Origin of the sequence: Rhizobium sp. 768_B6_N1_8, assembly GCF_051811225.1 — a bacterium.
Lineage (GTDB): Bacteria > Pseudomonadota > Alphaproteobacteria > Rhizobiales > Rhizobiaceae > Rhizobium.
Window position 1 is genome coordinate 912,471 of sequence record NZ_JBPWPV010000002.1, and the last position, 57,671, is coordinate 970,141.

At 59.9% G+C, this 57,671-nt stretch carries 46 protein-coding genes, 2 pseudogenes and 1 riboswitch (2 of these 49 cut by a window edge); of the genes and pseudogenes, 25 read left to right on the top strand and 23 right to left on the bottom strand.

Annotated features, from left to right (window positions below; all coding sequences use genetic code 11):
• A protein-coding gene (locus AB8B33_RS28585) for an NAD-dependent epimerase/dehydratase family protein (RefSeq protein WP_439017955.1) crosses the window boundary here: on the bottom strand, positions 1 to 656 show its 5' portion. Its footprint begins 343 nt before the window's first position; the window shows 656 of its 999 coding nt (coding positions 1–656); the start codon lies at positions 654 to 656; the stop codon falls past the left edge of the window.
• Positions 657 to 1,315: 659 nt separating this feature from the next.
• Here AB8B33_RS28585 and AB8B33_RS28590 point away from each other — a divergent pair.
• From AB8B33_RS28590 to AB8B33_RS28620, 7 genes are all read left to right on the top strand, one after another.
• The gene (locus AB8B33_RS28590; RefSeq protein WP_439017956.1) at positions 1,316 to 2,842 is read left to right on the top strand and encodes an ABC transporter substrate-binding protein; all 1,527 of its coding nucleotides are present in this window, start codon (positions 1,316 to 1,318) and stop codon (positions 2,840 to 2,842) included.
• A gap of 78 nt (positions 2,843 to 2,920) precedes the next feature.
• On the top strand, positions 2,921 to 3,862 hold the full coding sequence (locus AB8B33_RS28595; RefSeq protein WP_007823435.1) for an ABC transporter permease: 942 nt from the start codon (positions 2,921 to 2,923) through the stop codon (positions 3,860 to 3,862).
• The gene (locus AB8B33_RS28600; RefSeq protein ID WP_439017957.1) at positions 3,862 to 4,731 is read left to right on the top strand and encodes an ABC transporter permease; all 870 of its coding nucleotides are present in this window, start codon (positions 3,862 to 3,864) and stop codon (positions 4,729 to 4,731) included. Before AB8B33_RS28595 ends, AB8B33_RS28600 begins: the two co-directional genes overlap by 1 nt.
• A complete protein-coding gene (locus AB8B33_RS28605) occupies positions 4,732 to 5,940 on the top strand; it encodes an amidohydrolase/deacetylase family metallohydrolase (protein ID WP_439017958.1) in 1,209 nt (402 codons plus the stop codon).
• Positions 5,941 to 5,961: 21 nt separating this feature from the next.
• Positions 5,962 to 6,477 carry a RidA family protein gene (locus AB8B33_RS28610; protein WP_439017959.1) on the top strand — a complete coding sequence of 172 codons (516 nt, stop codon included), beginning with the start codon at positions 5,962 to 5,964 and terminating at the stop codon, positions 6,475 to 6,477.
• A gap of 51 nt (positions 6,478 to 6,528) precedes the next feature.
• Positions 6,529 to 7,725, top strand: a complete 1,197-nt coding sequence (locus AB8B33_RS28615; protein ID WP_439017960.1) for an aminotransferase class V-fold PLP-dependent enzyme — start codon at positions 6,529 to 6,531, stop codon at positions 7,723 to 7,725.
• A 36-nt stretch (positions 7,726 to 7,761) separates the two neighbouring features.
• Complete coding sequence (locus tag AB8B33_RS28620) at positions 7,762 to 9,597, top strand: ABC transporter ATP-binding protein (RefSeq protein WP_439017961.1); 1,836 nt, start codon at positions 7,762 to 7,764, stop codon at positions 9,595 to 9,597.
• Between the two features lie 59 nt (positions 9,598 to 9,656).
• Here the strand turns inward: AB8B33_RS28620 and AB8B33_RS28625 are convergent, their stop codons facing one another.
• Entirely contained in the window at positions 9,657 to 9,854 is a 198-nt protein-coding gene (locus AB8B33_RS28625) for a hypothetical protein (RefSeq protein ID WP_113319998.1), read from the bottom strand.
• 253 nt (positions 9,855 to 10,107) lie between these two features.
• Between AB8B33_RS28625 and AB8B33_RS28630 the strand changes: the two genes are divergently transcribed.
• The gene (locus tag AB8B33_RS28630) at positions 10,108 to 11,283 is read left to right on the top strand and encodes an adenylate/guanylate cyclase domain-containing protein (RefSeq protein ID WP_439018872.1); all 1,176 of its coding nucleotides are present in this window, start codon (positions 10,108 to 10,110) and stop codon (positions 11,281 to 11,283) included.
• 251 nt (positions 11,284 to 11,534) lie between these two features.
• On the opposite strand, the gene atzF is transcribed toward AB8B33_RS28630, so the two are convergent.
• From atzF to AB8B33_RS28665, 7 genes are read right to left on the bottom strand one after another with little or no spacing between them, the layout of a single operon-like run.
• The gene (atzF, locus tag AB8B33_RS28635; RefSeq protein WP_439017962.1) at positions 11,535 to 13,340 is read right to left on the bottom strand and encodes an allophanate hydrolase; all 1,806 of its coding nucleotides are present in this window, start codon (positions 13,338 to 13,340) and stop codon (positions 11,535 to 11,537) included.
• Between the two features lie 3 nt (positions 13,341 to 13,343).
• Positions 13,344 to 16,883, bottom strand: a complete 3,540-nt coding sequence (gene uca, locus AB8B33_RS28640; protein WP_439017963.1) for an urea carboxylase — start codon at positions 16,881 to 16,883, stop codon at positions 13,344 to 13,346.
• A 1-nt stretch (position 16,884) separates the two neighbouring features.
• The gene (locus AB8B33_RS28645) at positions 16,885 to 17,535 is read right to left on the bottom strand and encodes an urea amidolyase associated protein UAAP2 (protein ID WP_113319994.1); all 651 of its coding nucleotides are present in this window, start codon (positions 17,533 to 17,535) and stop codon (positions 16,885 to 16,887) included.
• A 10-nt stretch (positions 17,536 to 17,545) separates the two neighbouring features.
• Positions 17,546 to 18,367, bottom strand: a complete 822-nt coding sequence (locus AB8B33_RS28650) for an urea amidolyase associated protein UAAP1 (protein WP_113319993.1) — start codon at positions 18,365 to 18,367, stop codon at positions 17,546 to 17,548.
• Positions 18,364 to 19,188: an ABC transporter ATP-binding protein gene (locus AB8B33_RS28655; protein ID WP_113319992.1), complete on the bottom strand. Its 825-nt coding sequence runs from the start codon at positions 19,186 to 19,188 to the stop codon at positions 18,364 to 18,366. The genes AB8B33_RS28650 and AB8B33_RS28655 overlap by 4 nt, the downstream gene beginning before the upstream one ends.
• Positions 19,185 to 20,003 carry an ABC transporter permease gene (locus tag AB8B33_RS28660; RefSeq protein ID WP_439017964.1) on the bottom strand — a complete coding sequence of 273 codons (819 nt, stop codon included), beginning with the start codon at positions 20,001 to 20,003 and terminating at the stop codon, positions 19,185 to 19,187. Before AB8B33_RS28660 ends, AB8B33_RS28655 begins: the two co-directional genes overlap by 4 nt.
• 58 nt (positions 20,004 to 20,061) lie before the next feature.
• Positions 20,062 to 21,135 (bottom strand): putative urea ABC transporter substrate-binding protein, encoded by a 1,074-nt coding sequence (locus AB8B33_RS28665; RefSeq protein ID WP_439017965.1) that lies wholly within the window; start codon positions 21,133 to 21,135, stop codon positions 20,062 to 20,064.
• 74 nt (positions 21,136 to 21,209) lie between these two features.
• Positions 21,210 to 21,322, bottom strand: a riboswitch (guanidine-I (ykkC/yxkD leader).
• A 327-nt stretch (positions 21,323 to 21,649) separates the two neighbouring features.
• Between AB8B33_RS28665 and AB8B33_RS28670 the strand changes: the two genes are divergently transcribed.
• The 9 genes from AB8B33_RS28670 (at position 21,650) to AB8B33_RS28710 (ending at position 33,314) form a co-directional block, all read left to right on the top strand.
• On the top strand, positions 21,650 to 23,998 hold the full coding sequence (locus AB8B33_RS28670; protein WP_439017966.1) for a response regulator transcription factor: 2,349 nt from the start codon (positions 21,650 to 21,652) through the stop codon (positions 23,996 to 23,998).
• 286 nt (positions 23,999 to 24,284) lie between these two features.
• Positions 24,285 to 25,844, top strand: a complete 1,560-nt coding sequence (locus tag AB8B33_RS28675) for an ABC transporter substrate-binding protein (protein WP_439017967.1) — start codon at positions 24,285 to 24,287, stop codon at positions 25,842 to 25,844.
• A 109-nt stretch (positions 25,845 to 25,953) separates the two neighbouring features.
• Positions 25,954 to 26,976 carry an ABC transporter permease gene (locus AB8B33_RS28680; protein ID WP_439017968.1) on the top strand — a complete coding sequence of 341 codons (1,023 nt, stop codon included), beginning with the start codon at positions 25,954 to 25,956 and terminating at the stop codon, positions 26,974 to 26,976.
• The gene (locus tag AB8B33_RS28685; protein WP_439017969.1) at positions 26,976 to 27,857 is read left to right on the top strand and encodes an ABC transporter permease; all 882 of its coding nucleotides are present in this window, start codon (positions 26,976 to 26,978) and stop codon (positions 27,855 to 27,857) included. The genes AB8B33_RS28680 and AB8B33_RS28685 overlap by 1 nt, the downstream gene beginning before the upstream one ends.
• On the top strand, positions 27,854 to 28,696 hold the full coding sequence (locus AB8B33_RS28690) for an ABC transporter ATP-binding protein (protein WP_439017970.1): 843 nt from the start codon (positions 27,854 to 27,856) through the stop codon (positions 28,694 to 28,696). Before AB8B33_RS28685 ends, AB8B33_RS28690 begins: the two co-directional genes overlap by 4 nt.
• Positions 28,693 to 29,577, top strand: a complete 885-nt coding sequence (locus AB8B33_RS28695; RefSeq protein WP_439017971.1) for an oligopeptide/dipeptide ABC transporter ATP-binding protein — start codon at positions 28,693 to 28,695, stop codon at positions 29,575 to 29,577. Before AB8B33_RS28690 ends, AB8B33_RS28695 begins: the two co-directional genes overlap by 4 nt.
• 5 nt (positions 29,578 to 29,582) lie before the next feature.
• On the top strand, positions 29,583 to 31,130 hold the full coding sequence (locus AB8B33_RS28700) for a hydantoinase/oxoprolinase family protein (RefSeq protein WP_113319984.1): 1,548 nt from the start codon (positions 29,583 to 29,585) through the stop codon (positions 31,128 to 31,130).
• Positions 31,120 to 32,223, top strand: coding sequence for a DUF917 domain-containing protein (locus AB8B33_RS28705; RefSeq protein WP_439017972.1), 1,104 nt, complete (start codon positions 31,120 to 31,122; stop codon positions 32,221 to 32,223). The genes AB8B33_RS28700 and AB8B33_RS28705 overlap by 11 nt, the downstream gene beginning before the upstream one ends.
• An 8-nt stretch (positions 32,224 to 32,231) precedes the next feature.
• Entirely contained in the window at positions 32,232 to 33,314 is a 1,083-nt protein-coding gene (locus tag AB8B33_RS28710; RefSeq protein ID WP_113320168.1) for a DUF917 domain-containing protein, read from the top strand.
• A 121-nt stretch (positions 33,315 to 33,435) separates the two neighbouring features.
• Here the strand turns inward: AB8B33_RS28710 and AB8B33_RS28715 are convergent, their stop codons facing one another.
• The gene (locus AB8B33_RS28715) at positions 33,436 to 33,753 is read right to left on the bottom strand and encodes a hypothetical protein (RefSeq protein ID WP_439017973.1); all 318 of its coding nucleotides are present in this window, start codon (positions 33,751 to 33,753) and stop codon (positions 33,436 to 33,438) included.
• 307 nt (positions 33,754 to 34,060) lie between these two features.
• Here AB8B33_RS28715 and AB8B33_RS28720 point away from each other — a divergent pair, with 307 nt between their 5' ends.
• Positions 34,061 to 35,428 (top strand): ISNCY family transposase, encoded by a 1,368-nt coding sequence (locus AB8B33_RS28720; protein WP_439017974.1) that lies wholly within the window; start codon positions 34,061 to 34,063, stop codon positions 35,426 to 35,428.
• A gap of 376 nt (positions 35,429 to 35,804) precedes the next feature.
• On the opposite strand, the gene AB8B33_RS28725 is transcribed toward AB8B33_RS28720, so the two are convergent.
• A complete protein-coding gene (locus AB8B33_RS28725; RefSeq protein WP_439017975.1) occupies positions 35,805 to 37,607 on the bottom strand; it encodes a hypothetical protein in 1,803 nt (600 codons plus the stop codon).
• Positions 37,608 to 37,868: 261 nt separating this feature from the next.
• On the opposite strand from AB8B33_RS28725, the gene AB8B33_RS28730 reads away from it, so the two are divergent.
• Positions 37,869 to 38,336, top strand: a complete 468-nt coding sequence (locus AB8B33_RS28730; RefSeq protein WP_439017976.1) for a hypothetical protein — start codon at positions 37,869 to 37,871, stop codon at positions 38,334 to 38,336.
• Between the two features lie 35 nt (positions 38,337 to 38,371).
• Positions 38,372 to 38,864: pseudogene (locus AB8B33_RS28735) on the top strand (CYTH domain-containing protein).
• A 3-nt stretch (positions 38,865 to 38,867) separates the two neighbouring features.
• On the opposite strand, the gene AB8B33_RS28740 reads toward AB8B33_RS28735, so the two are convergent.
• From AB8B33_RS28740 to AB8B33_RS28750, 3 genes are read right to left on the bottom strand one after another with little or no spacing between them, the layout of a single operon-like run.
• Entirely contained in the window at positions 38,868 to 39,806 is a 939-nt protein-coding gene (locus AB8B33_RS28740; RefSeq protein WP_439017977.1) for a DUF2950 family protein, read from the bottom strand.
• Between the two features lie 29 nt (positions 39,807 to 39,835).
• Positions 39,836 to 41,239, bottom strand: coding sequence for a DUF3300 domain-containing protein (locus tag AB8B33_RS28745; protein ID WP_439018873.1), 1,404 nt, complete (start codon positions 41,237 to 41,239; stop codon positions 39,836 to 39,838).
• 41 nt (positions 41,240 to 41,280) lie between these two features.
• Positions 41,281 to 41,595, bottom strand: coding sequence for a hypothetical protein (locus tag AB8B33_RS28750; protein ID WP_439017978.1), 315 nt, complete (start codon positions 41,593 to 41,595; stop codon positions 41,281 to 41,283).
• 323 nt (positions 41,596 to 41,918) lie between these two features.
• Here AB8B33_RS28750 and AB8B33_RS28755 point away from each other — a divergent pair.
• From AB8B33_RS28755 to AB8B33_RS28770, 4 genes and pseudogenes are all read left to right on the top strand, one after another.
• A pseudogene (locus AB8B33_RS28755) lies at positions 41,919 to 42,143 on the top strand (DUF3302 domain-containing protein); the annotation flags it as partial.
• A 69-nt stretch (positions 42,144 to 42,212) separates the two neighbouring features.
• Entirely contained in the window at positions 42,213 to 43,931 is a 1,719-nt protein-coding gene (locus tag AB8B33_RS28760; RefSeq protein WP_439017979.1) for a SulP family inorganic anion transporter, read from the top strand.
• Between the two features lie 18 nt (positions 43,932 to 43,949).
• A complete protein-coding gene (gene ppk2, locus AB8B33_RS28765; RefSeq protein WP_439017980.1) occupies positions 43,950 to 44,792 on the top strand; it encodes a polyphosphate kinase 2 in 843 nt (280 codons plus the stop codon).
• Between the two features lie 38 nt (positions 44,793 to 44,830).
• Positions 44,831 to 45,982: an AI-2E family transporter gene (locus AB8B33_RS28770; protein ID WP_439017981.1), complete on the top strand. Its 1,152-nt coding sequence runs from the start codon at positions 44,831 to 44,833 to the stop codon at positions 45,980 to 45,982.
• Here AB8B33_RS28770 and AB8B33_RS28775 read toward each other — a convergent pair.
• From AB8B33_RS28775 to AB8B33_RS28810, 8 genes are all read right to left on the bottom strand, one after another.
• Positions 45,964 to 46,200: a hypothetical protein gene (locus tag AB8B33_RS28775; protein ID WP_113319972.1), complete on the bottom strand. Its 237-nt coding sequence runs from the start codon at positions 46,198 to 46,200 to the stop codon at positions 45,964 to 45,966. The genes AB8B33_RS28770 and AB8B33_RS28775 overlap by 19 nt on opposite strands.
• Before the next feature lie 165 nt (positions 46,201 to 46,365).
• Complete coding sequence (locus tag AB8B33_RS28780; RefSeq protein WP_310389172.1) at positions 46,366 to 46,671, bottom strand: potassium channel family protein; 306 nt, start codon at positions 46,669 to 46,671, stop codon at positions 46,366 to 46,368.
• A gap of 198 nt (positions 46,672 to 46,869) precedes the next feature.
• Positions 46,870 to 47,961, bottom strand: coding sequence for a calcium/proton exchanger (gene cax, locus AB8B33_RS28785; protein ID WP_113319970.1), 1,092 nt, complete (start codon positions 47,959 to 47,961; stop codon positions 46,870 to 46,872).
• A gap of 132 nt (positions 47,962 to 48,093) precedes the next feature.
• Entirely contained in the window at positions 48,094 to 49,014 is a 921-nt protein-coding gene (locus tag AB8B33_RS28790; protein WP_439017982.1) for an amino acid ABC transporter substrate-binding protein, read from the bottom strand.
• A gap of 17 nt (positions 49,015 to 49,031) precedes the next feature.
• A complete protein-coding gene (potE, locus tag AB8B33_RS28795; RefSeq protein WP_439017983.1) occupies positions 49,032 to 50,390 on the bottom strand; it encodes a putrescine-ornithine antiporter in 1,359 nt (452 codons plus the stop codon).
• 20 nt (positions 50,391 to 50,410) lie between these two features.
• The gene (gene speC / locus AB8B33_RS28800; RefSeq protein ID WP_439017984.1) at positions 50,411 to 52,774 is read right to left on the bottom strand and encodes an ornithine decarboxylase; all 2,364 of its coding nucleotides are present in this window, start codon (positions 52,772 to 52,774) and stop codon (positions 50,411 to 50,413) included.
• Complete coding sequence (locus AB8B33_RS28805; protein ID WP_439017985.1) at positions 52,771 to 55,032, bottom strand: Orn/Lys/Arg decarboxylase N-terminal domain-containing protein; 2,262 nt, start codon at positions 55,030 to 55,032, stop codon at positions 52,771 to 52,773. The genes speC and AB8B33_RS28805 overlap by 4 nt, the downstream gene beginning before the upstream one ends.
• Positions 55,033 to 55,196: 164 nt before the next feature.
• Complete coding sequence (locus tag AB8B33_RS28810; RefSeq protein ID WP_439018874.1) at positions 55,197 to 56,123, bottom strand: cation diffusion facilitator family transporter; 927 nt, start codon at positions 56,121 to 56,123, stop codon at positions 55,197 to 55,199.
• A 170-nt stretch (positions 56,124 to 56,293) separates the two neighbouring features.
• On the opposite strand from AB8B33_RS28810, the gene AB8B33_RS28815 reads away from it, so the two are divergent.
• Positions 56,294 to 57,649 (top strand): amino acid permease, encoded by a 1,356-nt coding sequence (locus tag AB8B33_RS28815; protein WP_439017986.1) that lies wholly within the window; start codon positions 56,294 to 56,296, stop codon positions 57,647 to 57,649.
• A 14-nt stretch (positions 57,650 to 57,663) separates the two neighbouring features.
• Here AB8B33_RS28815 and arcC read toward each other — a convergent pair whose 3' ends face one another.
• Positions 57,664 to 57,671: the 3' portion of a carbamate kinase gene (gene arcC, locus AB8B33_RS28820; RefSeq protein ID WP_310389065.1), read on the bottom strand. Its footprint extends 928 nt past the window's final position; only the last 8 of its 936 coding nucleotides appear in the window; the start codon falls outside the window, past its right edge; its stop codon occupies positions 57,664 to 57,666.

Genomic DNA, 57,671 nt, shown 5'->3' on the forward strand with positions numbered 1-57,671 from the left:
ATGTCATCGACATAACCCCAACTTCGGGACTGCAGGCCATCCCCGAACACCGTAATGGGGCGGCCGGTCAGGGCCTGGGCGACGAAGTTAGAGACGGCTCGGCCGTCGTCCGGCCGAGTCCTCGGTCCATATACGTTGAAGGGCCGAACGATCTTAAGGTCCAGACCCTGCGTGCGCTGCATTTCGAACAGTAAGGACTCGGTGCAGCGTTTGCTTTCGTCATAGGATGAGCGTGGCCCAGTGCAATCGACCTGGCCCTTATAAGACTCCGGCTGCGGCGAGACCAGCGGATCGCCATAGACTTCTGAGGAAGAGGTGAAACAGAAGCGGCCTCCTCTTTTCAGAAGGTCCAGAAGACGGAAGGCTCCAATGAGATTTGCCGAAATGGTTCTCTTGGGTTCCTTCATGTACCACGGCGGCGAGGCCGGAGAAGCAAGGTGATATACTTCGTCAAACTTATCCGAAGTCTGAAGCTCTTCCACGTCGGATTGCACAAAATGGAAGCGGGGATCCTGGATGTGGGAAATATTCGCCTCACGGCCAGTCCAAAGATTGTCAACAACAACCAGCTTTTCGATGTCGGTGCGATTTAAAAGCCTATCGCACAAATGTGATCCGAGAAAACCAGCTCCGCCTGCTATAAGCACTTTCTTCATGACTTCTCCAGCAGATGACATATTTCGTTTTTCTGGAATTTAAAGTTCAGAACTTTGATTGTTCAGTTCGGCGAGTGGCGGTTACTTTGGATTTTTGCAACGCCTCTATAGAAAATCGATGCGCCAAGAATAATGTCCATCCATGCACCGTTTTAGAGAAGGATACTGATGTCCGCCTTCGGCGCACCTCAATGTCCTCGATAAAAAGCAACACAATCGCGTTCTAGCTTTTTTGCGCGCTGGCCAACACGGACTTAAGTCCGACATGGCCTACCTTCCTCTGAGTGAATGCCGAAACGCTTAAAGAGCGAGATGGATGCGCGACCCGCGGCCCATTTAATTCCAGATTGCGCCTCCATAAGATCGAGGCGCGACGCCAAGATCGGGCTCGTTGGTGGCAGTGATCGGCCGCACAAATCTCCCATGAACTCAATCGTCTTGGGCTACGGCTCGAGCAGATCAAGCGCGTCGCACGCAATGGCGGACTCGCCTGTGCCGTTGCGAAACAGCATGAAATTGCGACGATTACGGTTCCGCCCGTGCGCCTATTCATTTCTGCCGATGGAGCCGCTTTCCCGATTGACAGGACCACTTCCGTCGCTATTCTATTATAAAATCCGACATAACATAATTGTGGAACATTAAACCGGGAGCATAAAATGAAGACACTTGTCGCATTCCTTCTCGGCACTGCGCTGGTCGCATTGCCGACAACTTTGCTGGCCCAGGAAAAGGGTGGTGTTATCAACGTCGCAACGATCGGCGAACCGCCGACGCTTGACCCGATGTCCTCGACTGCCGACCTCGTCGGCATCGTCACGCAGCATATTTTCGAAACACTTTACACCTTCGACAAGAAGTGGAATGTCACGCCGCTTCTGGCTGAAAGCCTGCCTGACATCAGCGCCGACGGTAAGACCTACACGATCAAGCTGCGCACCGGCATCAAGTTTCACGATAACTCCGACATGACGTCTGAAGACGTCGTCGCCTCGCTGGGCCGTTGGACGAAGATCGCCTCGCGTGGCAAACAGGTCGCAGGCTTTATCGACTCCATCACCGCCGTCGATCCGGCGACCGTCAAGATCGCGCTGAAGCAGCCTTATGCGCCATTGACCTCGCTGCTCGCCTTCAACAACTCCGCCGCCATCATCATCCCTGCTGAAAAGCAGGATGAACCGATGAAGGAATTCATCGGCACCGGCCCCTATATGCTAAAGGAGCGCAAGGCGGACCAGTACATCCAGCTCGTCCGTTTCGATGGCTACAAGTCGCGCGATGGCGAGAGCGACGGTTACGGCGGCGCGCGCCACCAGTATCTCGACGAAATCCGCTTCGTACCGGTTCCGGATGCAAACACCCGCGTCGAGGCCGCCGTTTCCGGCCAGTATGATTATGTCGACTCGATCCCGGTCGAATCCTTCGATAAACTGAAGGCATCGAGCGCGTCGCAGCCGGTCATCCTGAAGCCATTCGGCTATCCGGTCTTCGTCTTCAACACGAAGGAAGGCCTTGCCAAGAATGTCGAGGTTCGCAAAGCAATCCGCCAGGCGCTCAGCATGGAGGACATGCTCGCCGCCGCCTTCGGCAGCACGGATTTCTACACGCTCGACGGCGACATCTATCCCAAGCCGTATGTCTGGAATACCAATGCAGGCGTCGAAGGCAATTACAATGTCGCCGATCCAGAAGGCGCCGCCGAAGCAGCCAAGAAGGCCGGCTATAATGGCGAGCCGATCCGCATTCTGACCAGCCGCCAGTACGAATTCCATTACAAGATGGCGCAGGTTGCGGCCGAATATCTGAAGACAGCCGGCTTTGCCGTCGACCTGCAGGTCGTCGACTGGGCAACGCTGACACAGCGCCGCACCGATCCGAAGCTCTGGGATATCTACATCACCCACAGCCCCTTCCTGCCAGAACCGGCGCTGATCGGGTCGCTGTCTCCAAGCTCGCCCGGTTGGTGGGATACGCCGGCGCGCAAGACCGTCGTCGATGCCTTCACTTCAGAGGTCGATCCGCAGAAGCGCGTGGCACTGTGGGCCGACGTCCAGAAGGCCATGTATGACGAGTTGCCCTACATGAAGATCGGCGATTTCAATGCCGTCTCGGCGAAATCGACCAAGCTCGAAGGTGTCGATCCGGCTCCGTGGCCGTATTTCTGGAACGCATCTGTCAAAAAGTAACGCTCCATCGAAGGATACCGGTGCGCTTGCGCCGGTATCCTTCTTCCATCGTGCCCGTCCGGCACCGGGACAGACTTCATGATACGGTACATTTTTCAGCGCCTGCTTGGCATGATTGTCGTGATGTTCCTCGTCGTCACCATCGTCTTTGTCATCGTGCGCGTTACCCCCGGCGATCCGGCTGCCGTCATGCTCGGCCCCGATGCGACGCCGCAGGACATCGCCGATCTGCGGGCCAGCCTTGGCCTCGATAGGTCGATCGGCGTGCAATATCTCTATTATATCGGCCAGTTGCTGAAGGGCGATCTCGGACAGTCGATCTTCCTCAACATGCCCGTGACGTCTGCGCTGTTCGATCGCGCCGAACCGACCTTTTTCCTGACGATCTTCTCGCTTGTTATCGCCAGCCTCATCGCGCTTCCGATCGGCATCTACGCCGCCTACCGCCGCGGCTCGTTCGTCGACCAGGCGGCAACGACGCTGGCGATGTTTGCCGCAAGCATTCCGAGCTTCTGGCTCGGCCTCATCCTGATGCAGGTCTTTGCCGTTCGCTTTGGCATGTTCCCCGTTTCCGGATATGGCGGACCGGGCTCCACATTCCTCGACCGCATGTATCACCTGACCTTGCCCGCATTCGCGCTCGGTATCGTCTCCTCGGCGCTCATCCTGCGCTTCACCCGGGCCTCGATGCTCGACGTGCTCGGTGACGACTATATCCGCACGGCGCGGGCCAAAGGGCTGATCGAACGCAGGGTTATCCTCAAGCACGCCCTGAAGAATGCGCTGATCCCGATCCTGACCGTCCTTGGTCTGACGGCTGCCGTCCTGATATCAGGGGCGGTTGTGACCGAGACCGTCTTCGGCCTCCCGGGCGTTGGCAATCTCGTGGTATCGGCCGTCCTGCGCCGCGACTATCCTGTTATCCAGGGAGCGCTTCTGGTGATCGCCGCGCTCTATGTGCTGATCAATTTTGCGATCGACATGCTCTACCTGCTCGTTGATCCGAGGGTGCGCTACTGATGACGGATATCGCGATCAAGCCGGCCGAGAGCGAAGGCCGCAAATTTATCCGCCAGTTTCTAAAGCGCAAGACAGTCGCCGTTGGCTTGCTCATTCTCATAATTTTCGTGCTGCTGGCGATCCTGGCGCCATGGGTTGCACCCTATTCGCCGTCGAAGCTTTCGATCATCAACCGTCTGAAGCCACCGAGCGGGACATATTTCTTCGGCACGGACGAGTTCGGCCGGGATGTGCTGTCGCGCACCATCTTTGCCGGCCGCCTGTCGCTGCTTGTCGGCGTCGCGGTCGTCGCGCTTTCGGCGGCGATCGGGGTCACGCTGGGACTGCTTGCGGGCTTCTTCAAGAACCTCGACACGCCAATCGCTCGCCTGATTGATGCGATGATGGCCTTCCCGGATATCCTGCTGGCGATTGCGCTTGTCGCGGCTCTTGGCCCGTCGCTGACGACTGTCATCATTGCGCTGTCGATCGTCTACGCACCGCGCCTGGCCCGCATCGTTCGCGCCTCGACGCTTGTCATCCGCGAGTTGCCTTATGTCGAGGCCGCACAGGCGCTCGGGATCTCGACCTTCCATATCATGACGCGTCATGTGCTGAGGAACCTGCTTTCGCCGATCATGGTGCAGGCGACTTTCCTCTTTGCGAGCGCCATGCTCGCCGAGGCCGGCCTGTCTTTCCTCGGCCTCGGCGTCAGCCCGGAAATCCCGACCTGGGGCACGATGATTGCCGCTGGCCGGCAATATATCGGTCAGGCGGACTGGATGACGCTGTTTCCGGGCGTCGCCATCATTCTCTCCGTGCTTTCGCTCCAGATGGTCGGTGATGGTCTGCGCGACATGCTCGATCCCAAACTTCGAAAGGACCTTTAAATGACCGGTGAAAAAGTGGGCAAGCCGCTCCTCCTCACCAATGTAAAGCCTGTTGGCTTCGGGGCTGGCACGCCGGACGGCGCGATCGACATTCTGGTCGATGCCGATGGCAAGATCGCCAAGCTCGGCCCGTCCCTGGCTGTGGCCGATGAGGTGATACGCGTCGACGGCAAGGGTGCCTTCGTCTCGCCCGGCTGGGTCGACCTGCACGTGCATATCTGGCATGGCGCCACCGACATCTCGATCCGCCCGTCCGAGTGCGGCGTTGAGCGTGGTGTGACGACGCTGGTCGATGCCGGTTCTGCCGGTGAGGCCAATTTCCACGGTTTCCGCGAATATATCATCGAGCCGTCGAAGGAACGCATTAAGGCTTTCCTCAATCTCGGTTCCATCGGCCTGGTTGCCTGCAATCGTGTTGCTGAGCTGCGCGACATCAGGGATATCGACCTTGACCGCATCCTCGAATGCTACGCTGAAAACAGCGAGCACATCGTCGGCATCAAGGTGCGCGCCAGCCACGTGATCACCGGCTCCTGGGGCGTCACTCCCGTCAAGCTCGGCAAGAAGATCGCCAAGATCCTCAAGGTGCCGATGATGGTGCATGTCGGCGAGCCGCCGGCACTCTATGACGAAGTGCTGGAAATCCTTGGCCCCGGCGATGTCGTCACCCACTGCTTCAACGGCAAGGCCGGTTCGAGCATCATGGAGGACGAAGACCTCTTCAATCTCGCCGAGCGCTGCGCGTCTGAAGGCATCCGCCTCGACATCGGCCATGGCGGCGCTTCCTTTTCCTTCAAGGTGGCGGAAGCGGCAATCGCCCGTGGCCTGTTGCCATATTCGATCTCGACCGACCTGCATGGTCATTCGATGAACTTCCCGGTCTGGGATCTGGCAACGACCATGTCGAAGCTTCTGTCAGTCGGCATGCCCTTCGACAAGGTGATCCATGCGGTGACCCATGCGCCTGCATCCGTCATCAAGCTATCGATGGAAAACCGTCTGAGTGTTGGTGCTACCGCCGAGTTCACGGTTTTCGATCTCATCGATTCCGACCTGGAGGCGACCGATTCCAATGGTGACGTCTCGGTGCTGAAAAGGCTCTTCGAGCCGCGATATGCGGTGCTGGGCAACGAGGCATTCACTTCCAGCCGTTACGTGCCGCGTGCCCGCAAGCTGGTGCGCCACAGCCACGGTTATTCCTACCGGTAAGACCAGAACACAAGACATAGCATGACAGGAGTTTGCGTGAACCAGTCTTCCGCCACCGCCGGCACAATCAGCACGTCGCCCTATGAGCGTCTTGCAGCGCTTGGCATCAAGCTTCCGGCCCCACCGCCGCCGATCGCTAATTTCGTCACCCATGTGCAGGAGGGCAACATGCTTTACCTGTCGGGGCAGGGGCCCCGCGAGCCGGACGGCTTCATGCATGTCGGCAAGGTCGGCGCCGAGGTCGGCGTCGAAACCGCCTACGCACATGCAAAGCTCACCGGCATCAATCTGCTTTCCGTCATGCATGAGGCGCTCGGCGACCTTTCGCGTGTCAAGCGTGTCGTCAAGCTGCTCGGCATGGTCAATGCCGTGCCGCATTTCGTCGATCATCCCTCGGTCATCAACGGCTGCTCGGATCTCTTCATCGATGTCTTCGGCGAAGAGGTTGGGCAGCATGCCCGCTCTGCCGTCGGCTTCGGATCGCTGCCAGGAAACATCACCGTCGAGATCGAGGCCATCGTCGCGCTCAGGGATTAATGAGGATGCGCATGATCGCTCCGGCTCAACAGATTGAAATTGGAGATACCCATGTCTGAGGACATCCGCACATCGATCGGCCTTCGCCCGGTCATCAACGTTTCCGGCACCATGACCAGCCTCGGCGCCTCGATCGTCGTTCCCGAGGCCATCGCCGCTATGTCGTCGATCCTGCCGCAGTTCGTTGAGGTCAACGATTTGCAGCGCAAGGCGAGCGCGGTTATCGCGAGGCTGACCGGCGGCGAGGCGGGCTTCGTGACCGCCTCGTGCTCGGCAGGCATTTCGCTTGCCGTCGCTGGTGCCATCACCGGCAACAACCTGCTCGCTATCGAAAAGCTGCCGGATGTAGTGCCGGAGAAGAATGAAGTCCTCGTCCAGATGGGCCATATCGTGAGCTACGGCGCACCCGTCGATCAGGCGATCCGGCTTGCCGGCGGCAAGGTTGTGATGGTCGGCCAGGCGACATCCACCCATCGCTTCCATATGGAGAATGCGATTACCGAAAAGACCGCCGCCGCCGTCTATGTCGTTTCGCATCACGTGGTTGACTACGGCCTGCTGAACCTCAAGGAATTCGTCGAGATTGCCCATGCCAAGGGCGTTCCTGTTATCGTCGATGCGGCCTCGGAATATGATCTCAGGATATTCCTGGAGCAGGGGGCTGATGTGGCGCTCTATTCCGGCCACAAGTTCCTGGGCGGCCCGACCTCGGGCATCGTCGCCGGCCAGAAGGAGCTGGTGCGCAACGCCTTCCTGCAGAATATGGGCATCGGCCGCGGCATGAAGGTCGGCAAGGAAAGCATTTTCGGCGTCATGGCGGCGCTCGAAGCCTGGGAGAAGCGCGACCACGCCGGTATTCGCGAGCGTGAGACTGGTTATCTCAACCTCTGGAAACAGACGCTCGACGGCCGCCCCGGCGTGACTGCACTGATCGAGCCGGACCCGACCAACAACCCGCTCGATCGCATGCGCGTGATCATCGATACCGATGAGGCCCATATCACCGCCTGGGACCTCGCCGATGCGCTCGGCCGCGGCTCACCGCCGATCATCGTGCGCGATCACGAGGTCGAGCATCGCTACTTCTACCTCGATCCGTGCAATCTGCATCCGGGCCAGGAGAAGATCGTCGCCAGCCGCCTGGCTGCGGAGCTCGACAAGGCGCGCGCCTCCAACGAGATCATCGCGACGCCGATCGAAAACCGCAGCAAGCGACGTTTCGAAGGTGTGCTGAAGTGGCCGGATTGATCCGAGAAACAAGGCGCGAATTCTAAGGAAGCGATCATGACAGGCATCCAGGCACAATCCATCGCAACGACGGAGCCGGTTCTCTCCGTCCAGAACCTGACGACATCGTTTCTGGTCGATGGCGCCTGGAAGCCGGTCGTTCGCAATGTCTCCTTCGATGTCGTACCGGGAGAGACAGTCGCGATCGTCGGCGAGAGCGGCTCCGGCAAGAGCGTGACTTCGCTATCGATCATGCGCCTTCTGCAGGCGGATTCGAGTCGCATCGAAGGCAAGATCATACTCGGCGGGCGCGACCTTCTGGCGCTGCCGGAAGGCGAGATGCGCAAGGTTCGCGGCAATGATGTCGCGATGATCTTCCAGGAACCGATGACGAGCCTCAATCCGCTCTTCACGATCGGCGACCAGATTTCCGAGGCATTGTTGTGCCACCGGCCGATGTCGAAGACAGAAGCACGCGCCGAGACGATCCGCTTGCTCGAAAAGGTGCGCATTCCTTCGGCTGTCTCGCGCTTTAACGAATATCCCCACCGCTTCTCCGGCGGCATGCGCCAGCGCGTGATGATCGCCATGGCGCTTGCCTCACGGCCGAAGCTCCTGATCGCCGACGAACCGACGACGGCACTCGACGTGACGATTCAGGGCCAGATCCTCGATCTGATCAAGATGTTGCAGGAAGAGGAGGGGACGTCGGTTCTGTTCATCACTCATGATATGGGCGTGGTTGCCGAGATCGCCGATCGTACCGTCGTCATGTATCGCGGCGAGCAGGTGGAAACGGGAGTGACACCCGATATCTTCCATCGCGGCAAACATCCCTACACCCGTGCCTTGCTGTCGGCCGTGCCGGTGCTCGGTTCGATGCAAAATTACCAGCGGCCGCTGCGCTTCCCCGTCGTCAATACGGCAACGGGAGAATCAAACATCCCGGTCGAAACGGCCGATACGGTCGCCGCAACATCTCGCCCGGTGCTCGAGGTGAAAAACCTCACTAAGCGCTTCGACATTCATTCCGGCCTCTTCGGCAAGCTGACTGGTCGCGTCCACGCGGTCGAGAACGTTTCCTTCGATCTCCATGCCGGTGAGACGCTGTCGCTCGTCGGCGAATCCGGCTGCGGCAAGTCGACAACCGGACGCGCAATCATGCGGCTGATCGAGGCGCAGAGCGGTTCTGTCATTGCCGATGGCAAGGATGTGCTGGCGCTCGGCAAGGCGGGCATGCGCGAGATGCGCAAGACCGTGCAGATGATCTTCCAGGACCCCTTTGCCAGCCTCAATCCGCGCATCCGTGTCGGCGACGCCATTGCCGAGCCTTATCTCGAGCACAGGATGGGGACGGCAAAGCAGGCGAGGGGACGCGTCGCAGACCTCCTCACCAAGGTCGGCCTGACGCCCGACATGGCCGCACGCTTCCCGCATGAATTCTCCGGTGGGCAGCGCCAGCGCATCTGTATTGCGCGTGCACTTGCACTGGAGCCGAAGGTCATCGTGGCCGACGAGAGCGTCTCGGCACTCGACGTTTCGATCAAGGCGCAGGTCATCAATCTGATGCTGGACTTGCAGCAGAGCCTCAATCTCGCATTTCTGTTTATTTCTCACGACATGGCCGTCGTCGAGCGCGTCAGCCACCGCGTCGCGGTCATGTATCTCGGCGAAATCGTCGAAATCGGCCCGCGCGCCGCCGTCTTCGGCAATCCGCAGCACGACTATACCAAGAAGCTGATGGCAGCCGTCCCGGTTCCCGATCCCGATCGCCGTCGCGAAAAGCGGGCTGTCGCCAATGACGAGATCAAGAGCCCGATCCGGCCCGTCGAATACAAGATCAAGCCGCTCGGATACCGTGAGGTGTCGCCGGGGCATCTGGTGGCAAACTGATCGTAGTTCGGGGGCGGCACTTTCAGCCGCCACGACGCCTAACGCCGCGTCAGGGAACCTTAATGCGTGATATCGTCGGCTCGAAGCTGGTCGATCGCGTCAAGGGCTTCGTCTGCCGTCCAACCGGCGCGCAATGCCGCGGCAACGAGCCGGACCTCCGCCTCCATTTCGAGCCTTAGGTAAAGTCCCTCCAGGGCCTCTTTGGCCGTAACCACGTGATCGTCATGCGGCACAACATCAGCAGTCCGTACGGTCATAGACACGTTCCTTTCCTTCCTCGAAGTGGGGTTGTGCTTCTTGTTAGCGCGATAACAGATTCTTTTGCGTCCCAGAGGAGAATTACGCAGCAGCGCCGATTTTGTTCCACGCATTTTGCTTCAATCGGCGCGCATTAAGATTTTTTGCAACGATGATGCCCGAAGCCCGGGAATGACACGACTGATGGACCATTGATAAAATTGCGGTAGAACGGCAGACCTCCAAAAAATCCGGAGGCCGAAGGACGTGACTATGCCTCGCTTGCAGGAACTGATCGACTGGATCATCGCCGAAGGACTATCGACAGATACCATTGAGACCATTTTGCAGGGCGTTGCGGAACGACTGACGGATCTCGGATATCCGATCCTTCGGGCGTCGATAGCGATGCCGTCGATCGATCCCGTGCAGCGGGGATTTTCGCTTGCGTGGTATCGTTCTTCCGGCTTCTCGACGGAAGTACAAGGGCATGATGAAGCGGGTCAGGAATTGTTCCGGCGCTCTCCCATCTCCTACCTTCTGGAAAACAATCTGCAATATGCCCGCTGGCGATTGCCGCCGGGACCAGATGTTCCGCCGATTCCACTGCTGACTGAGCTGGCGGAGCTCGGGGCTACCGATTATCTGATGAAGCTCGTTTCATTCCCCGGCGATACGGCGCTGGCGGGTGTCAGCTTCTCGATCGCCGTTGATGACCCCGATGGCTTTTCGGACAGGCTGATTGCCGATCTGGAGAGGTTGGTCCCGGCGCTGTCACTCGCCTGCTGCCGGATCGCTACCACACGGGTTGCGAGCGATGTGCTGGCTGTTTATACGGGCACGCGGACCAGCGGACGTATCCTGAGCGGTCATATCAGGCGCGGCGACGGCACCGCGGTCTATGCCGCGATCCTTCTTGCAGATCTCAAGAAGTTCACTTCGCTCAATGAACAGCATCAGCCCGAGCGCATCGTTGCCTGGCTCAACGAACACTTCGAGGCGATCGGCGCGCCGGTCGAGCGGGAGGGCGGCGAGATCCTGAAGTTCATGGGCGACAGTCTGCTCGCCATCTTCCCTGCCGATATCGACAACCCGGCCGAGGCATGCGACCGCGCATTATCGGCGGCGCGAACTGCCATGAACGCCAATGCTGATGTCAATCGCAGGCGAGCGGAAGCGGGAGAGCCGGAGCTTCTTGTGGATATCGTCCTTCACGTCGGCGAAGTGTTCTATGGGAATGTCGGAGCGGCTCGCCGCCTTGACTTCACCGCCATCGGCAGGGCGGTCAATGAGGCGGCGCGCATGGAGAAGTTGGCCGACGAAATCGGCCACAGCCTGCTGGCATCCGCCGATTTCGTTTTGCAGGCGCCAGGCCGTTTCGAGAAAGCCGGCATTTTTCCGCTCAAAGGCGTCGCTCGTCCAGCCGCGATTTACGCCTGGCCGGATTGAAGCGACTGTCGCCAGAGGCGCCGTTATCGGCGCCGTGGGAGTTGCCGGGCCGTCGCTGCGGCTCTCACTCAAAGTCATAGAAAAGTTTGTACCAGCCGCTGCTCGATACGGTGGCCATCATTTCGTCCCGTCTCGGCCATGGAGTGGGGTGCGGACAAAGATGATAGGTCGACCTCGTAGCGCGCCCGCACGCGCCAGGAGTCCATTCATCAGCAGCCGAACTATGAATTTCACTGCCGTACCCCTCCGGTTCAGGCGGCCGATTTGCTGCGCATATAGCTCCGCCAGCCACCGAGAGCCGTGATCTCCTCGGCCCCCTTCACAGCATGGGCTTCGCAGAGGAAGCACGATATGCTCGAACCGTCCTCCAGCGTGACCTTGCCGATACCAAGCGGGGCAGGGATCTTGGCAACGAAACGGCCGAAGCCCTCTGGGGGCAAGGCCCAGACCTCAATCTCTAGTCCGAGACCGTCATGTCCCGGTTCGCGCACGAGGCCGGGCTTCTGCGGGGTCGTATTAGGCAGCACGAAGAGGCGATAATCACCTGCTGTGCGGCAGGCCCTTACCAACGTGCCGCCCAATGTGGTCAGTTCGTGATTGAGCGGCATGCCTGTCAGATGTGCACCGACCACGGCGATGGCGATAGTATCGTCTGTCAATGAGGCGACGCGGCTCTGCTCAGGGATAACCGCAGCGCGATCGATGCCCATGCCGGCGGCGGCAGCGCGGTGCAGCGCATCGGCAAGGGGAGCCAGCGCATCGTCAGTGAAGGCTGGCGCAATCAGCGTCACGCCACCCGGCAGGCCGTTGTCGCCGAATCCGGCGGGAACAGCGATCGCGGCGCAATCGAGCAGGTTGACGAAGTTCGTGTAGCGGCCAAGCCGGCCGTTGAGCACGATCGGATCGGCCTGCATATCGGCAACCTTGTAGGTCGTCGGTGCCGTCGGCAGCAGCAGCAGATCGGCTTTTGCCCATTCGGCTTCCGTCTTGCGCCTGAGATCTTCGAGCTTGTAGCGGCCGTTGAAGGCTTCGACTGCCGTCTTGCCTTTCGCGCCTTCGATGATCTTGCGAACCGTGGGATCGAAATCGTCGGCGTTACTCGCCAGAAAGTCCTCGACGGCTGCTAGGCGCTCGGCAACCCATGGGCCGTCATAGAGGAGAGAAGCCGCCTCACGGAAGGGCGCATAATCGAAGGGAACGATCGTCGCGCCGAGCGCTTTGGCGCGCTCGATTGCCTGATCATAGAGCGCTTCGACATAGGCATCGCCGAAGAATTCCCGCTCCGCGCCGTCGAGAACGCCGAGCCGCAGACCGGCAACCGGAAGAGTTGCCGGCTTGGCACGCCGCGAAAACGCATCGGTGGCATCGAAGCCCTCGGCAATCTTGCGGATCGCGACCCCGTCGCCGACCGTCGGCGCGAAGATCGTGATGCAGTCGACGCTCTTGCAGGCTGGCACGGCGCCGGTATTCGACAGCAGGCCCGGGGTCGGCTTGATGCCGACAAGATTGTTGAAGGCGGCCGGCACGCGGCCTGAACCGGCTGTATCCGTGCCAAGCGCGAAGGTGGCGAGGCCGGATGCCACCGTCACCGCCGAACCCGAGCTCGAACCGCCTGAAATATAGTCGGCGTCAAAGACCGATCGTGGCGCTCCATGGGGCGAGCGTGTGCCATTGAGGCCGGTCGCGAACTGGTCGAGATTGGTCTTGCCGATTACGATCGCACCTGCCGCCCGCAGTCGTGCGACGACAGTTGCGTCCTTCTCGGGATTATAAGCGAAAGCCGGGCAGGCGGCGGTGGTCGGCAGCTCCGCCACGTCGATGTTATCCTTCACCGCGAAGGGAATACCCCAGAGCGGCAGGCTGTTCGGCTCGGGTGCACGTTCCATCAGAGCTCGTGCTTCGGCCCGCAATGTATCATCAGGCGTGGGCGTGATGAAGATTGCCGGATCCTTCGAGGCGGCCCGACGCGTAATGACGGTCTCGATGACATCGAGCGGGCTTTTGCCTGCCTCATAGGCTGCGCGAAGGCTTGTCAGATCAAGAATGGTCGGCAGCATGGTTCAGCATTCCTCCAGAACAACAATGATATCGCCCGCTTTGACGTTTCGTCCGGGGCCGGCACGCAGGTCGCGAACGCGGCCCGGCGCATGTGCGGTGACGTTGATTTCCATTTTCATGGATTCGATGATGGCAAGCGTGTCGCCAGCCGCGACCGGTGCACCCGGCTCGACCAGAAGTTTCCAGATATTACCGGGCACGGCGCTGGCAACGCCGAAGCAGCCTTCGGGGATATCTCCGTCAGGGCTTTCACCGGTGCCTTCGTCGGTAACGAAGCTGTCGAGGCCTGCCTCCTTCCAGCGCTGGCGCTCGGCGTCGAAGGCGGCCTGCTGGCGAGCCTTGAAGGTCCCGATCGAGACGGCATTCGCCTGCAATTCCTTCTCGTATGCGGCGTAGGAGAATTCCGTTTCCTCGATCTTCACAGGATAGCCGCCATGCGGGAAGGCATTGCGCGCCTCCGTCAGTTCCTGGTGGCTGACGGGGAAGAAGCGGATCTGATCGAAGAAGTTTAAAAGCCAGGGTTTGCCCTTGGCAAAGACCGGTGTCTGCCGCCAGGTGTTCCACACCTGGATGGTGCGGCCGAAAAGCTGGTATCCGCCCGGGCCTTCCATGCCATAGATGCACATATAGGCCCCACCGATACCGACGGCATTTTCCGGCGTCCAGGTGCGGGCTGGATTGTACTTTGTGGTCACCAGCCTGTGGCGCGGATCGACCGGTGTTGCGACCGGCGCGCCAAGATAGACGTCGCCGAGGCCGAGCACGAGATAGCTCGCATCGAAGACGACGTCGCGTACGGCCTGCTCGTCTGCCAGCCCGTTAATGCGGCGGATGAACTCGATATTGGACGGGCACCAGGGCGCATTCGGGCGGACGAGTTCCTGATACTTGCGCATGGCAAGTTCCGCATCCGGATCGTTCCAGGAAAGTGGCAGATGCACAATGCGGCTCGGCACCTTGACGTCCTGGGCTGCCGGCAGGCTCGCCTCGATCTCCGCCAGCAAGCCGAGCAGGCGTTTGCGGGTCAATGCCGTACCGTCATAGTGGATCTGCAGCGAGCGGATGCCGGGCGTGAGATCGATGATCCCGGGCAGGCGGGCCTGCGATACGGCCTGCATCAAGAGATGTACCCTGAGCCGCAGGGCGATATCGAGCGTCATCGGTCCATATTCGACCAGCAGATTGTCATCACCCTGGCGGCGGTAGACGACAGAGACAGGTCCGCCGTCGCTCTTGCCAATAACAGGCGAGCCTGTCTCTTCTTTCGCCCGATGCACGATCGGCCCGGCAATCGGGTCCTCAGACCGCGTGACGGGATGGAAGCGGATGCGATCGCCCGGCTTGAACTGGCCCATCTTCCATTGCTCGTCGCGAGCGATCACCGCCGGGCAGACGAAGCCGCCGAGGCTTGGCCCGTCCGGTCCGAGGATGATCGGCATGTCGCCGGTGAAATCGATCGCGCCGATCGCATAGGCATTGTCATGCAGGTTGGAGGGATGAAGGCCGGCTTCGCCGCCGTCGCTGCGCGCCCATTTCGGCGCGGGACCGATGAGGCGTACGCCAGTGCGGGCGCTGTTGAAATGCACCTCGTAGCGCGTCGAAAACAGCGTCTCGATATCGCCATCCTGAAAGAAATCAGGCGCGCCATGCGGACCGTAGACAACGCCGACCTCCCATTCGCGCGTCAATTCCGCTGGTTCGATTGGTGGCTTTGGCGGTTCGGCGGTGGCCTGACGGGCAAGATGCAGCACATGGCCGGTCTTCAGCGTGCCGGTGGCGTTGCCGCCGAACTGGCCGAGCCCGAAGGTGGCGCGGGAGCCCAGCACGACGGGAGCGGAAAAACCGCCCGCCACGGCGAGGTAAGCTCGCTGCCCTGGCCCATCGATGCTGCCGATCGAGAGGATCTGGCCAGCGCGGATTGTTGCGGCTTCGTCATGCGGCAGTTTCACGCCGTCGACGCTCATCGCCATCCTCGCGCCGGCAAGGGCAACCACCGTGTCGGTATGGAAACTCAGCACCGGGCCGGAGACCGTCAGTTCCAGTGCCGCGACCATATCACCATTGCCGACGAGACGGTTGGCGTGCCGGAATGAGCGCTCGTCCATCGGACCGCTCGGCGGCACGCCGACATGCCAAAGGCCGAGCCTGCCCGGCAATTCCTGAATGCTCGACTGCGCGCCCGGGGCGCTCACCTCGATAACGTCAGGCACGAAGGAAAAGTCCCGCAACGCTGTGGTGGCCACCTTGCCGCTGGCGAGAAGCTCGGAGCCTGCGATGGCGCGAAGATAGTCGAGATTGGTCTCGATACCCGATATCGACGTGCCAGAGAGTGCTGCCCTCAGCTTCTCGATTGCCGCCGGACGATCCTCGGCGGAAACGATCAGCTTGGCGAGCATCGGATCGTAGAAAGGCGTCACCTCTGTGCCGGTCTCGATCCAGCCATCGAGGCGGACATCTTCGGGGAAGACAACCTCCGTCAGCAGGCCGGCACTCGGGCGGAAATCGGCATGCGGCATCTCGGCATAGACGCGCACTTCGATCGCTGCTCCCTCCGGCTGTAGCGCCTCGGAGCCCGAAAGCACGTCCTCGCCGGCGGTCTGGCGGATCATCCATTCGACGAGGTCGATGCCGAACACGGCTTCCGTAACGGGATGTTCGACCTGCAGGCGGGTGTTCACCTCGAGGAAGTAGAATTCCTCACGTATGGGATCATAGATAAATTCGACGGTACCGGCGGATTCGTAGGAGACAGCCGAGCCGAGGTCGATGGCTGCCTTGTGCAGGCGAGCGCGGGTTGCAGCCGAAAGACCGGGAGCGGGGGTTTCCTCGACCACCTTCTGGTTTCGCCGCTGCAGCGAGCAGTCGCGCTCGCCGAGCGCGATGACCTTGCCTTTGCCATTGCCGAAGATCTGCACCTCGACATGCCGCGCCTCCGCCACGAAACGCTCGATATAGACGCGCGCATCGCCGAAGCTTGCCCGCGCGGTGCGTTGCACGCTTTCGAAGGATGCCTTCAGGCTTTCGGGATCAGCGCAGAGCTGCATACCGATGCCGCCGCCGCCGGCCGTACTTTTCAGCATCACGGGATAGCCGATCGTTTCTGCCGCCGAGAGCGCTTCATCGGCGCTCGAGAGCAGGCCGGTGCCGGGCAGGAGTGGAACGCCGCTCGCCTTGGCGAGTTCGCGCGCCGTATGCTTCAGGCCGAACGCGGAGAGGTGTTCGGGCCGCGGGCCGATGAAGGCGATGCCTTCGGCGGCGAGCCGCTCGGCAAAACCGATATTTTCCGAGAGAAACCCATAGCCGGGATGCACTGCTTCCGCCCCCGTCGCCTTGCAGGCGGCGATGACGGCATCGACATTGAGATAGCTTTCGCTCGCCGGTGCCGGCCCAAGGCGGATTGCTTCATCGGCCACCATTGCGGGTTTGGCGAAGCGGTCGGCATCGGAATAGACGGAGACCGACGCAATGCCCATGCGCCTCAGGGTCTTGATGACCCGGATGGCGATTTCGCCTCGGTTGGCGATCAGGACTTTCTTGAACATGTCAGTCCTCGCCATCCCAGATCAGCACCCGGATCGGCGTCGGATCGAAACCGTTGCAGGGATTATTGATCTGCGGGCAGTTGGAGATGACGCAGAGCACGTCCATCTCGGCGACGAGTTCTACATAGTCACCCGGCGCGGAAATGCCGTCGACGATTGTCATCTCGCCATTCGGCTTGATCGGCACGTTCATGAAGAAGTTGATGTTCGGCACGATATCGCGCTTGCCCATGCCGTGCTTGCTGACTTCAAGCACGAAATTGTCGCGGCAGGCGTGGAGATATTTTGTGCCATGGCCGAAGCGCACGGTGTTGCTCTCGCAGGAGCAAGCGCCGGCCGAGGTGTCATGGCGGCCGCAACTGTCGGCCGTCATGGTCAGCATGACATTGCCTTCGTTCGACACGATTTTCGTACCGATGCCGATATAGGCGGCACCCTGCATGCGCATCGTATCCTGATTGGAATAGCGCTCGGAGACATCATCGGCACGATAGAAGAGCGTGTCGATCGCCTGCTGGCCGTAGCTGTCCTCGATGCGGATTGTCTGGCCCTTGCGCACGATGCCGGACCACGGCGCTTCGGCCGCGATGAAATGATCCTGGGCGGCATTTTGAACGCTGCGGGCAGGGGAGGTCTGGATGAAATCGGACATCGTTCTCTCCTCAAGCCTGCATCAGGGCGTTGTTTTCGAAGCCGCGTACGGCTTCGGCCGTAGCCGTGCGGCAAAGATCATCCGCAGCCGGAGCCGCCACCTTGTAGCGGGTGATGACAACAGGCTTCGGTTGGTAGGTCGGATCCGGATCGAGGGGATGCGGGCAATTGGATAAGCCGACCAGCATGTCCATTTCGGAACGCAACTCGACGTAATCGCCGCTGTTGGAGCGTTTGCCCTGCCAGCCAAAGCCACCGGCCTCGGCAAGGCGCACTGGCGCGAAGAGATTGAGGATGCCTGGAATATCGCGACGGTCGAGGCCGAGCTTGACCGCAGCGAGGACGAGGTTGTCGCGGGTGTTTCGGGTCTTCTGGCCGGCATATTTCGCTGCGTTCGAGGCGGCCGTCGAGCCACCCATCAGGCAGTCGTGGGCGCCGGAACTGTCCTCGATCATCGAGAACATGACGCGGCCCATGTCGGAGAAGATCACGCGCCCCTTGCCGAGCGCCGTCGTCCACTGGACCTTGGCGGTATCGACGAGATTGATCCGCTCGCTCGTATCATCGGCATTCCAGGCGACGAGCGCCACGGTGGAATTGCCTTCGGCCTGATCGACGCGGATCGCCTCGCCACGCAAAAGCTTCGTCGACCAGTACCAACCACCGGGGATGGTCTCCTGGTGGATGACGGTGTTCGCATCGATGGCCGGCGCCGGCAGCGGGCTTGGGCCGGGCAGGGCCTTGGGGGCGAATTCCAGGCCCTTCTTCTGATGCTCCTCGTAGCGCGCACGATTGGCGGCGATCTCCTCGGGGGAGCGTCTTACATGCATCATTGCATCTCTCCTGACGGTGCCAGGTCGTCCCGGCTGTGCCCCGGGGAAGCGACCGGGCCGTCCCGGTCGGGGCTGAAGATCGTTGACTGGCCGGCAAGGCGCGGCGGCCAGATGGAAATGTCCTTTGTAATGGTGGCGCCGTAACGCTCCTTCTCTTCCGGCCGGTCGCGACGGCGTTCGAAGGCGACGACGCGGCTGGCGAGTGTGAAGGCCTCGCGCATGTCATGGGTAACCATGACGACGGTCATCTGCGTTTCGTGCCAGAGCCGCTTCATCAGCGTGTGAATTTCGGCGCGGATGCCGGGATCGAGCGCGCCGAAGGGCTCGTCGAGCAACAGTACCTTCGGCTTCATGATGAGTGCCTGGGCGAGCGCAAGGCGCTGCTGCATGCCGCCGGAAAGCTGGGCCGGATATTTCCCCTCCGAACCGGCAAGCCCGACCTCCGCGATCAACTGGCGCGCTTCCGCGATAGCGTTGCGACGTGCCGCGCCAAAGAGCTTGGCCTTGTAGCGCGCGGCGGACAACTCCTTGCCGAGCAACACGTTGCCGAGCACCGTCAGATGCGGAAAGACGGAATAGCGCTGGAAGACGACACCGCGATCCGGTCCCGGCTCCGGTGGCAGCGGCACGCCGTCGAGCAGGATCTTACCCTTCGTCGGCCGTTCCTGGCCAAGCAGCATGCGCAGGAAGGTGCTCTTGCCGCAGCCGGAAGGCCCGACAAGGGCGACGAAGGCCCGCGAGGCAACGGTCAGCGATACGTCCTCGAGCACGATCTGGTCGCCATATTCCTTCCAGACCCTTTCGATCCTGAGTTCGCTCATGCCTGCTTCTCCAGTTCCGACCAGGGGAAGACGGCAATGCGCAGACGGTCGAGCAAAGTGTTCATCACCACGGCGAGCAGGGTGATCCAGACGACATAGGGAAAGATAATATCCATCGAGAGATAGCGGCGGACGAGGAAGATGCGGTAGCCGAGGCCGGAATCCGAGGAGATCGCCTCGGCCGCAATCAGGAACAGCCACGCTGGGCCGAGTTGCAGCCTGAGGCAGGTGATCAGCCGCGGCAGGATCTGCGGCAGCACGACGCGCAGGCCGATCTGCCAGGAGGAGCCGCCAAGCGTCTCGGCCTTGACGATCTGTTCGCGAGGCAGTTCCAGCGCCTTCAGTGCCAGGTCGCGGATCATCGTCGGAGCGACGCCAATGACGATGAGGGCGATCTTCGAAGTCTCTCCGAGACCCATAACGATGAAGAGGATTGGCAGAAGCGCCAACGGCGGAACCATGGAGATCACGGCGACAAAGGGGGAAAGCAACGCCCTCAGATAGGGCAGCATGCCGATCAACATGCCAATTGCGAGCGCAATTGCCGTCGAGATGCCGAGGCCGGAGAGCAGGCGGATCAGGCTCGCGCCCGTGTCCGACCAGAGCAGAAATTCGCCGGTACGCTGGTCGGCGACGAAGGCCAGACGGTTGATCGCATCGGCAAAGCCGGCAATGCTTGGCAGAAGCTTGTCATTGGCATTTTCCGCCAGTCGTGCGGCCGAGCCAAAGGCATAGGCGACAACGAGCAGCACGAAGGGTAGCAGCATCAAGGCAAATTGCGCGCCCCGGCTCGGCCTCGTGTTGATCCAACGCATGGGAAATGCTCCGCTGGTGAAGGGAAGGCGGCGCGGGTAAGCCGCGCCGCCATTGCGATCAGAGCGAACCGTCGGCGGCTGCCTTCATGTAGGTCTCGGTGAAGCGCAGCTTCACATTGCCCGTGTCGCCCAGTACCTTGCCATTGGGCATTTCAATGCCGATGACGTCAGCGGACGGCGCGCCATTGCCGAGCAACCCCTTCTCGAAAAGGAAGGTGCGCACCAGATCCATGGTCTTCGGCAGGCCGGGCGAGGCGGTGAAGGCAACGGCATCGGCCGGCTTGTCGAAGAGCTTGGTGGCGGCCAGCTGAGCTTCGAAGCCGGCGAGATCGGTGCCCGAAGCGGAGCCCATGGCCTCGCGGGCCGCCTTGCCTTCGGCAGTATCGGCTCGCAGCAGGGCAGCCGTCTCGTACCAGATGCCGGCGAGCGCCTTGCCGAAATTCGGATTGTCCTTGAGCACGCCGCTATTGGCGACCATCAGGTCGATGATTTCGCCTGGCACCTGCGAGCTGTCAAAAACCTTCTTGGCTGTGGGATCTTCGAGGATGGTCGAGACCAGCGGGTTCCAGGTGACAACGGCGGTGACATCGGCGGTCTTGTAGGCAGCGACCATGTCGGCATCAGACGTGTTGACTACCTTTACGTCGCGCTCCGTCAGCTTGATGCTTTCGAGCGCTCGGGCGAGCAGATAGTGCGAGACGGAGAATTCGACGAGATTGACGTTCTGGCCCTTGATATCGGCAAGGCTCGCCTTGTCCTTCAGGATGACGGCGTCATTGCCATTCGAGAAGTCGCCGACGATGACGGCGGTCGTATCGACGCCGCCGGCGGCCGGGATCGACAGGCCGTCCATGTTGGTCAGCGTCACGGCATCGAAGGCGCCGGCCGTATACTGGTTCATCGACTCCACGTAGTCGTTGAACTGGGTGACATCGATCTTGATGTCGTATTTGTCGGCCCATTTCTTGACGATGCCGTGGTCAGCCGCATAACCCCAGGGCATCCAGCCGACATAGATGGACCAGGCTACCTTGAATTCGGTCTTCTGCTCGGCCTCGGCGATGGAACTGAAAGCCAGTGCCAGCGAAGCGGAAAGGGCGGTTACGGAAAGGATCTTCGAAAAAGTCTGCATTGAAATTCCCCTTTTGCTTTTCTTCAAAAGGGATCGGCAATGACCATCGTGCCGCCAATCCCTTGGCTTACGAGGTCTCCCGGGCTTTTGTCCCGCCGTGCACCCGACAGGATTTCTCCCCCACCGGTAGTAGCTCTCGGACCAGTCGCGCTTTTTTGAAAACGCCGGAACCCTAGCCACCAACTCTACTTGTCTCGAAGCAAGCGCTATGCCAGATCGCGTATGTGTTTGATTTTCAAAGATTGGCGTGTGTCGCGCATTATTCAGCGCTGTGAAAGTGCATACTGATGCCTATTTGATGGGCAATTCGTGAAATGGCGTAGATAAAACGCACAAGATTTGTGCGGCCCCAAAATACCGGCTAAGTTAGGACGTGGTCGGTTTCTGCAGCAAAGTGACCAGCACGTAGATCGTCAAAATACTCCTGAGAAAGAGGTAGTTCATTCGGTACCTCACTGCTGCTATGACATGCGTGAAGCGGGTTGATGAACGCATGTTCACCCCAGAGAATTGAGTGCAGCATTTGGTCCACAGACCTCGAGTCTTCGATGCTCTTCTGGCGCGCCGCGAGCCGATCGTCGTTCTCGACGCGCCCGCCGGCATGGGCAAGACGTCGGCTCTGAATGAGATTGCCGCTCATTTCGGCGCCGAGATTCACGCCGATGAAACGGCACCCGCATGGCGACCTGATCAGGTCTGCATCTGGGATATCCCACCCCATGGCAAGCCGGCCGCCTTACCTGAAGCCTTTCTGTCGGCTCGGGCGCGGATTTTTATCGCAAAGCGCCCCGATACGCTGCTGCCAGGCCTCTCGCGGGCTATCGCCTATGGTCAGGCCTATGTCGTGGACCAAGCTTTTCTGCTGATCGACCAGCACGAAGCGACAGAGATTTTTGCCGAGGGCGTGGCTGAAATCATGCACGCATCAGGCGGGTGGCCCCTGATTGCATTCAATCCGACATTGAGCGCTGAACGCTTGAGCGCATTCCTCGAAAGCGAGCTTCTTCAATCCGCGCCACCCGAAGTCCTTGTCGATCTCCGCATCGTTCTGGATACGGGCAAAGGGGATTTTCGCGAACAATCCCATTTCCTTCCCCTCGTCGCGGAGAACGGCCTGCGCGTAAAGGCGATCGCCAGCGAGATCGATCGTGCGCTCGATGCCGTGATAGCGGAGCGGATCAAGGTGCTGGCAGACGCCAAGGCGATTGCGGACAGTTTTGCAGGCCATGGCCATCCGATACGAGCGATCGAGATATTCCAGCGCATTGGCCTATACGACAACGCGCTCAAGGTCTTCACCGAGGCGAAAGGCATCTTCCTCCTCTATTTCCATGGACCGGAAGCCTATGATCGAATTCTCGCCGGTTTTCCGCGAAGCTACGCGCTGCAAAGCGAAGTCCTGGTGCTTGCACTCGCACTGCAGGCATTGAAACTCGGGGATGTGTCGCGTGCGCGTCGACTGCTTGCCGACCGTTTCGGCGATCTGGCCAACGATCCGGAGGCAGTCTTTGCCCAGAATGCCGTGTTTTCTCGGGAATTCAGGGCATTCCGGCTGCTGATGCTCATCTATGAAGACTATTTCTTCTCCGAAAAGCTCCTGGAAACCTGCTTCGCGCTCGTTGCCGAATTCCCGCTCGACGACCATCTTTTTCGCGGCAGCTTCTACAATTCCGTGCTCGAATTCTACATCCGAAACCGGCGTTTTGCGGAGGCAGAGGAAGTGGCGCAACGTGCAATGCACCATTACGAGCGCGCCAATGCCCCGATGCTCTGCTTTTATGTCAGCCTCCATCAGGCGCTGATCCGTCTCTTGATGGGTGATGCGCTGGCGGCCCGCAAACATTCGCTCCGGGCTGCGGAAAGTCTTCGCGAGCTTCCATTCGAAAGCCGAAATGATCAGCGTCTTCAATTGCTCCTTGAGGCCTGCGTCGAATACGAGACCGGACGGGCTGAACCGCTTGCGCGGTTTCTCAGCCTCGAGATCGACGATTTCTCCCATAGCGAGATCTGGCCAAGCCTGCTGGAATTTGCGTTGCACTACGGCAGCCAGGCACTTGGAGACCATTTCTCGACGATCGCGGCGCGCAGCTTTCTCGACCGTTGGCGAGTTTATCAGGTGTCCAACCGCCAGTTCCAGGCGATGATCGAAATCCGCGAAGCGGCCATCCTGCAGAATGCAAATCGCTGGCAGGAGGCGTCGCAATGCCTTGCAGCAATCACGTCGCGCGTCGACCGGAACCGGGTGGTGAGCAATGACGGAGAGCTTGTCCATCTGCATGATCGCGACGAGATCGCGCTCGCGCTCGCATGGCTGCGCCAGATAACGTACGAGCAGCCTGCACGCCCTGGACTTGACGATCTGATCGAGGGCATTATTGGCAATCTGCATCTGACTGACCGCCAGCGTCTGAGTGGGCAGATTTGGCTCGCCTATATTGCCAAGCGCCAGCGCAACCTGACGCGTGCCCGTGCCATCCTGCAGAAGATCTTTGAGGATTGCGCCCGGCTTGGCGCAATCGCCCCGCTTTCGGAAGAGCGTGTTTTCCTGGAGGAGTTGATCGACAACCAGCGCATCGGTGGCTTCCTGGCGACGTCGCTGCCTATCAGGCAGATCATCCGCAAGCTGCGCGACAGTGGAAGGTTGTCGAGCCGCTCTGCGGGCGGGCGCAATGACCTGTCGCGGCGCGAGAGCAAGATCCTGCTGATGATTTCGGAAGGCGCTGCCAACAAGTTCATTGCCAGCACCCTCGGCCTCAGCGAGGCGACGGTAAAATTCCATCTCGGCAATGTCTATCGCAAACTCGGCTGCCGCAACCGGCAGGAGGCGATCAGCGCGGCAAGGGCGCTCGGTTTTGTCAGCTGATTCAGAATCCGGGCGAGATCGGCGTCTCCGCGGACACAAAACCTAGACCATTTAAACAAAAACCTAGACCCGTCATCTGTTGAGCAGGTTGCTTTGCATATGCAATCTTCTTCTCAGACCTCCTCTGGCGGACAATCGGATGGGTCAGCGATGGGAACGCTGCAAACCGGCAACCCAAGTGCTGGATGTCCCTCCCGAGCAGACCGTACCGTTTAGCGCTGGGTACAAGGCGGTCCAACAAAAGCGATCAAAATGGTCGCAGGGAACTTTTGAACCGGGAGATATCATGAGCAGATTACAGCTGATTGCTTCTACCGCTATGGCCGTGCTTGCCGCCGGCTTTGCGGGCTCGGCCGCGGCCAAAACAACAGTGACCATGAATACCGTTCAGATCTTCGGTACGATTGATCCCGCCAAGATCTCTGACTACACCGACTATATGGCTGCCGTGAACCTCTACGACGGTCTGGTGACCGTCGATTCCAGCGGCAACCTGCAGCCTGAGCTTGCCGAGAGCTGGACGGTCTCGCCGGATGCCAAGGAAGTGACCTTCAAACTGCGTTCCGACGCGCATTTCAGCGATGGTTCGCCCGTCGAGGCCGCAGACGTCGTCTATTCCTTCGAACGGCTTTTGAAGATCAATCTCGGGCCGGCCAACCTTTTCGCAGACGTGCTGAAGCCGGGTTCGGTCGTGGCCGTCGATCCGCACACCGTTAAATTCACCCTCTCGAAAGCCTTCGCGCCGTTCCTCAGCACGGTCCCGGCCGTCTTCATCGTCAATGCCGATGTGGTCAAGGCCAATGCCGGCAGTGATGACGGCCAGACCTATCTTTCGACGAAGACTGCCGGTGCGGGTCCCTACACCCTGAAGAACTGGGACCGTGGCGCGTCAATGACGATCGAACGCGATCCCAAATACTACAAGGGCTTCAATGACGGCCCGATCGACGAAGTGCGTTGGATCATCACCAATGACGAGGCGACCGTACGCTCGCTTGCAGCCTCTGGCGAACTCACGATGAGCAGCCAATACCAGGCGCCCGATACCTACAAGGCGCTGCAGGAGATGGGCCGCTTCAACATCGTCAGCGAAGATACGACGATCGGCTTCTACCTGAAGCTCAATACCAAGGTACCGCCGACCGACGATATCCATATTCGCCGTGCACTTGCCTATGCAACCGACTACGACACGATCCGCAGCGTCATCGTGCCTGGCGGTCAGCTGAACGGTCCCCTGCCTTCAGGTTTTGCCGATTATTATGCGAGCGACCTGCCGGCACCGAAATACGATCTCGAGGCTGCCAAGGCGGAAATTGCCCAGTCGAAATATGCCGGCGGCGAGATTCCGATCACGCTTGGCTATGTTGCCGGCACCAAGTTCGAGGAAGAGCTCAGCCTGCTGATGCAGTCGAACCTCGAACAGCTCGGCTTCAAGGTGACACAGCAGGCCGATCCCTGGAACCGAGTGACGGAAATTGCCGGCAAGGTCGAAACGACGCCAAACGTCAACCAGATCTTTTTCGGCCCGACCTATCCTTCGCCGGATTCCATGTTCTTCACGCAATATCATTCGAAAGCGGCCGGCACCTGGGCTTCAGCCGAATGGGTGCAGGATCCGGCGATCGATGCCCTGATCGATCAGGCTCGCGAAACGCCCGACAAGGCCAAGCAGGCCGAGATCTACAAGGAATTGCAGCACAAGATCGTCGATCTGCAGCCGGATGTCTTCCTGGAAACGCAGACGGTACAGCATGCCATGGACAAGTGCCTGGAAGGCTTCCATGCCGTGCCGATGCAGTCCTTTGACTACAAGTTCACCCGTTATCGCTGGACCTGCAAGTAACGGCTGAGCGCGTTTCGGGCAGTGTCACCCTCATGACGAACTGCCCGGAAAGGATGGCCCGAAAGGGCCGTCCACATCCTCCATCATGAATTGAAACAGGGCTGGAACATTGGAATTCCTCCTCTTCCTGGTCAGGCGCGCCTTGTGGTCGCTGCTTGTTCTTTTCGGACTGTCGGTGGTGATCTTCACGATCGCTCGCGGCATGCCGGGGGATCCGGTGAGATTGGCGCTCGGGCCGCGTGCCAGCAATGAGCAGGTCGAGCAATTTCGCCAGACACTCGGCTTCGACAAGCCGCTGATCCAGCAATACGGGATCTATGTATCCGGGCTCGTCGGCGGCGATCTAGGCCTGTCGCTTCTGACCAAGCGCCCGGTCAGCAACGATATCCGCGAGACCTTTGCAGCGACCTTTGAACTGGTGCTCGCCACGATCACCATCGCCTTCCTGTTCGGTGTTCCTTTGGGTGTCGCTGCCGCGCGCTGGAAGGACAAATGGCCAGATAATCTGGTGCGGCTGATTGCGATCTTTTCCGCCGTGACGCCGAGCTTCTTCCTCGCGCTCGTATTGCAGATCCTTGCCGGCTATGTGCTGCATATCCTGCCGACGACCGGGCGCCTTCCGCCAGGCATGATCTTCAGTGCCGATATTACCGGTCTCGTCACGCTCGATTCCCTGCTGCATGGGCGGCTGGACGTTTTCGGCGAGGGCCTGCGTTATCTCCTTCTTCCCTCGCTCGCGCTCTCCGCGGCGACCATGGGTCAGATCGCCCGCATCACGCGCTCCTCGATGATCGACGTCTCCAGCCAGGATTATATCGAGGCGAGTCGTGCCTTTGGCATTCCCGAGCGCGTGCGGGTCTTCAAATATATGTTGCGGCCGAGTTTCGTTCCGCCTCTCACCATTTCCGGCCTCGAATTCGCATCGCTGATCGGCAACGCCTTCGTCGTCGAACTCGTCTTCGCTTGGCCCGGCATGGCCGCCTATGGCGTGCGCACCATCATGCAGAAGGACCTGAACGCAGTCATGGGCGTGGTGATCGTCTCCGGCGTCTTCTTCGTCATCGTCAATCTCGTCATCGATGTGCTGGTCGGCATTGTCGATCCGCGCATTCGTATCCGGGGGAGGCGCTGATGTCCGATACGCCTGTTATCGAGGTCGAACGCCTCTCGAATGCCTATCAGAACTGGTATCGCTTCTCGCGCAATCCGACCGCCGTCATCGGTGCAGCGATCGTCATCATCTGCGTGCTCGCCGCGATCCTCGCGCCATGGATCACGCCGCATCCCGAACATGTCGGTGCTGCCGTCAATTTTCGCGCCCGCCATCTGCCGCCATCAGTCGACTTCTGGTTCGGCACGGACAATGTCGGCCGCGATATCTTCAGTCGCGTGATCTTCGGCATGCGTATCTCCTTGCTTCTGGCGCTGGTCGTGCTCGGCACGGCCGTTCCGATCGGCACCATCCTCGGCATTCTCGCCGGCTATTTTGGAGGCTGGGTCGAGGTGCTGATCATGCGCGTGACGGATATCGCGCTCGCCATCCCGCCGCTCGTCATGGCGCTCGCCGTCGCCGCGGTGCTGTCGCCAAACCTCATCAATTCGCTGCTTGCCATATCGGCGCTCTGGTGGACATGGCACACACGACTGATCTATTCGATCACCAAGCAGATCCGCGCCCAGGAATTCATCGAGGCGGCGGAGACACTCGGTGCGAGCAAGTTCCATATCCTCTTCCGCGAGATCCTGCCGAACTGCGTCTCGGCAATCGCCGTGAAGACCTCGCTCGATTGCGGCTTCGTCATCCTCGTCGGCGCCTCGCTCTCCTTCCTGGGCCTTGGCATCCAGCCGCCGACGCCGGATCTCGGCACGATGGTTGCCCAAGGCGCCGCCTTCCTGCCGGATTACTGGTGGGAATCGGTTCTGCCTGGCTCCGCCATTCTTTTCGTCGCGCTGGGCTTCAACCTCCTGGGTGATGGCCTGCGAGACCTCTTCGACGTCCAGGAGGTCCGATGAGTTTCCCTCTCCTGCGTGTCAGCAATCTCTCGGTCGAGTTCTCCACCTATGGCCGCACCAGCCGCGTGCTGCACGGCGTCAGCCTCGACGTCCCGGCCCGATCGCAGGTTGCCCTTGTCGGTGAAAGCGGCTCCGGCAAGACGGTGACGATGAAGGCGATCATGGGCCTGCTACGCCAGCCACCCGCCCGCATCACATCCGGCGAGATCTATTATGATGGCGCCGATCTGCTCACCATGCCCGAGAAGGACCGGCTGCGGCTGCGCGGTACCGCCATGTCCATGGTGTTCCAGGACCCGATGAGTTCGCTCAATCCGGTCTTCACCGTTGGCGACCAGATGGGCACGATCCTGAAATATGCGGATAAGCGTCTCGGCCGCTCGCGCTCGCGCAGGGAGCGCATGGTGCGTGTCCATCAGGTGCTCGAACAGGTTCGCATGCGCGATCCCGAGCGCGTTACGCAGGCCTTCCCGATCATGCTGTCAGGCGGCATGCGCCAGCGCGTGCTGATCGCCATGGCGCTCTTGAGTGAACCGCAGCTTTTGATCGCCGATGAACCGGGCACCGCGCTGGACGTCACCACGCAGGCGCAAATCCTGAAGCTGCTGAAGGATCTTGTTGAAGAGCGCGGTCTGGCGCTGCTGATGATCACCCACAATCTCGGCGTTGTGCGCGAGACCTCGAACTATGTCTATGTCATGAACAAGGGCGCCATTGTCGAACACGGCGAGACCGCCGGTATCTTCGACAATCCGCGCGATCCCTATACCCGCAGCCTGATCGATGCCGTTCCGCGGCTGACGGGTGGCACGCGCTCTAGCGGGGAGGTCACCGCATGAGCACGCCGATGCTTGAGATCCGCAATCTTGCGAAATCCTTTCCCGTTCGCGATGCCTTCGGCCGCCAGATCGGCGAGGTGAGGGCGGTTGACGACGTTTCCTTCTCGATCGAGAAGGGGAAGGTCTACGGCCTCGCCGGCGAAAGCGGCTCCGGCAAGTCGACCATCGCCCGCATGATCATGGGGCTCGAAAAACCGGATGCCGGCGAAATCCTGATTGACGGCGAAGGCCTTGCGAAAACGAGACGTCACCATTCGCGGCATGTGCAGATGGTCTTCCAGAATCCAGGCTCCTCGCTCAATCCGCGTCGTACCGTCGGCCAGTCCGTCGCCGTGCCGCTCGATGCGCACGGCTTTTCCGGCAACAGGCGCCAGCGCATTTCCGAACTCCTGGAGATGGTGCAACTGCCGGCGAATTTCGCCGAGCGTTATCCGCATGAGCTTTCCGGTGGCCAGAAACAGCGCGTGGCAATTGCGCGGGCACTCGCCGTCGAGCCGAAACTGCTGGTGCTCGACGAACCGACCTCGGCGCTCGACGTGTCGGTGCAGGCGCGGGTCATCGATCTTCTGACCGATCTCGCGGGGCGTATGGACCTCACCTATCTCTTCATTTCCCACGATCTCAGCCTGATGCGTAATTTCGCCGGCAATGTCGGTGTGCTCTATCGTGGCCAGATCGTCGAAACGGGGGCGGTATCCTCCGTCTTCGAAAACCCATCCCACGATTATACCCGGCTTCTCCTCGCCTCCGTTCCCGTCATTTCGAAGGAGGAGGAGGCGATGCGCCCGAAAATTCCATTGATCGACGGGGAGATCCCGACAGCCGAGAAATTGCTGGCGCTCAGGGAAGTCGATCAACAAGCAAGTCACCAACGAGGTTAGGACTGATGATCAGAATTGGTATTGACGTCGGCGGCACCAATACGGACGCCGTCATCATGAATGGACCGGACGTGATTGCCGGCGTGAAGTCAGCGACAACAGCAGATGTCATGAGCGGTGTCGTCAACGCGCTGCGTGACGTGCTCGCAGCCTCAGGGATGGAGGCATCCGCGGTCGACTTCGTCATGATCGGCACGACACATTTCACCAACGCTGTCGTTCAGCGTCGTGATCTCGCCCAGACGGCTGCCGTGCGGCTTGGCCTGCCGGCCACCGCCTCGCTGCCCCCGATGGTCGACTGGCCGGAGGATCTGAAGCAGGCAATCGGCAATCATGCCTATCTCGCTCATGGCGGCAATGAATTCGACGGCCGCGTGATCTCACCGCTCGACGAGGAAGAACTGCTGAAGATCGCCGCCGACATCAAGGCGAAGGGCATCGACACGATCGCCATCACGTCCGTCTTCTCGCCTGTGAGCACTGACTTTGAAAAGCGCGCTGGCGAGATCTTCGAAAAGGCACTTCCAGGCGCTCATATTACGCTGTCCAGCGAGATCGGCCGCATCGGCCTGCTCGAACGCGAGAATGCGGCAATCATGAACGCCTGCCTGCGCGATCTCTCGGCCCATGTAATCGATGCCTTCCGCAAGGCGATCGCGGAGACCGGCATCAAGGGCAAGTTCTTCCTGACGCAGAATGACGGCACGCTGATGGATGCCGCCTTCGCCGAGAAATTCCCAGTCCTGACCTTCGCCTCGGGTCCCACCAATTCCATGCGCGGTGCGGCCTTCCTCTCGGGTGTCAGCGATGCAATCGTCGTCGATATCGGCGGCACGACATCGGATGTCGGCTCTCTGTATAAAGGTTTCCCACGGCAGGCCACGGTCGCCGTCGAAGTGGGTGGCGTGCGCACCAATTTCCGCATGCCCGACGTCTTCTCGATCGGCCTTGGCGGCGGTTCGCATGTCGTCGAAACGGAGAACGGCATCAAGGTCGGTCCCGTGTCGGTCGGCTACCGTATTCAGACGGAAGCGCTCATCTTCGGCGGAAAGACGCTGACGACGACCGATATCACCGTTGCTGCCGGCAACGCGACACTCGGCGATCCTGCCAAGGCTTCCCATCTTCCGGCCGATCTGCTGCAGCGCGTACAGCAAAAGATCCACGACATGCTCGAGGATTGCGTGGAGCGCTCCCGCCTGTCTCCCGATCCCTTGCCTGTCATTGTCGTCGGCGGTGGCTCCATCCTCGTCAATCGGCCGATTGCAGGACTCGAAGTGATCAAACCATCGCATTTCGGCGTCGCCAACGCCGTCGGCGCGGCGATCGCGCAGGTCTCGGGTGAAGTCGACCGGGTCTATGCACTCGCCGAAATGGGGCGCGAGAAATCACTCGAAGATGCCAAGAGCCGTGCCATCGAAGCAGCGGTTGCGGCAGGCGCTGCACGCGACTCCATCGAGATCGTTGATGTCGAGGATGTGCCGCTCGCTTATCTGCCGGGCAATGCTACCCGCATCCGCGTCAAGGCTGTGGGAGAGCTCAATGCCCGCTGAAGGTTACCTGCTTAGGGAAGAGGACCTGTTGCCGCTGTCGATCGGTGCAGCGCTGCTCGGGACCGGCGGTGGCGGCAACCCCTATATCGGCATGCTGCGCGCCCGCGAATTGATACGCAAAGGCGCACAGGTGCGGGTGATACCGCTGGAGGCGCTTGCAGAGGACAGCTGGGTCGCTGAGGTCGGCGGCATCGGCGCGCCCGTTGTCGGTGTCGAGAAGATCGAGGAAGGCGGCGAATGCTATCGCGCGATGCGCGCGGTCGAGGAGACCGCGGGTGTCAAGGTTTCGGCAGTGATTTCCGCCGAAATCGGCGGCGCCAATTCCATCGAACCGATCATTGCCGCCGCGATGGCCGGACTGCCGGTCGTCGATGGTGATGGCATGGGTCGCGCCTTCCCCGAGGTGCAGATGACGACTTACATGATCTACGGCGCACCGGTCTCGCCGGCGGCTATCGCCGATGAGAAGGGCAATGTCGTCGTTTTCAAGGACGTCATCGACATGTTCTGGCTCGAGCGTTTCGCCCGCGACACGGCTGTCGCCATGGGGGCAGGGGCCGGCTTCGCCACCGCGCCGATGCGTGGCGACTTCGTCCGCCGCACCGCCATCCCCGGCACGGTCAGCCAGGCACTGGAAATCGGCCGCACGGTGCTCGATGCCCGCGCCAAGCGTCAGAATGTCGTCGAGCGTGTGATTGAAAGCGCCGGCGCCAAGCTCTTCTTCACCGGCAAGATCGTCGATATCCGCCGCGAACTGAAGGGCGGCTTTGCGCGCGGCCATGCCATCATTACTGGGACCGGCGACTGGACGGGTTCGGAAGCCCGCATCGCCATCCAGAACGAGAACCTCGTGCTCTGGATCGACGAGAAGCCGGTCATCATGGTGCCCGACCTGATCATGAATCTCGAAATCGACACCGGTGAGCCGATCACCACGGAGATGCTGCGCTATGGCCAGCGCGTCGCCGTCATCGGCCTGCCGGTGCACGATTTGATGAAAACGCCGCGCGCACTCGAAATCGTCGGGCCGAAAGCCTTCGGTTTTCCGGAGCTGACATTCGAGCCGCTCGTTACGCGCCAGACTGCGCGATAGGGGGAATGATGAAGACGTTGAGAACGATCCATGCAGAGGATCTCGAAGACATCGCGATCGGCGGCGCCATTCTCGGCACGGGTGGCGGCGGCGATCCCTATGTCGGCAAGCTGATGGCGCAGGAAGCGATCCGCAAGCATGGCCCCGTAAAGCTTGTCGATGTCGACGAACTGCCGGACGACGCGCTGGTCGTGCCCGTCTGCATGATGGGCGCTCCGACCGTCATGACCGAAAAGCTGCCCCAGGGCGACGAACTGATGAATGCCTTCCGTCAGCTCGAGAAAGTGCTGGGGCGAAAGATCGACGCGGTGCTTTGCGGCGAGGCAGGTGGGATCAATTCGACCACGCCTTTCGTTGTCGCCGCAGCAAGCGGCCTGCCGCTCGTCGATGGTGACGGCATGGGGCGTGCCTATCCCGAGCTGCAGATGGAGACCTTTACGCTGCACGGCGTCTCGGCAACGCCGATGGTGCTTTGCGACGACAAGGGCAATTCACTGGTTCTGGAAACAGTGAGCAACGGCTGGACGGAACGTCTGGCGCGCGCCGCAACTGTCGAAATGGGCGGTTCTGCCTTGCTCGCCTTCTATCCGATGAGCGGAGAGGTGGCCAAGAAGGCGGTTGTGCGCGGGACGCTGTCGCTATGCGTCAACCTTGGCCGCACACTGCGGGAAACCCGAACAGCACATGCCGATCCCGTGGCTGCCATCACCAGGTTGCTCGGCGCGAGCATCATCTTCCACGGCCGCGTCAAGGATGTCGATCGCCGCACCATCGGTGGCTTTGCCCGGGGCAGTGCGCGTTTCGACGGTCTCGACGATTGGAAAGGCCACGGCTTCAGGCTGGATTTCCAGAACGAATTCCTGATGGCTGAGCGGGATGGCAAGATAATTTGCACGACGCCCGATCTCATCACGCTGCTGGAGGCTGAGACGGGGGCTCCCGTGACCGCAGACTCCTTGCGGTATGGATTGCGCCTCGTGGCGCTCGCCTTCCCGTGTAACCCGCAATGGCAGACACCGGCCGGGATCGCCTTGGTGGGGCCGCGCTACTTCGGTTACGATACGGATTACAAGCCTTACGCGTTCACCTAGGTGTGGGACGGTTTGCAGTGATGGTTCGAGTGCTCAGCGCGGCTTTGTATGCGCTGAGCGCCGAAGTTGTGGCGCTTTCCGCATGACTGCCCAGCTTTAACTGTATGGTCTGTCCGGCACTCTATGGAATGTCTCTCGACTCCAGTTCCGGGCAGCTTGACTCGTTTCCGAAGGTGATCTCCTTGCGATCCCCGTTAATGGTCAGCCCTCTGAAGGTCAGCACGTTCTCGTCGCGATAGACGATCTCGCTGCGGTAAATGCCGGCGCGTATTGCTCTGTTCCTAGCCCGACTGACGTTGCACTGCCCGATCGGCGGCGTCACATGCCAATTGGATGTGCCTTGCGTGTCGGTCTGCCAACCGCCAGCAGAAGCAAGCGTCGAACTGGCGAGCAACGCAAATGCTGAAAGTACAAATTTTGACGACAATCGAGATTTCACGATGTTACTCCGAGGCAATTCCGCTATCGATGCCTCTGCTATTATCCGAAATTGCTCAATAGATCATCCGACAGCGCCCTGATCGGCTTTGACTTCTCGGGGAATGGTGAACAACCACTCTAACAACATGCTTCCTCGCAGCAGTAGGTTGGGAGTCTGACGTTTGCCGACGTGATTTGGGCACGGTTTTAGTTCCATAATATCTATTATGCGATCCTTATGTGTAGCCGCAAAGTTAGAATGTCCTGTTTCTGCAAAGTTGGAATGTCACTCTCCCCGGGGCCAAGCGACGTCTGGGAGATTGCGGATGGGATTGATAGCGATGAGCGAGCGCGATCTGCAGCGGATCGAGATTTTATCGAAAGTGATCGCCGGCCGGATGACCACGGTGTCTGCGGCACATATTCTTGACCTGAGCGAGCGCCAGGTGCGTCGGCTGCTGCAGCGGATACGAACCGGCGGCGCGGCTTCGATCCGGCACAAGGCGATCGGCCGGCCGTCGAACAACCGGATCAGCGATGGTGTTCGCGATTACGCAGTGACGCTGGTTCGTGAACGCTACGCGGACTTCGGTCCGACGCTGGCGGCCGAGAAGCTGACCGAGCGTGATGGTCTGCGGGTGTCGCGCGAGACATTGCGTGGCTGGATGTCGGAGGCCGGGCTTTGGCTGTCGCGCAAACAGCGTCGAACGTTTCATCAGCCGCGGCTGCGACGCGAGGCCTATGGCGAGCTGGTGCAGATCGATGGGTCCGAGCATCGCTGGTTCGAGGATCGCGGTGACCCGTGCTCGCTGCTGGTCTTTGTCGATGATGCGACTGGTCGATTGATGCAGTTGCGCTTTGTGCGATCGGAAAGCGCCTTCACTTACTTCGAGGCATTGGAGCTCTATCTCGAGCGTCATGGCGCACCGGTTGCCTTCTATTCGGACAAGCATTCGGTGTTCCGGGTGGCGAAGAAGGATGCCAAGGGTGGCCAGGGCATGACCCAGTTCGGGCGTGCGCTTTGCGAGCTAAGCATCGAGATTCTTTGCGCAAATTCCAGTCAGGCCAAGGGCCGTGTCGAGCGGATGAACCGGACGCTGCAAGATCGGCTGGTCAAGGAGTTGCGGCTGGCCGGGATCTGCAACATGAAGCCAGGCAATGCGTTGTTGCCTGGCTTCATGGAAGACTACAACGCACGCTTTGCGATTGCCCCTGCCCGGCCCGACGATCTGCATCGTCCAATGAATCTTGCGCCGGATCGGTTGAAGGAGATCCTGTGCAAACGAGAGCAGCGCTATGTCGGATCGCAGTTGACGTTTTCGTTCGAGCGCAAGCGGATCATGCTGGAGGAGACCGAGGTGACGCGTGGTCTGGTCGGACGCTATGTCGAGACCTATGCCTATGCTGACGGACGCCTGGATGTGCGCTGGAAGGGGTATTGCCTGCCCTACACGGTGTTCGACAAGGATCAGCGAGTGACACATGCGGCGATTACCGAGAACAAGCGGCTTGGCGATGTGCTGGCCTATATCAAGGAACGCCAGGATCAGCCGCAGCCGAAGGTGAAGACCAACAGCGCCAAGAATGGCTATACGCCGCGTGGCCGCAAGCCTGGGCCAAAGACGGATTTCATCAACGATCCGGCGGTGATTATGCGGCGCGCGAAGGCGTTATCGCGACCTGCTGCGGAGTGAATGGTCGATCGGATAGTCTCAAAGCTAAAGCCGAAGGGGTGTGCCTCACCCGCCCCGATCTGATCTTGCAAGCGGGATCAGCCGCTCAGATCGGAGCTGATCGCCGTGCCGTGCCGAAGCGCAAAGTGACATTTTAACTTTGCGCACAAACGGACATTCCAACTTCCCCGCCACATTATGTGCTGCCACATTATGCGGGCCCGGGTGGATTCTAGAATGAAGTGCGACTTGCGAATGATGCCAACGGGTTACCAATCGCGAGGACGACGCAATGAAGCGCACCTACTCTCAGATTGGATTGGACGAACGCCGCAAGATTGCTCACTGGAGAACGGTTGCCTGAGTGCTGCTGTCACAGCAATACGCGATACCCACTTCAATTAAGGGACGCTTTGTCATCTGAAACAGGCAGTCCGGCGGCCTTCAAGCCGGCAAGGAAACGCTCCTGGTCCTCGGCCCGGGCCAGCCGCTTGGCGACTTCTCGCCTGACGTTCGGGATCAGTGCGGGTGACCGAAGCTGGATCCAATCGAGTTGCTCCTTTGCTTCGGCCGTCTTTCCAAGGGTGCCGAGAATAGAGAGCAAGACGAGGCGATGCATCGGGTTGTAGTTCAAGTCCGACATGCGCGACCAAAGTTCCGCGGCTTGCGTGTCACCCCGCATGAAGGCACAGAGCGCCATCCCGACCTCGTAATAGCCGCGCGGCCCGGCGTTCCTGCTGATGGCCTCGGAAATCAGTTCACAGCCTCTGCTCCATTCTCCCGACATCGACAGACGCAAGCCGTATTCACCTGCCACTTCCGTGTCATTCGGATTGCTGGCATAGGCGGCCTCGCCGGCGCGCAGGGCTGCGACCATGTCATTGCTGAAAAAGTTGGCGAGCATTAGCGCTTGAAGGGCGCGCGCATTCTTCTGGTCGAGCTGCACGGCGCGTTCGGCAAGCTCCTTTGCAAGATTGAGCGTGGCGGCGGTCGGCTTGGTATTCAATTGATACGGAAAGCGGAACTCATCGAGATGAACCAGCGAAAGGAAGGCAGCAACATTGGAGTCGTCGGGCGTCTTCTCGACGGCCCGCTGCAGACAGGACTTCGCAACCTCATGGGCCTTCACGGTCATCTCGCTGCGATAGCTATAGTAGGACAGGATGCAGGAAAAAGCGTCCGGACCTCCGGCAATGCTTGCGGTGTCCGCCTTGAACATGACGCCGAACGGCCGCGCCACTGCCGTCGCGATGTGTTCTGCAAGGCTCGCTTGCGCTTGCAGGATACCCAGCACTTTCATGTCGGCATCGTAATTGTTTGCCCAGATGACAACTCCATCCACCCGTCGCACGAGCCTTGCCGTTGAGCGCAAGGTGTTGCCTTCCAACCGCACGCTTCCCTGGAGAGCATAGAGTGGCTGCGACGACGCCTGGCCCGCTCGATTGCGCGGCAGGGGGGCGACCACGATAATATCGTTGAAAGGGACGAGCTTTTCGATGATATCGTCTGTGATACCTCGAGAAATATCGGATGCATGCCCGCCATCAGAGGCACTTTCAAAATGCTCGACAACGATCGTTGGGCGACTGGTTACTCCCCTCACCGCTTTGGTTTCCGTGTCGAACAAGTTGGCATGCTGAAGCATCGCTGCCATCGAGACAAGGACGATCCCCACGCCTCCCGCAAGAAGCCAATATCGGAGGCGCGAAAGATGCCTGCCCGCCCCGTCTCGGCTGGTCGTGTTCCTGATGACATTGACCTGCTCAGCGTCATCTCGTCCGGATATAGGCCGAGGGGCTCGTCCGAAGCTTGAGGTATCCGCGTGCTCGATATCCTGTCTGACGTCGAAGACCGGTACATAGCCGCCGCGGGGAACCGTGATGATGATCCGGTCAGTGCTGCCGGCGGTTAGATAATAGTGTTCCAGCTCCCGCCTCAGCCGGCCGGCCTCGATGCGGACACAGGGATCCTGCTGGGCATCGAAGTTTGCATCCCTGCCGAAAACAGCCTGTGCTATGGTAAAGGCCTTCAGATACTCGCGCCGGCCCGCAAGTGTTTCGTTTATAATAAATTCAAGGAATCGCCCCGCCCGCTCGGGAAGTCGAAACTCCGGGCTGGATAGAATGCGCTCAAGTTGCTGGAGCACCTCCTCCTGCGAAGATGCGCTGCCGCAAGCTCTGTCAACGCCTGCATTTGCCATCGGTCCCCCGAATCCGATTGATCACAACCTGCAGTATGCGGTCGTCGACGATAGTCCCATGTCGCCATGACGGCAACGACATTTAGTAGAAAAGGCTAATTTAAGGGAAGGATTTCGGAAATCGATCGCATGATCGTTAGGGTGACTACAGCTGGACATAAGCCAGCGTAAAATACCGTATCCTACCGCAATGGACGTGTATTTTACTGCCCTCGTCTTCCCGTGCGCTCTATCATCATCCTCATTCTGGAGGAGCCGGCGATGACATTAAGTGGGACGCCCACATCCCAATCTATGACGAGCGCAGAGGACCTGCGCAAACATGCTCTGGAACTCCAGCTTCTGGAAATGGAGCGCAACGAAAAGATCAGGGCACGTGAGGCAAAGAAACATGCCCAATTCGTCGAGGATTTTTTCCGCAAACAGATCGGGGAAACGGAACGCGCGGTCGTTAAACGGCTGGTTACGAAAGCGGCCGCAGACGGTAAATACGAGGCGCTGATCTACAGTTTTCCATCGACTTTCTGCACGGATAGCGGCCGCGCCATCAATAACAACCTGCCCGGCTGGCAGAAGACATTACAGGGCAAAGCAAAGGAGCTTCTCGAACTGTTCGAGGAGGTCGCCAAACCGCAGGGTTACGGGCTCAAGGCGATGATCATCAATTTTCCCGATGGCATGCTCGGAGATGTGGGCTTCTTCCTCACCTGGGAACCGCCTGTCAACTGACCGGCAACAGCAGGCATGAGCGAAGGAATATCGAATTGAAGGCGACCGAGATCGAGCGAAAGTTCCTGGTCCACAACGACAGCTGGCGCGTTTGCGCCGGCGAGCCGCATGTGCTGCAACAGGCCTATCTTTGCCGGCGCGATCAAAACCCTATACGTGTCCGCCTTATCGATGGGTGCTCGGCGCGCCTAACGATCAAATTTCGTGCGCCGGGCCTTGCCCGGCAGGAATATGAATATGAGATTCCGGTCGAGGAGGCCCGCGCGATCTCTTGCTCCGCGCGGGAGGCCGTATCATCGAAAAAACCCGCTATCGCGTTCTCCATGATGGCAAGAGTTGGGATGTGGATGTCTTTGCCGGCGCCTATGAGGGGCTGACACTCGCCGAGACCGAAAGGCGGGCGAGGATGAGCAACCGAACCTGCCTCAATGGCTGGGGCTCGAAGTTGCGGGCAAGAAGCGATACTCCAACCGCGCCATGGCGGCTGCCTTGCGTCTTTCGCCGGCGGCGCAGAGCCGTGCCGGCTGAATTCTATTCGCTTACCACGGTCCAACTGGCGTCCGGGTTGAAATCCTTGATCGCCGCCGCGCGCGCGTCCGTTTGGGGCCCAAGATCACTCTGGTAGATGACGTTTGCGCCATTGACCATGAATGTCTGTACGCCCGTGACCCTGTATTTGACCGGCCAGGCAATCAGCGCAAAGCCGCCGGTCATATAACCGTTGATGACGTAGCTTTGCTTGCCACCAAGTACGTTGTCACCCTGAGATGTTAGGATGCGGTAACGGTAGCCGAAATAGCCCTCCCCGCGCTTGGCGGCACCGAAGGCTGCCGTCTCGACGAGCGCGCTTGCCGGACTTTCCTCAGGATAGAGGTTCGGATCCCAATACAACCCATCAAGCTTGCCAGGACTGCTGATCAATTTCTTTGCGAATTCATAGATGCCGTCGCCGTCGCGATCCTCCGATGCATATTGATACTGGGCCGCCACATATTCATGTATGGTGTCGATGGTGGCGAGTTCGTTTTCGCCAATGCGGCGATTGACGATCTCTTCGAGGCCGCGCTCTGTGTCGAAGGACCATTTGCCGTCCTTGCCTTCGGTCAGCGGAAACGGCAACGGCCAGAGCCGATCGCCGATCGCAACAATCCTCATGCCTTCGAAATCCCGCAAGACCGCCTGCCGCTCGGCGCCCTCGCGGATCAATCCGTAAGCGATCATCGCCTCGTTGCTGGAGCGCAGCTTGTCCGCCTTAAGGCCCAGCAGAGCGGCAAGATCATCGATATTGCTGGAGCCCAGCACCGATTTCAGCCTGTCGAGCGCGAGCTCCGGACTGTCGAATTTCGGTGAGGACGTTGCCGCTTTGTATTCGGCGAGATTTGTCTGCGCTTGCGAAAGCGCCGGAGCGGCTGGCATTGCGCAAAGCGCTGCTGCCAACATGAGCGGAATTATGGTCGATTGGCGTCTCATCATGTAGCTCCCTGAGCTGGAAAGAGGTCTCACCGCCGTCCGCCACCACGGCCGCCACCGCCGCCACGACCGCCGCCACCCTGCGGGCGCGGCCGATGCTGGGCGGGGCGAGCTGACTGGCGATGGGCGCCCATGCTCTGTGCTCCCCGTTTCGAGGCGACAGCTTCACGGCGACCGGACTGGACGTTGCCAAGTGCGCTTGGTTGCCGACCGCGATTGTCGGGTCGGGAGGCCATTTGCGGCTTGTTGGGCTTCTTGACGGATTTCTGCGCAGGCTTGGATGGACGATTGGCTGCTCTCTCAGGACGAGCCTCGGGTCGATTTGCAGCCGTTGGGCGATTTGCGGCCGCCGGCCTATTTCCCGCCGTTGGCCGATTTGCCTGCGGTCTATCCTTCAGGCCCTGCGCCGTGTTTTTCCGAATATCCTGCGCACGTGCCGCGTTGGCCCGATTGCCGGGCAACTGGCTCGCCTGGATGTCCTTGGCCTTGTTGCGCAGCTGGTTGCGATTATCGCCTTGCAGGCCGGACTTGATCGCCGACCGGTCGATTTTCGCAAGTTGGTCCTTGCTGATGTTCAATTTGCTGCGGTCGACATTGCTCCAGTCGACGTCGTTCCACTTCATCTTTCCGTTGAAGTTACGGTCGTTTAGGCAATTGTTGCAGTCAATGTCGATATCGCCATCCCAGCGGCCGCCCCATACACCCCAGTCATCCCAGTTAACGACGGCCGCCCAGGCAAGGCCGGTCACAGCGCCCGCAAAGAACGCCGCCCCGGGGTAATAATAGTTGTCGTAATAATCGGGATAATAGGAGATCGGCGCCGACACATAACCCGGTTCATACAGCATTTCTGGCGGATACTGCGGGATATAGATCTTCTCCGGATCGGTCGGCCGGATGATGATGTTGTCGTTTTCGGTGACGACGGTGACCTTGTCATCCGTTTTGATAATGTTCTTTTCCACCGCTTCGTCGCGAAGCTGCTGGATGGCGATCAGGACATCCTTCTGCTGATTGGTGAGCGCATCGGCAAGGGACTGGGTCCAGTCGAGATCCTCGCTCATCATCTTGACGATGTCAGGATAATTGAGCAGCGAGACGACGCTGCCGTCCCAATCGCTCTTGGGTTTGAGGTCAGAATTTTTCTTCTTTGCCTCCAGGAAGCGCTGCGCCTCGACGATCTGCAGAGGAAAGAGCGAGGCTGCCGAAATTGCCGCAACCAGCTCATCCGGATAGAGCGCGATCCGCGCTACGAGCACTTCAAGCTCGTCATCGGAAAGAAGCGCGGCTGCGGGCTGCTCGGCACTCGCCTGCGCGGGAGCCGCGGTTGGTAGAGGGACCTGCGTCTGTGCTCGCGCTGGGAGCACCGGTTGCAACGCAATAATCGCCAGCGCAGAGAATCCACCAAGCAGTTTGCGGGATATTGCTTTCATCACGCACGTAACTCCCTTGGACCATTGAATGATAGATACGCTTACGAAGATTTGGGGCCGGTCTGCGGGAACGGCCTGAGCACCACAATTTTCGACTGGGCAATCGCCTCCCCCATCTCTTTCAACAGGGCATCGACGAGACCCGCATATTCCAGCCGCCGCGCTTCCCGAAGCTCCTCCGGTAAGCGCTCAACGTGCGCCAAAGCCTGTGCCGCAGCAGTGAGATCCTCACACATGCTGTGAAATTGCTCGTTTACATAAAAAAGCCGCTGCACCAGCCGCTTCTGGTCGGGAAAATAAATCTCAGCCGTCTCCAGGGCGGACAAAAATGTCGAACCTTGTTCTCCCGGCACCATCCCCGCCCCGCTGTCAAATTGCGCTAAGCAGACGAGAAAAAGTATATATCAGAACGATCGGCAGCAGACGTAAAATACACGATCTTACGTTAGCCGGCTTTCGAAAGGCTGCCGGCATCCCAGGCGTGAACGCCGCCATGACCGCTGCCTCTTTGATCCCGCCCTCTTTCCCTTCACGCAGAGATGATCTCCGCAAACGGCAGAACTTCCAGTGCTTCAATAGAGCTTACGCGATGCTACGGGCCTCAGCACCAAAACGCGCTTAATATACCGCTGTCGATAGCGATCAAACGGCTCGGCAAGGCCAGCCCGAAGGAGCGACTGTGTTTCTCGACTGTTTTGCCTTAGGCGTGCTGGTCTTTGTCGTCGTCACTCTTTCCTACGCGGTGATCGAAATCCACGACATTCCTCAACTCATGGCTAAGGCAAGAAATCATCCCCATGAGGCCGCCATCCGTGTCGCCGGATGGGTGAGCGTGTTCATCCTGCATGAAATCTGGCCGTTCCTGTTCATCTGGCCCGCCTTCCGCCGGGAGGATCGCAGCTGGGAGGCGTCGATCGTTTCTCCGCCAGCGATTTGATGCCGGAGAAGCTTGAGGAAGCAAGAGGAGTCCGCGGTGATAAGCAGTCTTCCAGTGTTGCGAGGCTTGGCCGGTTTCAACAAGGCCTGGTTCCGGAGCGATATCCCGGCCGGGCTGTCGATCGCCGCCGTCGGCCTGCCGAGTGCGATCGCCTATCCTGCCATTGCCGGTCTGCCTCCTGAGACCGGCATTTATGCGAGCATTGTCGCGCCGATCGCCTATGCGATTTTCGGGCCTTCCAGGCTGCTGATTGTCGGGCCCGATGCTGCGACGATGACTGTGCTTGCGGCGGCGATGGGCACCATCATCATAGCCGAACCCGCAGGGACGGATGTCGACCGGGTGGCCATCGCTTCGGCGCTTGCGCTGGGGGTTGGCATCTGCTGCATCGCCGCGAAGCTGCTGAGGCTCGGTGTCCTCGCAAGCTTCCTCTCCCGTCCGATCCTGGTCGGCTTTTTCGCCGGCGTGTCGCTTTCAATCCTTGTCGGACAGATCGGCCGGTTCACGGGCGTAAAAATCGAATCCGAGGGATTGATCTCGCCGCTGGTCGAATTGTTTGCCAAGAGCAACCTGATCCACTGGCCTTCGCTCACTCTCGGGCTTGCGATGTTCGCTTTGCTCTGGATCGTCCGTGGCTTTAATTTGAAAGTTCCAGGCCCGGTTCTGGTCGTCGTCGTCTCGGTCATCCTGTCAGCGATCTTCGACTTTCAGGGCCGTGGCATCGCTGTCGTCGGCGACTTGCCGAGCGGGATGCCGAGCTTTTCGCTGCCGGCATTCTATAAGATGCCGATCGACAAGATCGTGCTCGGCTCGGCCACGATCTTTCTGGTCAGCTTCGGCGCCGGCATCGTAACGGCCCGCAGCTTCGGGTCGCGGACCGGCGAGGAGGTTGATGCCAATCAGGAACTGATCGGACTCGGTGCTGCCAATATCGCGCCCGGCCTTTTCGGTTCGTTTCCGATCAGCGCGTCGGATTCCCGCACTGCCATAAATCTATCGACGGGCGGCGTTTCGCAGCTCGCCGGGCTCGTTTCGGCAGCTACACTGATTGCGGCGCTGGTTTTCCTGAATGGCGCATTGCGGGTTCTTCCGATTCCTGCGCTTGCGGCAATTCTTGTGGCGGCTGCCATCAGCCTCATCGATATTCACGAACTCAAGAAGATCTGGCGTATCAGCCGCATGGAATTCGTCTTCGCACTCATAGCCATGTGGGGAGCGATCAGCTTCGGCGTTCTCAACGGCGTGATCGTCGCCGTCGCCGCAACCTTCGCCTATCTACTGCGTCAGACCATGTTTCCACGCGACGGCCTGCTTGGCCGCATCGAAGGTCGGCACGGTTTCTTCGATCTTCAGCGCTACCCGGAAGCCCGCCCCGTCCCGGGCGCCGCGGTCTTCGCGGTCCAGGGCAGTATCCTGTTCTATAACGCAGATTATGTCCGTATCCGGCTGATGTCAGTCGCAAAGGCGCTTCCCGCCGACACCAAATGCCTGGTGCTCGACGCCAGCGCCATCACGCAGATCGACAGCACCGGCGCGACTGCGCTCGAAGCCGTCGCCGAAATCCTCGTGACGCGAGACATCATCTTCGCATTCGCCGATCTCAGTGATGAGAGCCGCGCCATTCTCGAACGGGCCGGGGTCCTCAAGACTGTTGGAGCCGAGAATATTTTCAATGGCAGAGAAGAAGCCCTGCGGACGCTGATTGGCGATATCGACCAGATCGGCGATGCCGCACCGGCGGGTACTGCCCCTTAATGACAGGAGGAGGGAGACATGGACGAGAACTACGAGGCCAAACTAGCCGATGGTGAAGCATCCAGCACCGGCAAGGGCAAAAAGAAAAAGAAGTCGTGGGATTACGAGAAGGAAATCACCCGTCTGCAGGTGGAACTGGCCCATCTTCAGGCCTGGGTCAAGAAATCCGGTGCACGGATCGTCATCGTCTTCGAGGGGCGCGATGCCGCCGGCAAGGGTGGGATGATCAAGCGCATAACGGAAAGGGTCAGTCCGCGTGTCTTTCGCGTGATCGCCCTGCCCGCACCGACCGACCGTGAGAAATCGCAGATCTATATGCAGCGCTACATCGCCTATCTGCCGGCCGCCGGCGAAATCGTGATTTTCGATCGCAGCTGGTATAACCGCGCCGGCGTCGATCGGGTCATGGGCTTCTGCAGCGATAAGAAAGCGCAACGCTTCCTTGAGCTGGCACCTCGTTTCGAGGCTGCAATCGTCGAGAGCGGCGTCATTCTGCTCAAGTATTTTCTGACGGTCAGCGAGGAAGAGCAGGAACGGCGTTTCAAGCGCCGGATCGACGATCCGCTACGGCAATGGAAGCTCAGCCCCATGGATGTCGAATCCTACCAGCGCTGGTGGGACTATACGCGCGTCTATGACGAGATGCTGAGGATGACGGACAGCAACCACGCACCGTGGTGGATCGTACCTTCCGATGACAAGAAGCGGGCGCGGGTCAACTGCATCTCGCACATCCTGCAATCGATCCCCTATGAACGCGTGAAGTTCGAAGCGCCAGACCTTGGAAAACGCCAGAAACGCCCATCGGCCTATGTCGAGGATAGCGCTATCCGGCATGTGGTCCCCGACACGACGTCATGACGATGGGTCCGGTTAGGCAGGCCGGGATGGATGCAGCCATGGAGCATGTCAACGATGAAACCCCGCAAAGGAGCGGTGCGGGCCAGATTTCGGTAGAGGCACGCGTCAGCGACCTCGTCCGACTGGGCATCATCGGGCTTTTCGCCTATTGGACCCTGGAGCTTATCGCTCCCTTCGCGTTGATCGTCATCTGGTCAGCCATTCTTGCGGTGGCGCTGTTTCCAATGTTCGATGCACTCTCGCGGCTGATCGGCAACAGGCCAGTGATTGCGGCGATCGTCATCGTCGTTGGTTGCCTCGTCCTGATCATCGCGCCGCTCGCCCTGGTCGCGGTCAATTTCGCAGACACTGTGCAGGCGTTGATCAGCAAGGTGTGGACGGGAGAGTTCACCTTGCCTGCAGCACCGCTAGCCATCAGGGAATGGCCCGTCATTGGGGAACGGCTTCACAATACCTGGAACCAGATTGCCGGCGACATGGCGTCCACCATCATCAAGTTTCAGGCGCCCATTCGTGAGGTGATGGGCGCTGTCGTCGCAAAGCTCGCCTCGATTGGCGGCGGTGTCTTGAGCTTCGTCGCTTCGATCATGCTCTCCGGCCTGTTTCTCACACGGGCCACACGACTGGCGGCCGCAACGCAGCTGCTGGCAAACCGGATCGCCGGCGAGAAGGGTGTCGGCTTTGCCAGGCTTGCAGGAACGACAGTGCGGAATGTCTCGCGGGGCGTCATCGGCGTCGCCTTCCTGCAGACGCTGCTTTGCGGACTGTGCTTTGCCTTCTTCGACATTCCGGCACGCGGTGCGCTAACCTTCGCGGTCTTCGTGCTCTGCGTGATGCAGCTGGGTCCCGGGCTGGTGCTTCTGCCCATGATCATCTGGGCATGGTTTTCCTGGCCGTCGGCCGTGGCTCTTGTCTTTACCTGTCTCGCGATACCGATCACAGTTGTCGACAATGTCCTGAAGCCCATACTGATGGCGCGCGGTCTCTCGACCCCGATGCCCGTCATCCTGATCGGGGTCATCGGCGGCACGCTCTCGCACGGGCTTCTCGGCCTGTTCCTGGGACCGGTGGTCCTCAGCGTCTTCTATGAATTGTTGCGAGCCTGGGCCTGGCCTGCGACCGCAGCAAGCGGAGCAGGGCATGATCCTGCCACCGGTTTCGACGGACAGGTTCAGCGGTCAGCGCAATAGACGAGAACCTCCCGCTCTATTTCTAGGCAAAGCTGCTCATATTCGGTAATCAGTTTGTCTTCTCCCGGATGCTGGGTTCGGAAACGGTCCAGCGCATCGACGGCAAGATCGTAGGCCTCAAACATTTCCCCCAGCGTCTCGCTGGTTATGCCAACAAGATGATGACGGATGTCGGGAAGTCGGAGCATCAATTTCCTTCGTCCACGCTCTCGGCTCATAAAGTAGCTCCGTATATCTGCTCACCCCCTGCAAATCGTACGAACTCAGTGGCCGCTCATTCCTGATGAACTGCCCTTGTTATTCGCAAGGATGGTTCGATTGGATCACTTCACACCAGATCGAATTGCGCGATCCAGTGGGTAAGAGCGTAGCCGAACGCGGAATCAAGGTTCCCAATCGTCGGCGTTCAACGCTTTTACCGTGACGGCAGCGACAATGCCGGTCAGCACAATTCCCGCAAAGCCGATCACCAACGACAGTATTCGTGACGAAACATGTTTGGGGGTAAAATCGCCGTAGCCGATGGTCAGGCCCGTGACGAAAGTGAAATAGACAGCTTCATCGATGCGCCAATTTTCTATGCGCCAGATTATAAGCCCGGACACGATCATCACCGAGACGATCCCCGACAGGATTGGCCAGATCACACGAAGCTGCCTTGCGAGCGCGACGAAGAACAGGCGCCGCATCTCCCTGTGGGTCAATTTATGGTCAGGTTTTAAGGGCACGTCGTTGACCTCCCTGCGGTTCGGGCCAGGGATAAGTGTAGGTTGCGGCACCAAATCTTCCGCCCTAGTTTCACGGGTCTATCTGCTGAGAGGCCATTTCACATACGACAGTTGCCAAAGGCGCGTTCACGACCGCCCCCTCCCCGCAGATGCGCCCCATTACGTTCGGTCGGGCAAAACATACAGCGTCATGGCGAAGATCATATAAACCATCAGCACCAACACGCCGACGAACCATGCCGAGCGCCCGCTATTGGTGACAAACATCGCCGTGATTGTCGCAAGGAAAACCATGACCACGACGCCAGGTGCAAACTGCAGATCCATCGGTGTCGGACCGATCAGATAGCTCAACAATACCAGCACGGGGGCGACAAACAGCGCGATCTGCGACGCGCTGCCGAGGGCAATACCCACGCTCAGGTCGAGGCGGTTCTTGCGCGCACCGGAAAATGCCGAAGCCATTTCGGCGGCGCCGCCGACCAGTGCGACGACGATGAAGCCGACAAAGGCAGGCGTCATCCCGAAAACCTTGGCTGCCTCCTGCACGGACTCGACGAAGATCTCGCTGACCAGCGCGACCAGTATCGTGACACCGGCAAGTGTGGCGAGGGCCGTACCAATCGGCCACGGCGCTTCCTCCGCCTGGGCGTGCTCGGCTGCGGCAAAGGACTCGCGATGTGTTTTGAGAGTGAACAACAGCCCCAACCCATATCCGACGATGAGGAGGATCGCCAGGCCGAAGCTGAGCTTTTGGATGACTGCAGTCGCCGACGCCGAATCCATCGAAGCAACCGCTGACGGCATCAGCAGGCCGATCGTGGCGAGGAAGAGCAGACCCGCCTGAAGGCGCGCATTGGCTCGATTGAACTCCTGACTGTGATGCTTGAGGCCGCCGAGCAAAAACGACGCCCCCAGCATGAACAGCGTGTTAGTGACAATCGCACCGGCGACGGATGATTTTACGAGGGTATACTGCCCGGCGCGAAGCGCAGTCAGCGCTATGACGAGTTCTGTCAGGTTTCCAAGCGTGGCGTTGAGCAGCCCGCCAGCGGCGTCACCCGTTTTTGCCGCAACGGATTCGGTCGCGTGGCTCAGGAGACCGGCGAGCGGTATCACAGCAAGCACCGACAGGATGAAAAGCAGAGTATGAGCCTCGGGGGCGACGCTGGCAGCGACAAAGACCACGGGTACCGCAACGAGCAGCCACAGCATCGGATTGTCACGAATTTCTTTCCAAAGGAGGCTCACCCCACCACTCCCATCCGGTAATCTGAATCCATGTTTGTAGCTTGGGCATACAGACGGGTTACAAGCCAGGCTGACCTGCTCCGGAGCGCGCCACCCTCTTCGACCGTCGATGATCGGTCGCAATGCGCAGTGCTATTCCGGCAGCGCCGTCTGCCGGAAGAATGTCACGGTCGCTTCATCCGGCGGCCCGAACCAAGTGGTGAAGAATGTCCGGAAATCCTGCGCGGCATAGGCTTGGCTCAGCGCACGGTCGACGGCGAGACGAAAGTCCTCGTCGCCGCGTGCCAGCTCGAGACCAAGCGGTTCGTACGTGAAATGACGCTGCAGAACGATGAGGTTGCCGGAATTGTCGCTGCGGGCGGCAGCATCCATGAGGATCGGCATGTCACCGAAGAGCACCGCCGAACTGCCATCCAGCACGCGTTCGATCCCCTGCTGGTAGCTATTGACGGGCGTCGCCGTTGCAGAGAGCTGGAAAGTCTTGATCCTGTCGGTCAGCCAGCCTTCGCTCGTCGTGCCCGCAATCGAGGAGAAGGTCTTGTGCTCCAGGATCGTGCGGGCCGGTGAACCGCGCCAGACGGGACGGCTCGACGGTTCGCCATATTGCAGCACTTCGCGTAGCGCCAGCGGAGAGCTCGCGCTGAGGAGCGCGCCGGTACCGCTCGGGAAGATAGGGATGGAGAACGAGACCTGCTGCCTGCGCGTCAGCGTCACCGGTTCCGCGCCGCAAACAAGGTCCGCCGCGCCGCTCTCTATGGCTTGCGTTTTGGCGTCGCCCGACAGGGAAACCCATTCCACATCGAGCTTTGACAGGTTTAGCTGTGCTCGCAGGCTATCGGCAATCTTGTTGCAGAGGGCAACAGCGTAGCCGTCGGGCTTGCCCTGTTCGGCGTTGAAGGAAAATGGCCTGGCATCCGCATCGTAGCCGAGCTTCAACGCACTGTTTGTTCTGACGCGGTCAAGCGTCTGCGCCCACGCGGGTGTGCTGATAGCAGCCGTCGCGGTGAGGACAGAGACGGCAATGACCGTCCAACGACCATTTCTTCCTGACATGTCTGGTCCTCCCTCCGTTACTTGGTCGGCGCCCCGCTCACGCCATTGGCGAAACGCGGAGCTATCAGGCCGTAAATGATGAAACCAATGCCTGTGACGATCATACCGCCGAGCACGGCGTCCTTGCCGGAGGCGTAGATGGCAAACACGCTATAGGCCATGCCGATAAGTGCGATCGTAGCATTCAGCCGGTATTTCGCCTGAGGCACACGGGCCGTCTTCATCATGACGAACAGCGCTGACAGAGCGATGATGTAAGGCAGCACGTTGGTGACAACAGCGAGGTTGACGAGCGCGGAAAACTGCTCGCTCAGCGTCGGCGATATGGTCATCAGGGCAAGACAGGTCTGCAGGATGCCAAGAATTATCATGCCGCGCACAGGCGCACCCATTTCGTTCACGCGCGAGAATATCGATGGGAACATCCGCTCATCGGCAGCGGTTTTCGCTGTCTGGGCGATCGTAAACTGCCAGCCAAGCAGCGAGCCGAGGCAGGCCAGTACCGCCAGCGCCATGACGATCGAACCGATCGTCGAATTGAACATGGTGGCATAGGCGAGCGCAAACGGCCCTGTGGAGGTGGCGAGATCCGCATTCGGCACGATGCCCTGAATGACCGTCGTCGACAGGATGTAGATGACAGCAGCACCCAGCGTGCCGAACATGCAGGCAAGCGGCACGTCGCGCTTCGGGTTTTCGACGGCATCGGAATTCTGTGCGGCAGACTCCATGCCTAGGAAGGCCCAGAGCGTCAGCGAGATGCTCGATCCCATCCCTTGCCCCAGCGTCAGCCCTTTCGGATTCCAGGCTGCGGCAAAGGTGCTGGAACTGAACCAAAGCCAGCCGATGATCGACAGCAGACCAACGGGAAGGATGACACCCCAGACCGTGATGGAGCCGATGCGGCCGGTGATGCGCGGACCACCGAAATTGGCGGCAGTGGTCAGCCACAGAAGCACGATCAGCGCCAGGCAGGTCATGATCGGTGTGGAGGTCAGCACCGGAAAGAACCCCGCCAGATAACCGACAGCTGAAATGCCGATCGCCACGTTGCCGACGGCAAGTGAGAGGAAATAGAGGAAGAACACCATGAAGTAGCCGTCTTTCCCATAGGCATCTTCCGCATAGGCGGACATGCCCCCGGGGCGCTGATTGAACAGCCCGGCCTGAGCGAAGCCATAGGCGATTGCCATCGAACCGACGGCGGTCACGAGCCAGGAAAGGAGCGAGATTGCGCCGACCTGCGCCATGTTGGCGGGCAGCATGATGATGCCCGACCCCATCATGTTGACAGCAACGATGAAGGTGAGCTGCACGAGGTTCATCTTCTTCTTGGCCGTAGCGTCAGTTGCAAGATGCATCGTGTTGTCTGTCATGATGAAATCCTCCCCAACCCCTACTCGCGCACGACATATGTGTGGAATTTGATCCGCCCATCGATCCGCTCCTGGAACACGCCCTGGACCTCGTAATTGAAGCCCGGAAACCGGTTGAAGGATTCTTCGAAGGCCAGGAAATAGTCCCGCATCGGCTGCGCTCTGTCGTCCCAGCGCTCGCCTGGCACGATCACGCCGATGCCCGGCGGATAGATCAGTGCCAACGTCGCGGAAATGCGGCCGGCGGCCTCCGTCAGCGGCACATAGTCGACATTGTTGGCGACCAGCGCCTCATAGGCCTGCTTGGGTGCGATAGCCGGTTCCGGGAAGCTCTCGGAGCGGAAGCAAAGGCGCTGCAGTTCCTTGACGCCAGCCTCTCGATAAAAGGAGTGCATCTCCCGGCAAACCTGGCGGACCGTATAACCGGCATAGCGCTCGCGATTGGCCGCATATACGGTCGGCAGCACCTCCTGCAGCGGCGCGTCGCGGTCCCACAAATTCTTGAACTTGACGAGCTTAGCAACGAGCGTGTTCAGCTTGCTTTCGTCCTCGGCCGGGGTCAGCAGGAACAGGAGACTGTTCAAGTCGCATTTTTCCGGCACGACCCGCTGCTCGCGCAGATAGTTGGCGACGACAGTCGCCGGGATACCGAATTCGCGATAGCCGCCAGTCTTCCGGTCAATGCCGGGTGTGAGTATTGTGAGCTTGTTGGGGTCGACCATGGTGTAGCCGGGCGCATAGCCTGCATAACCATGCCATTTTGCCTCCGGATCGAACCGCCAGCATTGCTGCTCGCGTTTCAGTATCTGCGTTGGGACATCTTCCCATCTGGCGTCGGCGAGATCGCCGGTATGTTTCGAGCCTGAGACCGAGACCCTGTCTGGCACGAAGGGATCGAAGAACCACTGTTCTTCTGCGCTTGCGGCTTTGGTCTCGTAATGATCCACGAAGCCGCGCAGCTTCTTGCGCACCTCGATCCCGAGTTCGATGCAGCGGTCCCAGAGCATCTCACCGGCCTTGCCCTCATGCACCTTGGCGTTGACATCGAGGGAGGCGAAAAGCGGATAGAAAGGAGAGGTCGATACATGCATCAGCAGCGATTCATTGAAACGCTTGTGTTCGACGAACCTGCGCTGGCCGCTGATATGTTCGTCCCGCTTGTGGATCTGCGATGCCTGGGAGAAACCTGCGCCCTGCTTGTGGACCGACTGGGTGGAAAACAGCCCCGGCATATCGGCCGACAAGTCCTTTAGCCGCATCGGGCTATGGCCCTCGAAGAGCGGGTGGATGGCATTGTAGCCGATCCAGGCCTCGTCCCAGAGCACGTAGTCACAGAGATGGCCGATCTTCTCCATCACTTGGCTGACATTGTAGATCGTGCCGTCATAGGTCGCGAGCTGGATGCAGGCCAGGCGGAAAGGTCGTTCCGCATGCGCACGGCTTTTGTCGCCGACGAGCGGATGTTCCTCTATTTTCTGCCGTAGCCAGGCCTCGTCCCAGGCCGCCCAGTCGACCGCACCGATCATGCCGAAGGAATTGCGGGCGGTCGGCAGATAGATCGGGATAGCGCCAGCCTGCACCAGAGCGCCCTGATGCAGGGATTTGTGATTGTTGCGGTCGAAGAGCACGAGATCGCCGCTGCGCAGCACCGCGTTGGCAACCACCTTGTTGGAGGTGCTCGTTCCGTTGAGGATAAAATAGGTCCTGTCAGCGCCGAAGATGCGGGCCGCCTGTTTCTGTGCTTCGACGGCAGGGCCTTCATGTATCAGGAGATCGCCGAGATCGACATCCGCGTTGCAGAGGTCGTTGCGGAAAATGCTCTCCCCGAAATACTTGAAGAAGAGCTGTCCGGCCGGCGACTTTCGATAGAACTGGCCGCCCTGATGCCCTGGACAATCGAAGGCGATGTTCGCCTCGCCGTCATAGGCCATCATGCCGCCGAAGAAGGGCGGCAGCAGCGACTTGCCGTAATTGACTGCGCTGGAAACGATCTGCTTGGCATAGAAGGTCGGCGTCTGCTGGCCGAGATAGACGAAACCATCCACTTCGCCGGCCATCTCGACGACATCCATATCCGCAATCGTCAGGGTATCCGCCATCGCCCATATCGGCGTGCGAAAGCCTATGTCCCTGACGGAACGAAGAAAGCTGCGAGCCGCTGGCAGCTTGCCGCCCTCGACCGAGCCGATATAGGCGCCGACATCTGCATCTTCCGATACCTCGGCCGAATAGTCGTCGCGCAACTCCACTTCGAAGCCTTGGGCAGTGATCTGTGACACCAGCGCCTGAGCCTGAGAATTATCGCGATCTATGACAGCGACGATTTTCAGCATCTTGTGAAACGGTATGGCAACCGTCGGAGACTTCACGTCGCGCGGGATCATTGCTGCTCCTCCCTTGCGATGCAATCGACAAGATAGCGACGTCCGCCGTCACTGGGCGCGAAGCGAAGCCCGTGAATATCGGTTTCGAAGCCGGGGAACTTGCTGTCGAAGTCACGGGCGTAGAGCAGGTAGTCCTGGATGGACTTCGTCGACTGCGTGATCCGCTCGCCTGGCATGATCAGCGGGATTCCGGGCGGATAGGGAACGATCATGACAGCGAGGATGCGATCCATGAGATTGTCGATCTCGACACTCTCGATCCCGCCCTTGACCAGTCGATCGTAAGCGTCGGCGGGCCGCAATGCCATTTCGGGCAGGACGGTGTACATCTCACGCTGCGCCTTCGGCACATCGTCCTTGCGATAGATCGCATGAATTTTCTCGCAGAGATCTTTCAGCCCCATGCCGGCATAGGCTTCCGGATGGGCAGCTGCCAGCGCCGGCAGCGCCCGGGTCAGTGGCGCGTTGGCGTCATAGAGATCCTTGAAATTGAGCAGCTCGGTGACGAGCGTGCTCCACTTGCCGCGGGTAATACCCATGGAGAAGAGCACGAGAAACGAATAGAGGCCGGTCTTTTCGATCTCGATGCGTCGAGATGACAGGAATTTAGTAATGACGGCGGCCGGTATGCCATGCTCGTCCATGGCGCCGCTTGCCGAGAGGCCCGGCGACAGGATGGTAACCTTGATCGGGTCAACCATGACATGATTTTCGGCAAGCCCGGTAAAGCCATGCCAGGCATCATCCGGCTTCAGAACCCAGTCGGCATGGGTATCGGTCGGGGTCTGCTCGGCAACCGTCGGCTCCCAGACATCGAACCACCAGCTTCCATCCGTCTGTTTCCTCACAGCATTCATCGCCCGGCGGAAGCTGATCGCCTCGTCGATCGTCTCCTGCACCAGCGCGCGTCCAGCCGGCTGCTCCATCATGGCGGCCGCGACATCGCAGGAGGCGATGATGCCATATTGCGGCGAGGTCGAGGTGTGCATCATGAAGGCTTCGTTGAAGCGCGTACTGTCGAGACGCTTGTTCTCGGCATGCTGGATATGGATCATCGATGCTTGAGAAAGGGCGGCCAGCAGCTTGTGAGTCGACTGCGTTGCAAAGGTGATGGCGTTTTGCGAGCGCGCGGGTTGGTTCGACGAAATTCCGTGGAAGCCATCATAGAATTCGTGGAAATTGGCATAAGCATACCAGGCCTCGTCGAAGTGCAGCACCTCGACCGCGTCACCCAGCGACGCCTTGATCGCATCGACATTGTAGCAGAGCCCGTCATAGGTCGAGTTGGTGATGACCATCAGCCGGACCTTGCCGCTCGTCTGCCCTGCAAAAGGACTTGCGGCGACTTTGCTGGCGATTGCCTCAGGCGTGAACTGGTCCTTCGAGATCGGACCGATAATGCCGAGCCCGTTGCGAGACGGCGTCAGATAGATGGGCGTTGCACCCGTCATGATGAGAGAGTGCAGGATCGACTTGTGGCAGTTGCGGTCGCAGAGCACGAGATCACCGCGCCCGACCATGCCATGCCAGACGATCTTGTTTGCGGTCGAAGTGCCGCCAACGACGAACAGGGTCTCATCCGTGCCGAATATTCGCGCCGCATTTCGCTCACCCTCGGCGATAGGACCGACATGATCGAGAAGCGAGCCAACGCTGCCCACCGATACGGAAATATCGGAGCGCAGCGTGTTCTCGCCGAAGAACGTGTAGAAGAGCTGGCCGACCGGGCTTTTGCGGAAAGCGACACCGCCGCCGTGGCCGGGTGTATGCCAGGAATAGGCGCCTTCCAGCGTATAATCCATCAGCGCCTTGAACATCGGCGGCGGCAGCCGGTCGAGATAGTTGCGGGCGGCCTGCGCGATCGCGCGCGCCATGAATTCCGCGGAATCCTCGAATAGCCGGAAAAATGCATTGGCGTGGCGCAGCACTGAGGCCGGAACGTCTTCGGCGGTTGTATCGTCGCCGAAGAGGAAGATCGGCAGTCGGTCATTTCGCTGACGTTTTGCGGCCAGGACCTCTCCCAGCACCTGCCAGCGCGTGGCCTTGTCCTCGGTTCCGTCCACGGAGACCAGCCAGCAGGATTCGGTGTTGAAGACATGGACCAGACGACGAGCGTCCTCGTAGGAAACACCGGAGACGATCCGGAATCCTTCCCTTTCAATGGCTGCGGCGAGATCGCGCATGCCACGGCCGGCAGCGCTCTTGCCGTCAAAATCCTCATCAATAACAGCGATCGGAAATGCCGTCTGGAAATCCATGCGTTCCTCCAGAACCCTGATGTCAAAGGCTGCGGCCGCCAAGCAGTCGCATGCATCTCAGGTCGGAGGGATCGTACATGACGGGTAGTGCAGCGTCGTTGATTGCAATCAACGTGACGCGAAGCATTTCAACGCCGTTGGTGGCGCGTGGATGCGCGCACCGGCTACTCCGCCCATTCCTGATCGGCGGTGAAGGCAATCGTCAACCAGCGATTGGCACTCTCGTCGCCGATCGCATGCCCGATCTCGTCGCGGAGTGCGTCCCACTCCTCCACGGTCTTTGCGGGAAGCCCTTCGGGCACGATGAAATAGAGTTCGATCTGCTTTGCGCGGCCGACCTGGGCGACGTAGGCACGGTGCGACAGGAAGCCGAGGCGGCGAACCGTGTCCGAGGCAACGCGATCGACGTGTTCCTGCAGATCGACAGGGGCAATCAGCAGGATTTCGCTCAGCGCCTTCCAGACGGTACTGATCGGGAGCGGGATCATGACGAGACAGACGAGAGCGAGGACCGCCGGATCCATGTAGCTGGCAAGCCAGGCAACTGATGTCGCCTGTACGGCCATGCCGATCAAAAACGCGATGAGCAGCGCAAACGCGATCCCACCCGACATGATCCAGGCCTTGATGTCGAGCGAGATGAAATCGGATTTGATGCTGCGGTTCAGGCTGATGCCAATGAAGGCCATGACAGCGCATACGAGCATGGTTGCCGCGGAATAGGCCACCGCCATGCCGAATTGCAGTTCATGGCCGCCATTCAGGATGCTGATGATCGCGCCGATCAACGCGTAGACGCCGACCGTCATCAGCAAACAGCCATTGAGCATGAGGACAATTGGCTCCAGATGCCAGAAGCCCATGGTAAAACGGTTTCGAATTCTGCCAGACTCGGCATCGCTCTGCGTCGATTTGATGATGAGGCTTGAGACCCAGAGCGCAAATCCGGTCATCACCGCATCCGCCAGCGAATAAACGCCATCGAAGGCGATCGAGAACGAGCCCGAGAGTATGCCGAAGACAACGCCGAGCGTCGCGACGACGACGGTCGCTGCAATGGAGATCCTGAGAAAACCCTGCTCGCCCAACATCATCGCTTCACCTCCAGCCCCGTCATTCTAGCTGCTTTATCTCGATGGTGAAGGCTAGACCAGTCCGGCAGACTACGCATTGATCCGGATTGCGGCAGCCCGTTTTTGCAACGACAATCGCAGGCCGAAGAGCCATCGGCTCCCGGAAGCCGACTCACGGGAGGGGCGTCATGACAAACTCGTCGAATGGCAAAAGCCTCGGACTTGCCGCCTGCACCGCTATCGTGGTCGGAAACATGGTGGGATCGGGCTTCTATCTTTCGCCGGCAGCAGTGGCGCCCTACGGCAACCTGGCGATCATCGTCTGGATCCTCATGGGTGCCGGCGCGATCTGCCTCGGCCTCACCTTCGCCCGGCTGGCGAGACTGGTGCCCGCTGTCGGCGGCCCCTACGCCTATACCAGGCTCGCCTACGGCGATTTTGCCGGCTTTCTGATCGCCTGGGGTTACTGGATTTCGATCTGGACGTCACTGCCGGTCATCGCGATCGCCTTCACCGGCGTGATGGTCGACCTCTTCCCTGCCCTCAGTAACCGCTTCACTGCGACTGTGCTGACGCTCGGCGTGATCTGGGCGATCGTGCTCGTCAATCTTCGCGGTGTTCACGCGGCGGGTCTGTTCGCACAGGTGACGACATATGCCAAGCTTCTCCCGTTCGGCGCCGTTGCCATCATCGGCCTTCTCTACATCGACACATCGCATTTCTCGGAATTCAATCCGAGTGGCCAGCCGCTGCTGCAGTCATTTGCAACGCTGGCGCCGCTGACAATGTTTGCCTATCTGGGGTTGGAATCGGCGACCGTTCCTGCCGGCGATGTGGAGAATGCAGAACGGACCATTCCCCGTTCAACTGTACTTGGGATCTCGATCGCCGCCACTCTTTACGTACTCGGCACCGTCGTGGTGATGGGCCTCGTTCCCCGCGAAGAGCTCATTCACTCCGTCGCGCCCTTCTCTCAGGCTGCCGGGGTCATGTGGGGACGGTCGGGTGAATTGGTGATCTCGATCGCGGTGCTGGTCTCCTCGATCGGCGCGCTGAACGGCTGGACCCTGCTGATGGGGCAGGTTCCAATGGCGGCTGCGCGCGATGGACTGTTTCCGCCGCTGTTTGCCCGATTATCCCAGCGAGGCGTGCCGGCATGGGGGATGGTCATCTCTGCCTCGTTTGCGACGATCCTGGTGCTCGTCCAGGCGCTTGGCTCGGAAGGTTTTGCCGCGGTCTATCGTCTGATGGTCGGGTTGAGCACGATGGCTGCCGTCGTTCCCTATGCCTTCTGTTCGCTTGCCAGAATCCTCATTGCAGGCGCGACGGATGGGCGGATGCCAAGGGTCAGCGTGATCGAAGTCATCGCCTTTGTCTTTGCGATCTTCACCCTTTACGGCTCCGGCGCCGAACCGGTGCTGTATGGTCTGGTACTCTTGATGCTCGGTATCCCCGTCTATGTCTGGCAAAGGCGAAATGCTGCTGAAGCGACAGACAAAGGGACGGCATCAGGCGCAACAACACACGCGGCCGTCTCAAGATAGGGCATCTTGAAGGATCAGTGCC

Bases quoted from the DNA above. Each gene is read 5' to 3' on its own strand.
- AB8B33_RS28750 (WP_439017978.1), bottom strand. From the start codon at position 41,595: ATGGTGCCGGGAGAACAAGGTTCGACATTTTTGTCCGCCCTGGAGACG.
- AB8B33_RS28790 (WP_439017982.1), bottom strand. From the start codon at position 49,014: ATGTCAGGAAGAAATGGTCGTTGGACGGTCATTGCCGTCTCTGTCCTC.
- AB8B33_RS28720 (WP_439017974.1), top strand. From the start codon at position 34,061: ATGGGATTGATAGCGATGAGCGAGCGCGATCTGCAGCGGATCGAGATT.
- AB8B33_RS28770 (WP_439017981.1), top strand. From the start codon at position 44,831: ATGGAGCATGTCAACGATGAAACCCCGCAAAGGAGCGGTGCGGGCCAG.
- AB8B33_RS28610 (WP_439017959.1), top strand. From the start codon at position 5,962: ATGACAGGAGTTTGCGTGAACCAGTCTTCCGCCACCGCCGGCACAATC.
- AB8B33_RS28705 (WP_439017972.1), top strand. From the start codon at position 31,120: ATGCCCGCTGAAGGTTACCTGCTTAGGGAAGAGGACCTGTTGCCGCTG.
- AB8B33_RS28695 (WP_439017971.1), top strand. From the start codon at position 28,693: ATGAGCACGCCGATGCTTGAGATCCGCAATCTTGCGAAATCCTTTCCC.
- AB8B33_RS28675 (WP_439017967.1), top strand. From the start codon at position 24,285: ATGAGCAGATTACAGCTGATTGCTTCTACCGCTATGGCCGTGCTTGCC.
- AB8B33_RS28625 (WP_113319998.1), bottom strand. From the start codon at position 9,854: ATGACCGTACGGACTGCTGATGTTGTGCCGCATGACGATCACGTGGTT.
- AB8B33_RS28690 (WP_439017970.1), top strand. From the start codon at position 27,854: ATGAGTTTCCCTCTCCTGCGTGTCAGCAATCTCTCGGTCGAGTTCTCC.
- AB8B33_RS28805 (WP_439017985.1), bottom strand. From the start codon at position 55,032: ATGGATTTCCAGACGGCATTTCCGATCGCTGTTATTGATGAGGATTTT.
- atzF (WP_439017962.1), bottom strand. From the start codon at position 13,340: ATGCTGCCGACCATTCTTGATCTGACAAGCCTTCGCGCAGCCTATGAG.
- potE (WP_439017983.1), bottom strand. From the start codon at position 50,390: ATGACAGACAACACGATGCATCTTGCAACTGACGCTACGGCCAAGAAG.
- AB8B33_RS28605 (WP_439017958.1), top strand. From the start codon at position 4,732: ATGACCGGTGAAAAAGTGGGCAAGCCGCTCCTCCTCACCAATGTAAAG.
- AB8B33_RS28595 (WP_007823435.1), top strand. From the start codon at position 2,921: ATGATACGGTACATTTTTCAGCGCCTGCTTGGCATGATTGTCGTGATG.
- AB8B33_RS28810 (WP_439018874.1), bottom strand. From the start codon at position 56,123: ATGTTGGGCGAGCAGGGTTTTCTCAGGATCTCCATTGCAGCGACCGTC.
- AB8B33_RS28620 (WP_439017961.1), top strand. From the start codon at position 7,762: ATGACAGGCATCCAGGCACAATCCATCGCAACGACGGAGCCGGTTCTC.
- AB8B33_RS28725 (WP_439017975.1), bottom strand. From the start codon at position 37,607: ATGGCAAATGCAGGCGTTGACAGAGCTTGCGGCAGCGCATCTTCGCAG.
- AB8B33_RS28615 (WP_439017960.1), top strand. From the start codon at position 6,529: ATGTCTGAGGACATCCGCACATCGATCGGCCTTCGCCCGGTCATCAAC.
- uca (WP_439017963.1), bottom strand. From the start codon at position 16,883: ATGTTCAAGAAAGTCCTGATCGCCAACCGAGGCGAAATCGCCATCCGG.
- AB8B33_RS28685 (WP_439017969.1), top strand. From the start codon at position 26,976: ATGTCCGATACGCCTGTTATCGAGGTCGAACGCCTCTCGAATGCCTAT.
- ppk2 (WP_439017980.1), top strand. From the start codon at position 43,950: ATGGACGAGAACTACGAGGCCAAACTAGCCGATGGTGAAGCATCCAGC.
- AB8B33_RS28655 (WP_113319992.1), bottom strand. From the start codon at position 19,188: ATGAGCGAACTCAGGATCGAAAGGGTCTGGAAGGAATATGGCGACCAG.
- AB8B33_RS28775 (WP_113319972.1), bottom strand. From the start codon at position 46,200: ATGAGCCGAGAGCGTGGACGAAGGAAATTGATGCTCCGACTTCCCGAC.
- AB8B33_RS28740 (WP_439017977.1), bottom strand. From the start codon at position 39,806: ATGAGACGCCAATCGACCATAATTCCGCTCATGTTGGCAGCAGCGCTT.
- AB8B33_RS28730 (WP_439017976.1), top strand. From the start codon at position 37,869: ATGACATTAAGTGGGACGCCCACATCCCAATCTATGACGAGCGCAGAG.
- AB8B33_RS28780 (WP_310389172.1), bottom strand. From the start codon at position 46,671: ATGCGGCGCCTGTTCTTCGTCGCGCTCGCAAGGCAGCTTCGTGTGATC.
- AB8B33_RS28815 (WP_439017986.1), top strand. From the start codon at position 56,294: ATGACAAACTCGTCGAATGGCAAAAGCCTCGGACTTGCCGCCTGCACC.
- AB8B33_RS28665 (WP_439017965.1), bottom strand. From the start codon at position 21,135: ATGCAGACTTTTTCGAAGATCCTTTCCGTAACCGCCCTTTCCGCTTCG.
- AB8B33_RS28710 (WP_113320168.1), top strand. From the start codon at position 32,232: ATGAAGACGTTGAGAACGATCCATGCAGAGGATCTCGAAGACATCGCG.
- AB8B33_RS28630 (WP_439018872.1), top strand. From the start codon at position 10,108: ATGCCTCGCTTGCAGGAACTGATCGACTGGATCATCGCCGAAGGACTA.
- AB8B33_RS28700 (WP_113319984.1), top strand. From the start codon at position 29,583: ATGATCAGAATTGGTATTGACGTCGGCGGCACCAATACGGACGCCGTC.
- AB8B33_RS28590 (WP_439017956.1), top strand. From the start codon at position 1,316: ATGAAGACACTTGTCGCATTCCTTCTCGGCACTGCGCTGGTCGCATTG.
- AB8B33_RS28745 (WP_439018873.1), bottom strand. From the start codon at position 41,239: ATGAAAGCAATATCCCGCAAACTGCTTGGTGGATTCTCTGCGCTGGCG.
- AB8B33_RS28600 (WP_439017957.1), top strand. From the start codon at position 3,862: ATGACGGATATCGCGATCAAGCCGGCCGAGAGCGAAGGCCGCAAATTT.
- AB8B33_RS28645 (WP_113319994.1), bottom strand. From the start codon at position 17,535: ATGTCCGATTTCATCCAGACCTCCCCTGCCCGCAGCGTTCAAAATGCC.
- speC (WP_439017984.1), bottom strand. From the start codon at position 52,774: ATGATCCCGCGCGACGTGAAGTCTCCGACGGTTGCCATACCGTTTCAC.
- AB8B33_RS28650 (WP_113319993.1), bottom strand. From the start codon at position 18,367: ATGATGCATGTAAGACGCTCCCCCGAGGAGATCGCCGCCAATCGTGCG.
- AB8B33_RS28660 (WP_439017964.1), bottom strand. From the start codon at position 20,003: ATGCGTTGGATCAACACGAGGCCGAGCCGGGGCGCGCAATTTGCCTTG.